Origin of the sequence: Mucilaginibacter sp. KACC 22773 (assembly GCF_028736215.1) — a bacterium.
In the GTDB taxonomy this organism is placed as follows: domain Bacteria; phylum Bacteroidota; class Bacteroidia; order Sphingobacteriales; family Sphingobacteriaceae; genus Mucilaginibacter.
The window spans coordinates 1,614,804-1,672,474 of record NZ_CP117883.1 but is presented as its reverse complement, the minus strand read 5'-3'; the positions used below and the strand labels follow the sequence as shown (position 1 = coordinate 1,672,474).

51 protein-coding genes, 1 tRNA gene and 1 pseudogene (2 of these 53 cut by a window edge) are annotated in these 57,671 nt (G+C 42.6%); 21 read left to right on the top strand and 32 right to left on the bottom strand.

Features of this window, described 5'->3' with window-relative positions; all coding sequences use genetic code 11:
• A protein-coding gene (locus tag PQ469_RS07315; protein WP_274212354.1) for a LuxE/PaaK family acyltransferase crosses the window boundary here: on the bottom strand, positions 1–113 show its 5' portion. It extends 874 nt beyond the left edge of the window; 113 of the gene's 987 nt are visible here — the first part of the coding sequence; it begins with the start codon at positions 111–113; its stop codon lies beyond the left edge, outside the window.
• Positions 114–323: 210 nt separating this feature from the next.
• On the opposite strand from PQ469_RS07315, the gene PQ469_RS07310 reads away from it, so the two are divergent.
• The 3 genes from PQ469_RS07310 (at position 324) to PQ469_RS07300 (ending at position 2,482) form a co-directional block, all read left to right on the top strand.
• On the top strand, positions 324–803 hold the full coding sequence (locus PQ469_RS07310; protein WP_274212353.1) for a DUF1203 domain-containing protein: 480 nt from the start codon (positions 324–326) through the stop codon (positions 801–803).
• 88 nt (positions 804–891) lie between these two features.
• On the top strand, positions 892–1,563 hold the full coding sequence (locus PQ469_RS07305) for a lipid-binding SYLF domain-containing protein (RefSeq protein WP_274212352.1): 672 nt from the start codon (positions 892–894) through the stop codon (positions 1,561–1,563).
• A 244-nt stretch (positions 1,564–1,807) separates the two neighbouring features.
• Positions 1,808–2,482, top strand: a complete 675-nt coding sequence (locus tag PQ469_RS07300; protein ID WP_274212351.1) for a lipid-binding SYLF domain-containing protein — start codon at positions 1,808–1,810, stop codon at positions 2,480–2,482.
• 126 nt (positions 2,483–2,608) lie between these two features.
• Here the strand turns inward: PQ469_RS07300 and PQ469_RS07295 are convergent, their stop codons facing one another.
• The 4 genes from PQ469_RS07295 to PQ469_RS07280 form a co-directional block, all read right to left on the bottom strand.
• Complete coding sequence (locus PQ469_RS07295) at positions 2,609–3,607, bottom strand: fumarylacetoacetate hydrolase family protein (protein ID WP_274212350.1); 999 nt, start codon at positions 3,605–3,607, stop codon at positions 2,609–2,611.
• Between the two features lie 3 nt (positions 3,608–3,610).
• Positions 3,611–3,901: a hypothetical protein gene (locus PQ469_RS07290; protein WP_274212349.1), complete on the bottom strand. Its 291-nt coding sequence runs from the start codon at positions 3,899–3,901 to the stop codon at positions 3,611–3,613.
• Between the two features lie 278 nt (positions 3,902–4,179).
• Positions 4,180–4,458, bottom strand: coding sequence for a hypothetical protein (locus PQ469_RS07285; RefSeq protein ID WP_274212348.1), 279 nt, complete (start codon positions 4,456–4,458; stop codon positions 4,180–4,182).
• Positions 4,459–4,590: 132 nt separating this feature from the next.
• Positions 4,591–5,091, bottom strand: a complete 501-nt coding sequence (locus tag PQ469_RS07280) for a hypothetical protein (RefSeq protein WP_274212347.1) — start codon at positions 5,089–5,091, stop codon at positions 4,591–4,593.
• 134 nt (positions 5,092–5,225) lie between these two features.
• Between PQ469_RS07280 and PQ469_RS07275 the strand changes: the two genes are divergently transcribed.
• The 3 genes and pseudogenes from PQ469_RS07275 to PQ469_RS07265 all read left to right on the top strand — a co-directional run bounded on the left by PQ469_RS07275 (position 5,226) and on the right by PQ469_RS07265 (position 8,427).
• The gene (locus PQ469_RS07275) at positions 5,226–6,557 is read left to right on the top strand and encodes a MutS-related protein (protein ID WP_274212346.1); all 1,332 of its coding nucleotides are present in this window, start codon (positions 5,226–5,228) and stop codon (positions 6,555–6,557) included.
• Positions 6,558–6,756: 199 nt separating this feature from the next.
• Positions 6,757–7,431 (top strand): hypothetical protein, encoded by a 675-nt coding sequence (locus tag PQ469_RS07270; protein WP_274212345.1) that lies wholly within the window; start codon positions 6,757–6,759, stop codon positions 7,429–7,431.
• A gap of 122 nt (positions 7,432–7,553) precedes the next feature.
• Positions 7,554–8,427, top strand: a pseudogene (locus PQ469_RS07265) (Rpn family recombination-promoting nuclease/putative transposase).
• A 345-nt stretch (positions 8,428–8,772) separates the two neighbouring features.
• On the opposite strand, the gene PQ469_RS07260 reads toward PQ469_RS07265, so the two are convergent.
• From PQ469_RS07260 to PQ469_RS07240, 5 genes are all read right to left on the bottom strand, one after another.
• Positions 8,773–9,678, bottom strand: coding sequence for a tetratricopeptide repeat protein (locus tag PQ469_RS07260; RefSeq protein ID WP_274212344.1), 906 nt, complete (start codon positions 9,676–9,678; stop codon positions 8,773–8,775).
• A 4-nt stretch (positions 9,679–9,682) separates the two neighbouring features.
• Positions 9,683–10,036, bottom strand: coding sequence for a hypothetical protein (locus PQ469_RS07255; protein ID WP_274212343.1), 354 nt, complete (start codon positions 10,034–10,036; stop codon positions 9,683–9,685).
• A gap of 4 nt (positions 10,037–10,040) precedes the next feature.
• Entirely contained in the window at positions 10,041–12,482 is a 2,442-nt protein-coding gene (locus PQ469_RS07250) for a penicillin acylase family protein (protein ID WP_274212342.1), read from the bottom strand.
• A 39-nt stretch (positions 12,483–12,521) separates the two neighbouring features.
• A complete protein-coding gene (locus tag PQ469_RS07245; protein ID WP_274212341.1) occupies positions 12,522–13,091 on the bottom strand; it encodes a thermonuclease family protein in 570 nt (189 codons plus the stop codon).
• Positions 13,092–13,299: 208 nt separating this feature from the next.
• Entirely contained in the window at positions 13,300–13,656 is a 357-nt protein-coding gene (locus PQ469_RS07240; RefSeq protein WP_090644981.1) for a glyoxalase superfamily protein, read from the bottom strand.
• Positions 13,657–13,867: 211 nt separating this feature from the next.
• Between PQ469_RS07240 and PQ469_RS07235 the strand changes: the two genes are divergently transcribed.
• Both PQ469_RS07235 and PQ469_RS07230 read left to right on the top strand, forming a co-directional pair.
• The gene (locus PQ469_RS07235; RefSeq protein ID WP_274212340.1) at positions 13,868–15,016 is read left to right on the top strand and encodes a DUF3095 family protein; all 1,149 of its coding nucleotides are present in this window, start codon (positions 13,868–13,870) and stop codon (positions 15,014–15,016) included.
• 92 nt (positions 15,017–15,108) lie between these two features.
• Positions 15,109–15,369, top strand: coding sequence for a (2Fe-2S) ferredoxin domain-containing protein (locus tag PQ469_RS07230; RefSeq protein WP_274212339.1), 261 nt, complete (start codon positions 15,109–15,111; stop codon positions 15,367–15,369).
• 209 nt (positions 15,370–15,578) lie between these two features.
• Here PQ469_RS07230 and PQ469_RS07225 read toward each other — a convergent pair whose 3' ends face one another.
• The 5 genes from PQ469_RS07225 to PQ469_RS07205 form a co-directional block, all read right to left on the bottom strand.
• Positions 15,579–18,695, bottom strand: a complete 3,117-nt coding sequence (locus tag PQ469_RS07225) for an AsmA family protein (protein WP_274212338.1) — start codon at positions 18,693–18,695, stop codon at positions 15,579–15,581.
• Between the two features lie 216 nt (positions 18,696–18,911).
• The gene (locus PQ469_RS07220; protein ID WP_274212337.1) at positions 18,912–19,274 is read right to left on the bottom strand and encodes a hypothetical protein; all 363 of its coding nucleotides are present in this window, start codon (positions 19,272–19,274) and stop codon (positions 18,912–18,914) included.
• Between the two features lie 595 nt (positions 19,275–19,869).
• A complete protein-coding gene (locus PQ469_RS07215; RefSeq protein WP_274212336.1) occupies positions 19,870–20,736 on the bottom strand; it encodes an ankyrin repeat domain-containing protein in 867 nt (288 codons plus the stop codon).
• An 80-nt stretch (positions 20,737–20,816) separates the two neighbouring features.
• Positions 20,817–23,282 (bottom strand): TonB-dependent receptor, encoded by a 2,466-nt coding sequence (locus PQ469_RS07210; RefSeq protein ID WP_274212335.1) that lies wholly within the window; start codon positions 23,280–23,282, stop codon positions 20,817–20,819.
• Between the two features lie 216 nt (positions 23,283–23,498).
• Positions 23,499–24,011, bottom strand: coding sequence for a hypothetical protein (locus tag PQ469_RS07205; protein ID WP_274212334.1), 513 nt, complete (start codon positions 24,009–24,011; stop codon positions 23,499–23,501).
• A 308-nt stretch (positions 24,012–24,319) separates the two neighbouring features.
• On the opposite strand from PQ469_RS07205, the gene PQ469_RS07200 reads away from it, so the two are divergent.
• Both PQ469_RS07200 and PQ469_RS07195 read left to right on the top strand, forming a co-directional pair.
• The gene (locus PQ469_RS07200; protein ID WP_274212333.1) at positions 24,320–24,730 is read left to right on the top strand and encodes a response regulator; all 411 of its coding nucleotides are present in this window, start codon (positions 24,320–24,322) and stop codon (positions 24,728–24,730) included.
• A gap of 49 nt (positions 24,731–24,779) precedes the next feature.
• On the top strand, positions 24,780–25,139 hold the full coding sequence (locus tag PQ469_RS07195) for a response regulator (protein ID WP_090644952.1): 360 nt from the start codon (positions 24,780–24,782) through the stop codon (positions 25,137–25,139).
• Between the two features lie 135 nt (positions 25,140–25,274).
• On the opposite strand, the gene PQ469_RS07190 is transcribed toward PQ469_RS07195, so the two are convergent.
• Together PQ469_RS07190 and PQ469_RS07185 are read right to left on the bottom strand one after the other, a co-directional pair.
• Positions 25,275–27,092, bottom strand: a complete 1,818-nt coding sequence (locus tag PQ469_RS07190; protein ID WP_274212332.1) for a PAS domain S-box protein — start codon at positions 27,090–27,092, stop codon at positions 25,275–25,277.
• A gap of 20 nt (positions 27,093–27,112) precedes the next feature.
• Positions 27,113–28,675: a hybrid sensor histidine kinase/response regulator gene (locus PQ469_RS07185; protein ID WP_090644946.1), complete on the bottom strand. Its 1,563-nt coding sequence runs from the start codon at positions 28,673–28,675 to the stop codon at positions 27,113–27,115.
• Between the two features lie 515 nt (positions 28,676–29,190).
• Here PQ469_RS07185 and PQ469_RS07180 point away from each other — a divergent pair.
• Complete coding sequence (locus PQ469_RS07180; protein ID WP_274212331.1) at positions 29,191–31,911, top strand: PAS domain-containing sensor histidine kinase; 2,721 nt, start codon at positions 29,191–29,193, stop codon at positions 31,909–31,911.
• A 70-nt stretch (positions 31,912–31,981) separates the two neighbouring features.
• Here the strand turns inward: PQ469_RS07180 and PQ469_RS07175 are convergent.
• The 4 genes from PQ469_RS07175 to PQ469_RS07160 all read right to left on the bottom strand — a co-directional run bounded on the left by PQ469_RS07175 (position 31,982) and on the right by PQ469_RS07160 (position 33,597).
• Positions 31,982–32,055, bottom strand: a tRNA-Arg gene (locus PQ469_RS07175).
• 106 nt (positions 32,056–32,161) lie between these two features.
• The gene (locus PQ469_RS07170; protein ID WP_090644940.1) at positions 32,162–32,353 is read right to left on the bottom strand and encodes a hypothetical protein; all 192 of its coding nucleotides are present in this window, start codon (positions 32,351–32,353) and stop codon (positions 32,162–32,164) included.
• Positions 32,354–32,659: 306 nt separating this feature from the next.
• Positions 32,660–33,397, bottom strand: a complete 738-nt coding sequence (locus tag PQ469_RS07165; RefSeq protein ID WP_274212330.1) for a DUF4184 family protein — start codon at positions 33,395–33,397, stop codon at positions 32,660–32,662.
• An 8-nt stretch (positions 33,398–33,405) separates the two neighbouring features.
• Positions 33,406–33,597, bottom strand: coding sequence for a hypothetical protein (locus PQ469_RS07160; protein ID WP_274212329.1), 192 nt, complete (start codon positions 33,595–33,597; stop codon positions 33,406–33,408).
• Positions 33,598–33,701: 104 nt separating this feature from the next.
• On the opposite strand from PQ469_RS07160, the gene PQ469_RS07155 reads away from it, so the two are divergent.
• Both PQ469_RS07155 and PQ469_RS07150 read left to right on the top strand, forming a co-directional pair.
• Positions 33,702–34,637, top strand: coding sequence for a Nif3-like dinuclear metal center hexameric protein (locus PQ469_RS07155; protein ID WP_274212328.1), 936 nt, complete (start codon positions 33,702–33,704; stop codon positions 34,635–34,637).
• 322 nt (positions 34,638–34,959) lie between these two features.
• The gene (locus PQ469_RS07150; protein ID WP_090644932.1) at positions 34,960–35,820 is read left to right on the top strand and encodes an N-acetylglucosamine kinase; all 861 of its coding nucleotides are present in this window, start codon (positions 34,960–34,962) and stop codon (positions 35,818–35,820) included.
• Positions 35,821–36,004: 184 nt separating this feature from the next.
• Here the strand turns inward: PQ469_RS07150 and PQ469_RS07145 are convergent, their stop codons facing one another.
• Complete coding sequence (locus tag PQ469_RS07145) at positions 36,005–36,697, bottom strand: NUDIX hydrolase (RefSeq protein WP_369829634.1); 693 nt, start codon at positions 36,695–36,697, stop codon at positions 36,005–36,007.
• A gap of 128 nt (positions 36,698–36,825) precedes the next feature.
• On the opposite strand from PQ469_RS07145, the gene pfkA reads away from it, so the two are divergent.
• The 3 genes from pfkA to gap are packed head-to-tail and all read left to right on the top strand — an operon-like array spanning position 36,826 to position 39,669.
• Positions 36,826–37,812, top strand: a complete 987-nt coding sequence (gene pfkA / locus PQ469_RS07140) for a 6-phosphofructokinase (RefSeq protein ID WP_090644927.1) — start codon at positions 36,826–36,828, stop codon at positions 37,810–37,812.
• 6 nt (positions 37,813–37,818) lie between these two features.
• Positions 37,819–38,667, top strand: coding sequence for a hypothetical protein (locus tag PQ469_RS07135; RefSeq protein ID WP_274212327.1), 849 nt, complete (start codon positions 37,819–37,821; stop codon positions 38,665–38,667).
• A gap of 6 nt (positions 38,668–38,673) precedes the next feature.
• Positions 38,674–39,669 (top strand): type I glyceraldehyde-3-phosphate dehydrogenase, encoded by a 996-nt coding sequence (gene gap, locus PQ469_RS07130; protein ID WP_274212326.1) that lies wholly within the window; start codon positions 38,674–38,676, stop codon positions 39,667–39,669.
• Between the two features lie 429 nt (positions 39,670–40,098).
• On the opposite strand, the gene PQ469_RS07125 is transcribed toward gap, so the two are convergent.
• From PQ469_RS07125 to ccsA, 4 genes are all read right to left on the bottom strand, one after another.
• Positions 40,099–42,504, bottom strand: coding sequence for an ABC transporter permease (locus PQ469_RS07125; RefSeq protein ID WP_274212325.1), 2,406 nt, complete (start codon positions 42,502–42,504; stop codon positions 40,099–40,101).
• A gap of 372 nt (positions 42,505–42,876) precedes the next feature.
• Positions 42,877–44,313 (bottom strand): Glu/Leu/Phe/Val family dehydrogenase, encoded by a 1,437-nt coding sequence (locus tag PQ469_RS07120; protein WP_090644913.1) that lies wholly within the window; start codon positions 44,311–44,313, stop codon positions 42,877–42,879.
• Between the two features lie 152 nt (positions 44,314–44,465).
• Complete coding sequence (locus PQ469_RS07115; RefSeq protein WP_090644910.1) at positions 44,466–44,675, bottom strand: CcmD family protein; 210 nt, start codon at positions 44,673–44,675, stop codon at positions 44,466–44,468.
• Complete coding sequence (gene ccsA, locus PQ469_RS07110) at positions 44,675–45,349, bottom strand: cytochrome c biogenesis protein CcsA (protein WP_090644907.1); 675 nt, start codon at positions 45,347–45,349, stop codon at positions 44,675–44,677. The genes PQ469_RS07115 and ccsA overlap by 1 nt, the downstream gene beginning before the upstream one ends.
• 283 nt (positions 45,350–45,632) lie before the next feature.
• On the opposite strand from ccsA, the gene PQ469_RS07105 reads away from it, so the two are divergent.
• Complete coding sequence (locus tag PQ469_RS07105; RefSeq protein ID WP_274212324.1) at positions 45,633–46,397, top strand: SDR family NAD(P)-dependent oxidoreductase; 765 nt, start codon at positions 45,633–45,635, stop codon at positions 46,395–46,397.
• Between the two features lie 207 nt (positions 46,398–46,604).
• Here the strand turns inward: PQ469_RS07105 and PQ469_RS07100 are convergent, their stop codons facing one another.
• The 4 genes from PQ469_RS07100 to PQ469_RS07085 form a co-directional block, all read right to left on the bottom strand.
• Entirely contained in the window at positions 46,605–47,411 is an 807-nt protein-coding gene (locus tag PQ469_RS07100) for a helix-turn-helix domain-containing protein (protein ID WP_274212323.1), read from the bottom strand.
• Between the two features lie 66 nt (positions 47,412–47,477).
• On the bottom strand, positions 47,478–48,362 hold the full coding sequence (locus PQ469_RS07095) for an oxidoreductase (RefSeq protein ID WP_274212322.1): 885 nt from the start codon (positions 48,360–48,362) through the stop codon (positions 47,478–47,480).
• 164 nt (positions 48,363–48,526) lie between these two features.
• Positions 48,527–49,276, bottom strand: coding sequence for an HAD-IIB family hydrolase (locus PQ469_RS07090; RefSeq protein ID WP_274212321.1), 750 nt, complete (start codon positions 49,274–49,276; stop codon positions 48,527–48,529).
• A 117-nt stretch (positions 49,277–49,393) separates the two neighbouring features.
• A complete protein-coding gene (locus tag PQ469_RS07085; RefSeq protein WP_274212320.1) occupies positions 49,394–50,074 on the bottom strand; it encodes a phosphonatase-like hydrolase in 681 nt (226 codons plus the stop codon).
• Positions 50,075–50,702: 628 nt separating this feature from the next.
• Here PQ469_RS07085 and PQ469_RS07080 point away from each other — a divergent pair.
• From PQ469_RS07080 to PQ469_RS07070, 3 genes are all read left to right on the top strand, one after another.
• Positions 50,703–52,247, top strand: coding sequence for a sensor histidine kinase (locus tag PQ469_RS07080; RefSeq protein WP_274212319.1), 1,545 nt, complete (start codon positions 50,703–50,705; stop codon positions 52,245–52,247).
• Positions 52,248–52,317: 70 nt separating this feature from the next.
• Positions 52,318–53,409 (top strand): PAS domain-containing sensor histidine kinase, encoded by a 1,092-nt coding sequence (locus tag PQ469_RS07075; RefSeq protein WP_274212318.1) that lies wholly within the window; start codon positions 52,318–52,320, stop codon positions 53,407–53,409.
• A 132-nt stretch (positions 53,410–53,541) separates the two neighbouring features.
• Positions 53,542–54,666 carry a C1 family peptidase gene (locus tag PQ469_RS07070; protein WP_274212317.1) on the top strand — a complete coding sequence of 375 codons (1,125 nt, stop codon included), beginning with the start codon at positions 53,542–53,544 and terminating at the stop codon, positions 54,664–54,666.
• Positions 54,667–54,700: 34 nt separating this feature from the next.
• On the opposite strand, the gene PQ469_RS07065 is transcribed toward PQ469_RS07070, so the two are convergent.
• Positions 54,701–55,075 carry a DUF779 domain-containing protein gene (locus PQ469_RS07065; RefSeq protein ID WP_274212316.1) on the bottom strand — a complete coding sequence of 125 codons (375 nt, stop codon included), beginning with the start codon at positions 55,073–55,075 and terminating at the stop codon, positions 54,701–54,703.
• Between the two features lie 249 nt (positions 55,076–55,324).
• Positions 55,325–56,827, bottom strand: a complete 1,503-nt coding sequence (locus tag PQ469_RS07060) for an aldehyde dehydrogenase family protein (RefSeq protein ID WP_274212315.1) — start codon at positions 56,825–56,827, stop codon at positions 55,325–55,327.
• Positions 56,828–56,983: 156 nt separating this feature from the next.
• Here PQ469_RS07060 and PQ469_RS07055 point away from each other — a divergent pair, with 156 nt between their 5' ends.
• A protein-coding gene (locus tag PQ469_RS07055; protein ID WP_274212314.1) for an AraC family transcriptional regulator crosses the window boundary here: on the top strand, positions 56,984–57,671 show its 5' portion. Its footprint extends 239 nt past the window's final position; only the first 688 of its 927 coding nucleotides appear in the window; it begins with the start codon at positions 56,984–56,986; the stop codon falls past the right edge of the window.

Here is a 57,671-nt window from a genome sequence, read left to right as displayed (position 1 = left end):
TGCCTGTATATAGCACAATTTTGGGCCTGGTATTTAAAAACCTGCAGAGCTGTTTGCTCAAACTGCTCTTTACTATTTATCGAAAAAACCTGTTGTTTACCGGGCATCGTCATCGGGTGCAAAGATATGGAATCAGATGTGCAGATTTCAAATTCAAGATGTGCAGATGTTTTTATCTATCTATAATCTTTGAACTGCCCAACAAAATGGGAAGAATAATCTGCACATCTGAAATCTGCACACTTGCAAATCGATTTCCGCAAGTTCCGGGTTTGAACTCATTCCCCCTTGCGCCACCTTTGATCTATATAAAAAACAATATCATGAACAATTTTAAAATCGTGCCTCTATCCAAAACGTTCGTCCAAAAAATAAAAACAACCATGACCGACGACTTTGGCAACCCCGTAGTTGAACAACTGGCAACCGGCCTGGGCCCCTGCCGCATCTCGTTAAAACCATTTAACAAAGGTGTTGACAAGCGATTGTTATTTAAACACTCGCCCTTTGAACTTGAGAATGCCTACAACCAGCCTGGGCCAGTGTTTGTGAATGCCGAAGACGTTGAAGAATACACTGATGTATTCCGTTTCCCGCCGGAAATTAAGGCGAATAAACAAAGTTTCCCGCTGTCGCTTATTGGATACAATAAAGATCAGATGATGGCGGTGACCCGTTTGGTTGGCGATGCTGACGTAGATGACTTGATAAACGATTTATTTGACCAGCATCCCGATATCGAATACCTGCATGCGCGCAACGCCCAGGCCTGTTGTTTTATCTGCAAAATTGAACGGAGATAACAATACAGTTAAATAATTTAATTTAAAAACAACCGATGGGATTTATGGGTTAATTCTATATCAACTATTACATTAAATATCATACCCCATGAAAACGTTAAAATTTTTGGCTATCCCATTGATGCTTAGCCTGTTCTTTGTATTGGTATCGGCCAAAGCCGGCGACAAGGAAAACGAACGTGTGCATAGCGCCACAAATGTATTGAAGGATTTTAGCAAGATGAAAGAAAGCATCCCGCGCCAATTACTTCAACAATACGAGGGCATTGTAATTATACCCAAACTAATCAATGCCGGTTTAGGCATTGGTGGTAAACGCGGCAAAGGCGTGGCTATGGTTAAGCTGCCAGACGGCAAGTGGAGCAACCCCGTTTTTGTTACATTAACCGGTGGCAGCTTTGGCTTGCAGGTTGGCGTACAATCAGTCGACCTGGTTTTGGTGTTCCGTCATAAGGGCGTGTTAACCAAAGTTAAAAACGGAGATTTTACCATTGGCGGCGATATCTCGGCAGCAGCCGGCCCGGTTGGCCGCAGCTCGACAGCCAGTACCGATCACAAACTGGAGGCCGAGATATACTCGTACTCGCGCAGCCGTGGCTTATTTGCAGGTATCACCATCAATGGCTCGAACCTTGGTATCGACAAAAAGGCTAACGCCAGTTTTTACGGAAATAACGATTCGTCAAAGGATATTTTCGCCATGTCTACCAGTAAAAAAGAGTCGGTTGTTGGGTTAAAGGAAACGTTGAATGCGTTCTAAGCATTGCAATTCCGGCAAATACCCACTTGTTTTTCCGCTTAAAAAAAGCAACCGGGTTAGGCTTTAGCCTAAACAAATCAATGGCGATGAGTTATTTAACTTCATCGCCATTGATTTAAGCTACAATTTTATTTACCGGGATTTCCCCGTAAGTCATACAAAGGTTAATAAATAACACAAACAACTGCACGTTTTATGAGTTGCTTACGTTAATTGCTAACATTGCATTTAATTTATACACCCCATGAAAACGTTAAAACTGTTAAAATTCCCGTTAATATTAAGCCTGTTTTTTGTGCTGATATCGGCCAAAGCCGACGATAAGGAAACGGAGCGGATCCAAAATTCGGCCAATGTGCTGAAAAACTTTGCCGAGATGAAAGAAAGCATCCCGGCCGAACTAATGAAAAAATATGAAGGCATCGTAATTATCCCAAAATTGATTAATGCCGGCCTGGGTATTGGCGGTAAGCGCGGTAAAGGCGTTGCGATGGTAAAGCTGGCCGACGGTAAATGGAGCGACCCGGTTTTTGTTACCCTTACAGGCGGCAGCGTTGGTTTCCAGATAGGTGTACAATCTGTCGACCTGATCCTGGTGTTCCGTCACAAAAACGTGTTAACTGATATCAAAAAAGGCAATTTCACCATTGGCGGCGACATATCGGCCGCGGCCGGCCCGGTTAACCGCAATAAATCGGCAACTACCGATTATAAACTGGAGGCCGAAATTTATTCTTATTCGCGCAGCCGTGGTCTTTTTGCAGGCATCAGCCTAAATGGCTCGGGCCTGAATATCGATAACAACGCCGACGAAAATTATTATGGCAATACCGATTCTTCGCAGGATATTTTTGCAAGCGCCAAAAACGACTCGGAAGAGGTTAAGGACTTGAAAGATGCTTTAAAAGCTTTTAAATAGTCCGAAAGTCGGAAAGTCCGGAAGTCCGAAAGTTGGATGTCAGAAGCTCGTTTTGATTGCCAACCTAAGACTTTCGGACTTCATAACTTCCCCACTTCCGGACTTCCCGACTTTCGGACTTCCCGACTACACCTTCTTCAGGCTTAATATCGAAAAATCGTCCTTTGCCTTTGTAATTATATTACCAAGCATACCCAGGCCGGTAACTTCCATTTCTACCAGGTCGCCATCTTTTAGCCACTGGGGCCGATAAGTTGCGTCGTTTGATAATCCTGTTCCGTTAAGTTCCAGGAAACAGCCGGTGCCTACCGTTCCGGATCCTATTACATCGCCGGGCAATACATCGCATCCATAGGCGCAGCGTTCGATAATCTCGGCAAAGGTCCATTCCATATCAGCCATATTGCCGGCAGATACCTGTTTACCGTTTACCACGCATTTCATTTCAAGGCTATAAGCGTTGCCTGTATGGCCGGGCTTTGCCGGTACCTTGTATTTCTCCAGTTCATCAGGCGTCACCAGCCAGGGGCCAATTACGGTCGAAAAATCTTTTCCTTTTGCAGGCCCAAGGTTTAGCAGCATCTCTTCCATTTGCAGTGTGCGGGCGCTCATATCGTTCATGATCATAAACCCGGCAATAAAATTATCCGCATCAACCGCCCTGATGTTGCGGCCTTTTTTATTAAGCACAACAGCTACTTCCAGTTCAAAATCAAGCTTATCAAAATGATCGGGCATGCATTCAATTTCGCCGGCGCCTTGTATGGCGTTATGGTTGGTAAAATAAAATATAGGGTATTGGTCAAATTCGGGGATCATGGCAACCCCACGGTTACGCCGGGCGGTTTCTACATGCTGTCTGAAGGCGTAGGCATCGCGACATGATGATGGGTGAGGCACGGGGGCCATCAACTCAAAAAACAATTCTTCTTTTGCTTCCATGCTACCGCTGCTGATTGCGGCGTGTACCCTGCGTGCGTGATCCATCAGCTCATCGCCACCCCACAAAAACTCGTTCATATTATCGGGGATCAGCTTATCGCAGGAGTTGAGGTTATAAATATGGCCGTTTACAAAAACGCCCAAATGCTCCCGGTCTTCGGTTTTGTAGGATACTAATTTCATGGCTTAGCTGGTTTTATAAGTGGTTAGATAGTTCTTTCGGAGGTATAGTAAATGAAACATCACGTTACAAGTTACTATGCTGAGTGAGGCAATGCCTAAATTCAATAAGCAAAGAGAAGAAAAATATTCATGGCGCTGATGGCCGGCTGTTTTTCCACCAAGCTTCCAATAAGCAAGCCAGGGGAAGCCCATTGATGTTACACCATCAACCGGCTCGTCATTTTTGGTGTAAAATACGGTCAAAAAAACAAAAACTAAGATGGCAAGTAACGTGGGTATTACTTTTATCCGCATGTTTAGCTGATTTTATAAACGGTTATATCAAAGCTAATGAATTTTAATGAAGGATATTGCTTTGATAAATTTTAGATAGGTATACTAGTTGGGACAAAATGAAAATATTTGTAACAAGGTCATTTCTTTAATTTGGGCATTGACTCCCAAATCCAGTAAATGCCATGGTGGTGAAAAAAAAGATGAAAAGATTTGTAAATCTCAATTAGGTAATATAGTGACGCCGCAAGAGTTCCAGCAGCAATTAGCAATGTTAAATAAAGAGTATTATTCCTATTCTACCTTTGCTCGAGTTCTATATTATCCAGCCGATTACTTTTCTCAAGACTTAACGCCTGCTGTCTTACGTACCCCCCAACAGAAATAAAGAAACGGCCATTAAATGTAATTAAAATACTGTCTCCATCACTTATGGCATATCCATCAATCACAAGTTTTTCACAAATTTCAGTATATGTCGTATAGTCAATATTTAGCTTCTTTCTTATGTTTTTACGAGGCATTTCAATTAATGATTCTAAAAAATCATCAAGTAACTTCAAGGGATCATCTGACATAGTGAATTTTGTATTTTTCCTTTAAAGACTTAAATATTAGCGATATAATGGAACAAATAAAATAATTTATCCAAAAGCAGTAAGAAATTTAAGATCATTCAAACGCCCTCTAAGGCTAATTGAAGTAGCGCATTATGTCAATTCAGAGAGGGCGTTGTTGTTTTCTACTAAGTCTTTAACCCACTCAGCAACCACGTTTACTTTGTACATAATATCGTCAACATGAGATTTACTATATTCTATTCCTTTGGTTTTTTCTCCAAATTTGATTAGATATATTGATCCTTTATGTACAAAATCATCAATTGATTGTTCATCTATTAAAACGGTAAGATGTGCCAGCTTGTTTCGCTCATTTTGTATGGTAGTTAAAAAAGACCGATATTCTTTATTTGAATTATATACTTCTTTAAAGTGATGTTCTAAAACAAGCTCGAAAACATTGCGCTTTGATTCAAAAGATACAAAACGATCTCCAGTTAAAAAATCAACCATTTCCATTGCTCTTTCTCTATCCCGGCAAAAATGAAACGCCGTAAAGTACTCCATCATTTTTTCAATGAACGCTACTTGATTAATGAAGTGGCCTCTTATAAATGCAGCCCTTTGATATATATCACTGTTTATCATCATGGTTTAGTTTGATGCAAAATAGAAATATATTTTCAATAAATTGATTGGCGAAAGGCTTCCACCCCCAATAAATAATACAAGCACGGAAAACTACAATCTTATTTTGGGCGTTGATGTTTCTTACCGGCACCCTTATGAATTTCGATATAGATAGACAAACACTCCATGATTTGGCAATATTTCAAAATAACAATTCCCGCCAATCTATATATAACCTTTTCAGCCACACCAATACAATTGGTGGCAGCGAAGCGCTGCATGAAATGTTCAACAAGCCGCTTACCGATCCTGTTCAGATAAAGGAAAGAATAGAAGTGTTTTTATATATCGAAGAACACAATATTACCATTGACCTGGATAGAAACGATTACGATTTTGTAGAATTTTATCTCAAAAAGCATTACCATGCTAAACCATTTTCAGTTATAACCGGACTCTTAGAAAAAATCATACATACATTCAATAACAACAATGATTACTATATCATTCAAACCGGGATAGAAAGTACGCTATCGATACTTGAGAGCTTAATAAATTACGCTGACGCGCTACAGGGCTATCTGCCTAAAAAAATACAGGAATTCCGCTCCATTATTTTAGATACTTTCCGGCCCGAAGAACTTGTATGGCTCAAACAATTGATAAAGAAACCTAATCGCAGCGCTGCGGATATGGCAAAAGCCGATCAGCTTTTCAGGCAACTTGCCTATGAAAAAATGAAGGTTTTGTTGAATGTTGCCTATCAGTTAGATGTTTATCAATCCGTTAGCTTAATCAGTAAAAGACTTGGTTTCACGTTACCGGTAATTAATGAAAATAATGCAAGGGAGTTAACCATCCAAGGATTATTCCACCCGTTTATTGGCAATCCTAAAAGTAACGACATAACATTCAGCGCCGACAGGAACGTTTGCTTTATTACCGGAACCAATATGGCGGGCAAATCATCGCTGCTTAAAGCAATTGGAATTGCTATCTATTTATCCCAAATAGGTTTTCCAGTGCCAGCGAAAAGCATGGTGACCTCCGGATTTAAAGGTCTGATTACAACCATAAACTTAGCAGACGATGTGGAACAGGGACATAGCCACTTTTATAAAGAGGTTTTGCGGGTAAAGCAAGTAGCCGAAAAATTAAATCAGTCAGAAGGTATTTTTGTGATTTTTGACGAATTGTTCAGGGGGACAAATGTTAAAGATGCCTACGATGCCTCCCTGGCTATAATAGCTGCCTTTGCAGAGGTAAAAACCTGTTTCTTTTTAGTTTCTACACATATTGTTGAGGTTGCCCATGAATTATCGTCCATCGAGAATATTAACTTCAGGTATATGGAAACTATTTTTGAAGATACCGACCCGGTAAATACTTATAAACTAAAAGAGGGCATTACCGAAGAGCGATTAGGTATGTGGATTGTAAAAAATGAACGGATTCTGGAAATAATAAAAAACTCTTTAAAAATGTAGTATTCCTTGAAAAAAACGGCCACTTACTATTAAATGTGCCGAACCTACCTTTGCGAAAAAGAAAGAGGCCAATAAAAAACGTACGCAACTATCCGTCTATATGCTTTACAGGTTCCGCCCAAAATAAAAACGTTGTGGAGAGAGAAGGTGAATATCAAAGCTTTTATCATTTGTAAGTTCATTTAGATACATTAGATACATGAAAAATCGCTTTGTTGTCTTGCTTGGATTAGCGCTACTCATTGCCTGTAAAAGGCGCGGGGAGCAAAAGTTTGTGATCTCACAAAAAGATTCAATACATATACTAAATAAAGCTATAATTGATTCGGGCTTTACAACAAAGGTTATAAATAAAAAGCAAGAGGAAGATGTTGACAAATTAGACGACAAGCTAAAAACAATCTCGGCCGCCGAGTATAAAAACCTTGACGGTTTAAACAAGCCCCGGTGTGACTTAGACTCAAGTGGCTTTATTAAAAACTTAGGGGTTACCTTAAAAAGCAGATGTGATGAAGTTTGCGAAACAGATCTATTTGAAATTAAAAGCGGCAAGACAATGCCTTTGCCAACTGATTTTGATGCCGGTCTTCTTGGGATTCAGGTATCACCTCAATGCGACCGATTTTTAACATACTCTTCCTATGATATGCCTGATTATGATAAATACTACGCGCATCAGGCATTAATTGTCTTGTACGATATAAATAAGGGTGTAGGGTTAAAAGCAATCAAGCAAAAAAAGACGTTCGGCTTTAACACATGGTCTATCAAGGAAGTGAAATGGCTTGATGAAAGGTCAATTGCTTTAAAATTATATAAGGAAGCGTATTCGGATGAAGTCAAGTTCGCATATTTTAAGGTGAAAATAGAATAGAAGCATGATGACAACTGGTTTTATAAATTGATGAGATCCAAACGAGGTGGGTACAACACCTAACCTGGCGTGGGCTATCGTCGTCGGGGCAGTGAATAACGAATAAACTTTTATATTTGGCTATGCCTAACAATTACCCACCTGTTACCGGGAAATACATCGACCCTTTAGTTGATTTCGCCTTTAAAAAAATATTTGGCAGCGAACCTAATAAGGATTTATTGATCGCTTTTTAAAACGAAGTATTCAGGGGTCGCAAGCACATTGCAGATTTGGTTTACAATAAAAATGAACATCCCGGCGATATTAAAGACGAAGGCGCTGCTATATTTGATTTGCTATGTACTGGCGATAATGGTGAACGTTTTTTAATTGAGGTACAACGGGCAAAGCAAGGATATTTTAAAGAAAGGGCTTTATTTTACACTTCCCGCCTCATAAGCGACCAGGCGCCAAAAGGCAAACGGAGTGCCTGGGGCTACAACATTGCCGAAGTATATTTAATTGCCCTGCTGGAAGATTTTACTTTAGATGACAGCCCCGCAAATACATACCTGCATGATATTTGCCTCTGCAATAGGGATACAGGTGAAATATTTTACGATAAACTGGGGTATACTTATATTGAATTAAGTAAATTTGTAAAAACGGAAACCGAACTGGAAACCGATTTGGACAGGTGGCTTCATGTATTAAAAAACATGAGCCGGTTTGAGAAAATCCCGGTTTATCTTCGGAAGCCTATATTTGAAAAACTATTCAGTATTGCTGAGTATACTAATTTGACAAGGGAGGAAAAAGCCATGTATGATAGCAGTTTAAAATACAAATGGGATAATAAGAATGTACTTGATTATGCTGTATCTACTGCTGAGGCTAAAGCGAGGCACGAAGAAGCTCTCTCCATTGCCTCTGAAATGAAACAAGGATGGTCTGCCACTGGCCCAAATTGTAAAATTCACTAAGCTCCCTATTGAAGAAATAGAGAAACTATAGTATTTTATTGGGTGTTATATTTCGAAATCCCAAATCCCATTCGATAATTTTCAGATTTGATACAGACCCGACTTACATCAAATCCAAAAACGCCTTTTAATCAGTTGGTCGGTTTCCTAATCGTGATGATGCGGGGCGATTAAAATGAACCGTGCAGATGGCACTCAATTGCTATTGTTTATATATTCAACGGGTTGAAACCCGTTGCTACAAAATGTGTCAGGGCTACGCCCTTTGGGGGATCGCGTAGTGTAAACATGGCAAATTAAAGTAAACCAGATTTTGTAGAGATAAAATGCAAAGTCGATCAGCCAATTAAGAATTTAAAATACTTAAAGCCATCACTTACTCCAACTCTAAAACGAGAGCCGAATGTTCACACAAAGTAACAGCCCGCCAGCCGGCCAGCGCTTGTTGTACAGCCTCGTGGTTTGTTGCAGCAAGGCCAATGTATCGTTCGTTATCTTCATTAACATGTAATTCATGATCATGATCGGTGTGCACAGTGCCTTCGCTGCATTGTTTACAAAGCATCCTCACGGTCGACCAATCTTCCATCTCAACACCGGAATTGCGACACAACTCTTCCAGCTTATTGAGGTCGTCCATGGTGTTGATATAAGCCTTAACCGAAAAGGTTTTGTATGCGGATTTAGTTAACAGCTGAAGTTCATTAAATACCGGCACGTCGGTTCCATCTTCCAGCTTTCGATAACCTACGGCAGCGCCATCGTTAAGTAGCATATCGCCAAACCTGTGGGCCGATTTGGCTAAAGGAATATTTTCAATGACTGTTCTTGCAGGGTCTATTCGCTTGCACCAAACAACCTCGCCATCGGTATCGGGGTTTAATCTTATAGGTACCGCGCCTAATACAAGATCAGGTTCCTGGTCGTTGATTTCTACTTTGATGCCAAATTTACTCCAGGATTTTCTTGCGGTCTTCCAATCCTGCAATGCGGTTGCAGCAATACCCAGGTTCCAAATGGCGGCTTGGTTATTGGTATCTAACTTAACGGCCGTTTTGTTGTGTTCATACGATAATTGCCAATTGCATTGGTATTTGTATAACAGGCCGAGATTATAATGAGGAACCGCCCAACTTGCGTCTGCTTTAATGACCCGATGATAACAAGCTATCGCATCGGCCGTTTCGCCACGTTCTTCATGGGCAATAGCAGTTTTCAATAGTTGTTGTGCCGAATTTTTAGATATACTAATATTACGCTTCAGATAATTTATTAATCTCATAGGCTTACGCGTGTATATCGGCCTCCTTCTCAAAAGCCTTCTTAACCAACACCCCTGATAAGGCCGCAAAACCTGCCACCAAACCACCAACTACACCGGTAATAACCAGTATTAGCCACCATGACGGCAAATGAAACAGTACGGCTATGCGTTTGGCCAAAATGTGATCGTTAGGGATACTTTTAAACAGGGCCAGCACCACCCATACAATAAACACGGCGCCAAAACCCGAGACAAAAGCCTGCCTGGCTGTTTTGCCGGTAAAAAGCGCGGCCAAAAACGCGGCTATGGCCACAACCCACCAGGGTAAAAAGAAACCGCTTGCAAAGGATAATATGAGGATAATGAGGAATAACATAAGCTTATTTTTGATTGCTGATGGTTAAGGTTGTTTTAATACGGTTTGATTTTTCGGTAGGCGATTGCATGAACAGCAACTCTTTCAACTCACCGTTTTGCCAGGTTTTAAACATATCGTCGTAATAAAAACTGCCGGGATTGCCGCTTTCGCCACCGGGGAAAATGCCGTAACCCTTTACTGTTGGGCCCATTTGTACCACCATGCGCCATGATGGACCATGCCCGTTATTTAAAGCGTTGATGGTTGATCCGGTTCCGCCCGATTCAAAATTGCCCGAACTTAGCGCTTCCTGGTTAGTAAGGTGGGCTATCTCCATTTTTTTAACCATCCCCCACTGCCAGGCTTTGCCGGGTTGGCCGTATTTGTGCACCAAATCATCAACCACGTTGGTAAATGCCGCATTTATAATCTCGGTACAGGTTTCTTTAACCGGGGTGCGGGTATCATCAAACCATTTGGAGTTGGGCTCTTTGGCTATCAGTTTTTCGGTACGATCCATTGATGGGTAATTATCCCGCAGGTTTTTGGCGGCAAAATCATCACTCCATATCATATTATATATTTTAAGCCACCATGCATTAAAAATGGTTGCACCAACTGAACTTATTGCGAAGTTTTTATCCCAGTTTTTCAACGTGTTATAAGCTACGGTTTGGGTTTTATCCAGCTTGCTGGCATCCAGATATTTTAGCAGCACAGGCATCACATCCTGGGCACGGATGCTATATACATCGGTTTGTAATACCCTCATACTATCTACGGTAGCGTTATGCATTACGCTAAGCCTGTCGTTAATGCGCTTGCCGCGCTGGTAGGGCGCAAACTGCCAGTTGATATAGTACGGGTAGGTTTGATCTGTTGATGATTGGTTGGCCGAACTTACAAACCCACGCGGGGGATTTTTAACCGTTGGGTTTTGATCGAAAGGAATCCAGCCGTGCCAGTCGTCGGCCGGGTCGGTGCCATCCAGTATAAACTTGCCCTGGTCTTTATATTTCAGCGGGAATTTACCGTTGGGGGTTATGGCGATATCTTTATCCTTGCTGGCAAATACAAAGTTTGATGCCGGTGCATTAAAATAAGTTAGCGCCTTGCGGTAATCATCGTAGTTTTTACCGTGGTTCAGGATGTACATGGTCATCAACTCGTTTGATCTGTCGTGCGCTATCCATCGCAGGGCATCGCCAATGGGCACAAAACCGGGGGTATGCTCGGTGGTTTTACTTTTATCTTCATAAACTACCGGCCCGTGATGGGTGTAAATAACGGTATCAATTAAAGGTTTTTGGCCACGGATATTAATCACCTCTATCCTGCGGGTGGTTTTATTCCACCGGTTATTATACCAGTATTCGTTCTTTTTATCATCCTTGAATTTAACCTGGTACCAATCAAGCACATCGGCATCTACGTTGGTAATGCCCCAGCTAATGTTGTTGTTAAAACCCAATATAATGCTGGGCGCTCCCGGCAAACTTACCCCATACACATTAACCCCCGGCGCCGAAAGCTGCAGCTGGAACCAGATGGATGGATAGGTTAAATTCAGGTGCGGGTCATTAGCCAAAATAGGGTAACCATTAGCAGTTTTGCTGCCTGCAACCGCCCAGTTATTACTGCCAATGCCTTCCTCTTTTACTACGCGTTTGGCGCTATCATTCATACCTGCCAAAAACCTGCCAGATGGTTTTGGGATAGACAATGGCTTAAAGTTCCATTTGGTACCTGCGGGAATAATAGGATCTTCGCGCATAGGATAATCCGGGAACAGGTTGTTAGTAGCATTGGCGCCAAACTTTTTCAGCACATTACTCATGGCAAACTCGTTGGAGCCACCCGCCAGCGTTTCGGACATCAGCTTTAATAAAAAGGCGCAATTGATAGGTTTAAAATCTTCGGGGGCATAATCCAGCAATTTAAACTCCAGCGGGTATTCGCGCGGGCCAAGCTGGTGTATGTAGGCGTTGATGCCATCGGTATACGCCAAAATCATTTCGCGGATGGGTTTGGCGGCCATCATTTCTTTCAACGACTTTTCGGCGCCATAAACCATGCCCATCCGGCGGTGGTAGCGGTCAATCTCCAAAGCCTGCGGGCCTGCAATTTCGGCAAGCCTGCCTGCGGCGCTCCGGGTTTGTATGTCCAGTTGCCAAAGGCGCTCCGTTGCGGTTACGTAACCCTGAGCGTAGTACAAATCGTGTTCGTTTTCGGCAAATATATGGGGGATGCGGTTTTCATCATATTTGATAACAACCTTGCCGGTAAGCCCTGGAAGATTTAATGTACGCGAAGCTAAAATATGCTTACTCTCGGCATTTTGCCAAAAACCATCCGCCGGGCTTAAAAACCTGCCAACCGGCGGTACCGGGCCAATTTTGGTTTGCAGCACCCAGATGAGAGCAAGGGTAAAGGTTATGGAAAAAAACGCTTTTATAAATTTCATCAGTCAAATGAGGGGGATATCGACTATAAAGTTAAGGTTTTAATATACTTCTTCAAGCTTTGGTTTACGCTTGTGGTAATGTTTTTTTGGTTTGTGCTGCAGGCTGTCGGTTTGGCCGATGTGGTATGCCGGCTTTTTCTCCCGCCGGTACTCCCATGGCGGTGTCGGGTTGGCATCGGCCCAAAGGCCTAGCCTGCTTTGGCGGGCCTCGTGCTCATACCCTGCCAGCTGGGCATTTTGCGAATATTGCTTGTATTGCCAGGCGTAACCGCTTTTTACCAGCTGGTAATTTACATTGGTGCCGTCCTCCAAAATAACCAATGCAACGGTGCGGCCATAACGGTCATGCACGTTACCTACCAGTTTTACATACTTGCCAAAGCACAAATCCGAAGTAAACTTTTTAGCTGCCTGCCCAAAGGCCTGTGTTTTTTCGGGACAATCCACTTCGGCCAGCCTTACAGTCATTTGCCGGTTATCGCTGCTAAGCAGGCCAATGGTGTCGCCATCTTTTATTTTTACCACTTTATAAAGGTATTCTGGCTTGGGGTTGCAAGCCCAGAGCAGGAGAATGATGATAAGGAGTAGCGAGGAATACTTTTTGAACATTTTTCAAATGTGCAGATTTTAGATTTCAGATGTGCAGATTGAGAGCATAATTTTCATCGGTTTTGAATGTTTTCTATACTCGGATTAAACAGATTAAAGGATTTTTCTGATTTTGCAAATCAAAATCCAAAAATTCTGACAAATCTGCTTAATCCGAGTTCAGACAAAAATCTGCACATCTAAAATTTGAAATCTGCACATCTGAAGCTCATTCCCCATGCAAACTCATCACATTTCCGTCTGGATCTTTGATGTTCAGGAATTTGCCCCATGGGGTTTCGTCAACTTTACCTAATTGGATGCCTTTGGCGGTAAGATCGGCAATGTCGGCATCCAGGTCGTCGGTTTTAATTACAAAGCCGCGCACGCTGCCGGCGGGCATATCGGGAAACCAGTTTACCAGGGTGATAGTAACAGCCGAATCCGGGTATCCCATCTGGATCCATTGCGAACCGTTTGGCCCAAATGGCGCTTCCACAATAACTTCGAAGCCCAGTTTTTGGTAAAATGTCTTGGCGGCCTGCTGGTTGGTTACCGGAATGGAGATAATTTCAATTGCTTTCATACTATATCTTCAGATTAAGTGGCTTTAAGGGTGAATTATGCGTTAATCAAGTTTATGGCTAACCCATGAGTTACGCAAATAATATTTTTATTTTCTTAATCGCTGCCGCACGCTTTTTCGTAATTCGGTTAAACCGGCCAAAAACAATAAAAAAGCATGTTGGCAAAAACCAGTCGGTTTAATTTAATATGGTTGGTATATTTATACATTCATGTCAGCAAATCAACATCAATTTTATAGCAGCCTGCCGGTTAACAACATCCCGCTTGGCAATCTTTTTATTAGAGAAGATTTATTTAGGGATGTCCCTGATGATTGGCATGTCGTCCTAACCGATATTAAGGGCTCAACACAGGCAGTGCTTGCAGGCGGATCGCAAAATGTAAACCTCATTGCTACTTGCAGTATAGTCGCCGTACTTAACATTGCTTTAAAAGCTAATGTTACCGTCCCCTTCTTTTTTGGTGGCGACGGCGCAACGTTTATGGTGCCGCCGGTTATTCTGGGTGAAGCAATGCAGGCGCTTGTGTTGTACAGCGAAAACACCCTAACTAATTTTCAGATTGACCTGCGTACCGGCACCCTGCCGGTAAAACAGGTTTATCACGAGGGATACAAGCTCCGGATAGCCAAACATCGCATTTCCGGAGCGTTTTCAATCCCCGTTGTTTTGGGCAATGGGTTAAGCTATGCCGAAAAGGTTATTAAAGGGCGCCAGGGATTGTTAAATTATGAGGCCCAATTAAACGAACTTGACCTTACCGGGATGCAATGCCGCTGGGATAAAATAGCCCCGCCCGAAAACACCAACGAAGTACTTTCGCTACTGGTTATCGCTTCGGATGAAGACCGGCAACCGGAAGTTTTCAGAAAAGTAATGTGCCATATAGATGAGATTTATGGCGATGAGAAAAAGCGGACTCCTATATCGGTACCCCAACTGAAGCTTAAAACCACCTTTAACCGTATTGGTACCGAGATGCGGATGAGTATAGGAAAGGTGTCGTTTTTTAAGCTGATAATAGCCTGCCTGACCAATTTATATGGCTTTATCTTTTTTACTACCAGGAAAGGTAAGCACTACCTGGAAAAACTTGTAGAAATGTCGGACACGCTGGTAATCGACGGTAAGATAAATACCGTAATAAGTGGTACCTCATCGCAGCGAAGGAATCTACAAAGCAGGCTGGACAAAATGGAAACCGACAGCGAGCTATGCTATGGCCTGCATGTAAGTAGCGAATCTGTAATGTCGTGCTACGTACGTGACCTCGACGATGGCCACATTCATTTTGTCGACGGTGCCGAAGGCGGCTATACGCAGGCTGCCAAAGTAATAAAGGCGAAGTTGAATAAGTAAGATCATCCTGCAACCCTGCCTAATCTTGCAAACCGGGTACAACATAATTGTACTAACTTTGTTAATATCAACATACCTTAATAAAACCCGCTATGAGTAAATTTACCATTCCCGACAAAGTATTGTATGTGTGCACCGGCAGCAAATGCGGCAAAAGGGGTGGAAAAGATATGTACAAGCTGGCCCGATCATACGCCAAACATTACCACGGCGATAGCGAAATTGAAGTAATAGAAACCGAATGTACCGACCGCTGCAAGTTTGCCCCTGTATGCAGCATCCAGCCCGGTAATACCTGGTTAAGCGAGTATAAGGCTAAGGATGTGTTGAAGCTGATGGATTTGATACGGTAGTAAACTGGCATATCAAGGCGGCGAAGACTCACCCGACGAGGCTACGCCCGTTACCCTTTCTTCTGCTGCGCAGGAAAGAGGGGCTTGAAAAGTTTTCCGTTGCTCTTTATTTCAGCGCAGCGTAGCCTGGGCGAGTCGTAGGCACCGTTCAAAGTGGATGATTTAAGCAAAAATCCGAAATCGAAAATCCTTATTCCAAAATCCTCCCCCTACTCCCCTTCCGGCGTCTCCTTTAGCTCGTCTTCTTTTTTGCCTTTGCCTAAATGAACTATCGGTTTTTCCTGGGTACCTGTAATGGTCATCGGGATACCAAAGATACCCAATGGCGGTAGGCCAAGGCGGAATTGCAGGTTTAGCTTGCCATCAAAACTTACCTGCCCTTCAAACCTGGGGCGGAAGCCGGCCATCCTCATTTTGGTACGCTGAATGGTAATGATATTATTGGCTATGGTAGTTTTAATATCAACCTTGCTTACATCATTTTTGCCGCCCAGGCTATCGCGCCCGGTTGTTTTACCTACGGCGCTAAACAATTTAAAACCTTTTACTTTTACCTTTTTAACTGAGAGCACTCCCCCGCCTTTCAGCGATGGATAAATGGGTTTCATATCGCCGTTAAGCTTACCGCTTAATTTATAATCCAACGATACGATACCCTCGGCATTTGCTGCAGATGAGGCCATGTCGTGAAATAATTTCACTTCTTTATAAGCCTTTTTAATGTCAAAATCTTTGGCATCAATATGGTAATCAAAATAAGCTTTTTGCGGGCTGATACTGCCATAGGTAGCATCCATTACTACCGGCGCGCCTATCAGGGTAAAGCCGGTTTGTTTTAAAACTATCTGGCCTTTACTCACGCTCATTTGCCCTTTGGCGTCATTAATATCCAGGCCGTTATATTTTACTTTTTTAACATCGGCAGTAAAATTCAGATCGAGGTTGGCGGGTACCAGGATAACGCCCGATTTGGCCGCTTTTGGGGTAGAGGGGCCGCTGGCAAAAGCTGTAAAATCATCGGCAATAATAAGGCCACTACTTAAATTGAACTCGCCTTTTAATGGTGAATTGGGTTTTACGGCATAATCTATCACATTGGATAACGAGCCGTTAAGCACAATAACCGATTTACCGTAATTGGCGGTAAACTGATCGAACTTCATTTTATCCTGGTTGAAGCTAAACAGGCCCGTTTTAATGAGGAATGGCTTGGGGAACAATTCGGATGTTAAAATTAAATCTTTCACCTTCATGGTACCCGAGTTGGCCAATTGATCATACCGGCCGGCGATGGCATCGCTTTGCTTGCCTTTTAAGGATAGGTTAGTGGTGATAAGCCCTTTTACATTGTAACCTGCCATGGCAAAAACCTTATAAATTTTACCAATATCCAACGATCCGTGCGAATTGATGGCATAATCCAGGTTATCAAAGTTTTTGAGGTTGGCTTTCAGCATAAAGGGCTGCCCTTCGAAGGTGAAGGATACCGGTTTGATATTCACCTTCAGGCCTTTTAATGATCCGGTGCTGTTGCTGATGGCTGTGCTGATCTCCAGGTTTTCAACCGGGTGCGGGTAATATTTGGTTTGGATGTAGCCGCCGTGCAAATCAATCTGCGCGTTCGTAACCGGGAAAATCCTGTTGGCCGGGATATACCTGCCTTTGGTTTGTACATCGGCATCCAGGTTGCCACGCAAACCGATGCTATCAACCGGGTAAAACTTTTTGATATCGGCCAGGTCAAATTTTGCTTTCAGGTTGGCGTCAATCAGGGCACCTGCGGTGTTGCTTAGCTTTAAATAGCCTTTAATATAGTTGTTCAGCGCGTTAATGTTCAGGTTGGTCATGGCCATGGTGGCATGGGCCGGGTTTTGGTCGGGGCAGTTGGCATCAAGGTTAAAGCTTACGTTTTTCATGGCCTCGGGCAGGTTGGCATATTTAAAATATCCGTCCCTGAAAGCAGAATGCAGCGTAAACTTAGGGATACTGGTAATCACGGTATCAATATGATGCCTGATACCTGTTTTCTTTATCCCGGTAGCATATTTACCTTCGGCTACCATGTGCAGCGAGTAGCGTCCCTTTACATCAAATGCCTTTACCCCAAAAGCTTTGTTCCATTTTTCCAGGTCAATCTCGGTATTTATTTTGGCGAAGATTTGCGGCGATTTAACGCCTTTTACTTTAATAACCGACCCAAAGTAGTCCTTCCCGATATTAAAATAAATCGAGTCGATATTCAGGTTCAGGCTATCGGGGTTACAGCCCGGCACTTTGGCCTCCATATTCAGGTACAGGTTTTTTACCGGCTCGGGCGTTTTTTTATTGGCGATGTAGCCATCGCGTACTTTCATACTGAAATCCAAGTCGGGCATTTGTTTGGTAGCGGCAATGTACTTACCAACAAGCGACATCGTGATTTTCCCGTTGCCATTCAGTTCGGTATCATCAGTCCATTTGGCATATTGGGCAGGCAGGGCCGTAAAAATATCGCTCAGGTCCTGCTGATCGGATTTTATCCTGAAATCCATATCGTAACCATCTTTCAAAAACTCAAACTTGCCTTTAAAATCAACCGGCAAAGCATTAATCATCAGGTTGTTTTTTTGAAACACAAAAGCAAGTGATTTGGTATTGATACTGGTAACCAAATCGGCATTTACTTTTTTATGGTAGATGTAGGTTTGGCCGCCGTAGGTAAAATCGACAGAGCCAATTTCGGTATGGGTATACAGGTCAAACACATCTTTGCTCAGGTCGCCCCTGCCCTGGTAGTTAAAATCTCGGGCATCAACCAGCAATGGCATCGATTTATCGTTATAAACCAGGTGGCTTTTCTCAATCAATATCTGCTCAATACCTAATGATGCACTTGCGGTATCCGCTGCCTGTGCCGGTTGGGCGGGCCTGGCTTTGTACACGTTGTAATTGGCATGCCCTGCGCTATCTACCTGGATATTGATGGTGGCTTTGCTCAGGTAAACGCGGTTAATGTTGATTTTGCTTTTAAATACCGAGGAAAGGTCAATTGCCAGCGATACCTCTTTTGCTGCTACCAGCGTATCGTTTTGAAAAGGCGCACTACCGTTGAGCGAAAAATCATTCAAAGTAAGCGTAAGCGCCGGGAATTTTTTGAAGAAGGACAGGCTTGTGCCCGAAAAATTGAGCTTCCCATTAATACTGCTGCCCGCCCATTGTTTTATTTTATTGGTGACAGTTTGCGGAAAGAGGTATGGCAGTAAAAACATTAATGCCAACAGGCTCACCAGGGTAATACCTGTAATTTTAAGCGTTTTAACGAGTATTTTTTTTATTGGGATGGGCATAAAAATAATAGATGATCGGGTGCCATAAAGATAGAGCAAAAAGTTGTGCTGTTGGTAGCGTTTAGCTATAAAAAGAGAACGGCGCCCTCTAAATCTCCAACAAGGGCTACCGCGTGTACACATCTCTATAGCTGGTAGTAATTTTGAAAGCCACTCTGTCAGGAGTGAAATTACGCGCCCAATAAATGATTACTCAGACCTTGTACCAAAAGTCTCTTAACTCTTGATTCTTAATTCTTGCCCCCCTGCTTCTCCCGTTACTTTTTGCAATCCCAGGATAAATTCAATCTGCCGCTCCAGGTGGCCGGTTAATGTTTCCCATTCGCTAAATCGATCCCTTCCTAATAATACCTGGTTGGTATTGGCATTCCAATAGCCGGCGCTTTGCGGCAACCGGGCCGATTCGGCAACCTGGATACTGATTACCTGTTTACTTAGCTTATCGAAAAAGGAGATGGTTTGGCGTGGCGGCATATTTTTCGGGTATGAAGCTAAGATAGCGATATTGCCTGCGGTAAACCAAACAACGGGAAAAACAGGTGACGGCTTTTTAGCATCAAAGTGTACTGTACCGGTCAAGGTGAAACACCCTGACACACCCTGACACGCCCTGGTACGGGGTGGTACGGGGTGGTACACAACTGGTGGTTAATATTTTTAAATAAAACAAATATATAGTATTTAGTCAACAGTACTAAGTCGTAAGTCTAAAGTTGTTTTTCGGGTTTAGAAGCTGTTTAAATTTGGTTTGCCAATGATTTTATGCTTTAACGAATGGACGATGATGCATATCGCGTGGCGGCTAAGACTCACCCGGCGAGGCTGCGCCCGCTACCCTCTCTTCGGCTTCGCCGGAAAGAGGGGCTTGAAAATTTATATTTCCTAATTCACTTATTATCAACAAATAAAACACAACTACCCTCTTTCCAGCGCGGGTAAAGAGCGTCTTGTCGGGCGTAGCCTCGACCGGGTGAATTGTAACCGGCGTTCAAGAGATTGTTTTGTAAATTCCAATACATGAGACCCGGGTGTGAAGCAATAACGATCAGTTTTTTTTAAAGCTTCTTAGAACTTAAGACTTTGGGCTAAAAACTCTCCCTCAATCCGCTCTACTGGTTTCCCTCCCAGGGGACCTTCGTAAAACCTGCTTACACACCATAACTGCCGGGGCGGGTTAGGTGGGGTTATTTCTTAAATATGCAGCTATTTCCGCAAAATTCCTCTTAGCCTCTTCATTCGGGCTTTCATCATTTTCCATGTGCAGGGCCCAACCAAGCGGTGTACCGTGATATACCTTGTCGGGCACATCCAGCTTTGCCCCTGCTTCAACCAATAGCTTTACGCACTCCAATGAGCCGGAATATACGGCCTGGTGCAGTGGTGTGGCATGGCTATGAAAACCGGCACCATTTTCCGGATAGCCATTCGGATCGGCGCCTAAATTTAGCAGGTAGGTTATCATTGGGGGCTTGCCGTAAAAAGCGGCAACGGTTAAGGCCACCAGTAATTCGGCTTTATCGGCCCCTGCTGTAAAACGGATTACATCGTCCATCCTATCCAGCCCGATGGCGGCTGCAAGGGTAAGCTTGCCTCCGCGATTAATGAGATGTGCGGCGGCGTCAAAATTGCCGTGGGCCAATGCACCCAAACCGCCGCCGGGTTTTGCGCCGGCATCAATCAGTGCATCCATCAGGGCTATTTGCACACCGCATTCGCGGGGGATCCTTCCGGTTGCTACCAGGCCAAGGGCATAATCCAGCTGATGTTGCACGGTACCGGCAGCAAATTCTTTTACAAAGCCTATGAGTAGCTGGGTAACAGCCACAATATTTACAGGCAGCTTGCCATTGCGGATAGGGTTATCGGCCACAAACCAAAGCAGGTAGGGGTTTTGGAAATAGCCGGGTTCGGGAAGGTCGAGCTTATCCTGTACCAACCGTTGGTTTTCGGTTACTAAAGTGGTTAATAATTCAATATCACCATTTTCAATAGCTTCTACAGCCTGCCGGAAAAGCGGATCAGTAATGTCAGAATTTTTCATCCCTCCTTAATTGAATGTTAAATAGCTTTTATCAATTAAAGATACAGATGTATTTAAAAGAAATTAAAAATCCCATTCCATCAAAAAGGAAATATCACCTTAAAACTCACATTGCGACCAATGTTATAAATACCCAGGCGACCATTGGGCGAAGCTGTGTAGTATTCAAAATACTTTAGCCTGTTCAGGTTAGATTGATAGGCCGTATCAAACAAATTATCTACCTGTAAAAAAACCTCGCAAAAAGTTTTTTCCGATTTCCGTTTTATGGTTGTACCTGCGCCGATGTTAATAAGTGTATAGCCTGGTGTGGCGGTTTCGGTATTATCCAGGGCATAAAACCGGTTTTGGGCGGCATAAGCATCAGCCTCCGTTTTAAACCAGATTTTTGAAAACACTCCATAAGCCTGCTGCAGGGTAATTTTTATCTCGCTGCGCAAATACAGCGGAGGTATAAAAGGCAGGTACTTTGCCGCCCCGTTTGATTTTTGGATAAGCTGCTGGTTTTGGTTAATACCGGTAACATAAGCTATGCTATTATTAAATGCCAGCCACTTCAATTTTTGCGGATGCAGGTTAACCGTAAACTCCGCACCATAAAGCCGGGCCCTCGACTGCTGGTATTGGTACGTGCTGTTACCCGGAACAATTATTACCGGGTTGCCGGCGGCATCGGTCAGCTTGGCCTGGTAAATGTAATTATCAACCTGGTTATTAAAAAACTCGGCAATAAAGTCTGCATCTTTCAGGTAAGCAATTACACCCAGGTCTTCCTGTAAACTAAATTCGGGATTAAAACTCCTGTCGCCCAGGTAAACAATGTGCGCGCCCGGATCAAGGCCGTTGGAGCCAATCTCGGTGATGTTGGGCGCCCGGTAGCCTCTGCCAATATTGGCTTTAAGCAACAGCCTTTCGTTAACGTTATAAGTAAGCCCTAAACTGCCCGAAATGCCTTTATAAACGTGCTTAAATGCCGGGAACTGCAAATGGGCGCCCGCTGTATCAGGCAGTTTAACCTGCTGCTCAAAGCCGTTGGCCGCATTAGGCCCAACATAAAAATCATTCCAGCTAATGTGGCGGTTATCATACCTTAAGCCTCCGGAAAGATCCAGCTTGCCAAAGCTTTTTTTGGCGAAGATAAAAGCGCCGGCATCAAACAGGTTATAATCGGGTATCGGGAAATCGGTAGCCGCCTTGCTGCGGTTGGCCTGGTACATGCCGTTAATGCCCACGGTACTTTCAATACCGGCAAATGTGGGCAGGTTATATTTCAGGTCGTAATTAAGGGTATTGAGCACTACATATAAACCGGCCTGCTGCGCTAAAGTAGGGTGGTTGTATTCCCTTCGGGTGCTCTGCTGCAGGCCAATGGTGGCATCCAGGCTGCCATTACCCAGCTTTATCTGGTTATGGGTATAAATGCGGTAATGCTGAATGCGCTGGTGAAGTGGTGCTATGACGTATGAGTTTAAATCATCATTACTAACCACGGGCCGGTTTTTAATATTATCTGCTGCAAGCTCATTTACTTGCCTGGTAAACCGCCGGGTGAGCGAATCGCGGCTGCCATCTGGAATTTCCTGCCGGTTATCATATATTGTTGCGGCTATTTGGGAGTACCCCCATTTTTTATCAACCCTGGCCATACCCGATAAATTGTACTCCCTGAAACCCGTATTATAAACCAAACCGTCAATTTTATTCCGGTAATCATGCGCTGCCTTAGCTGTAGCCCTGAAGGTGTATTGCCAGTCTTTATTTTTGTAGGCCAATCCAAGTGATGTGCCAACCATGCCATTGTTGGTATGGTAATCGGCCACATAGTCGCCTTTCAATACGCTATCCGCCCCGTTAGGTACAGCCGGTATCAGGTTAATAACACCGGCAATAGCGTCGGAACCGTAGGTTAAGCTGGCCGGGCCTTTTATCACTTCGGCCCTGCCAATGCCATACTGGTCTATCTCAATGCCGTGTTCATCGCCCCATTGCTGCCCTTCCTGCCTGATGCCATCATACAAGGTTAATACCCGGTTATAACCCAGTCCCCTTATAAAAGGTTTGGAGATATTAGGCCCCGTGGTAACCGCACTTACGCCGGGCACGCCTTTTACTATGGCATCAATAATGTTGTTGTTTACATTCTCGTTCATCTCCTTTTTAGTCATCACGGCAATAGGCACGGGATTGCGCCGCAGTTCGGTAGCCCGTGATACGCCGGTTATAACCACCTCGTTCAGTTTTGAGTAATTCTCTTTCAGGTTGCCGTTTAAAATGGTGGCTTGTTGTTTAACAATAGTTACCCGGGCCTTCTCGGGCAGGTACCCAATTGCCGAAAAAGATACTTCGTAATTTCCCGGGGCAATATTTTGCAGTTGATAATACCCTTTTTCATTGGCCGTGGTACCTATAGTTGTGCCTGTTATGGTAACGGAGCCATAAGCCAACGGTTCGCTACCGGCCGTGAGGCGGCCTTTTAAAAGCCCAGCCTGGGCCAAAGCGCTTACTGATGGCATTAAGAGTATTAAAAACAGGTATAATATTTTCATTTGTATGCAGATCGATTTTAATTTCAAATGCAAAACAAATAAAAATAATTAGTCTAACCTAATTTTATTGTATAAATAAATCTAATTACTAATTTTAAACGACTTAACAATATGGCATGGCTAACCATACCTGCTCTTGCCCAACAGGTAATAAATCAAAAAAAAGAATGTTTTTAGATATAAACGAGCAGCCGGGTTGGCCGCAAGGCCCTTTTATTACTTTAATATCCCGAAGGACCCAAAAAAAACCTCGTTATTTTTGGTGGCCATATTAGCGGGTATCCTGCATGCCAGTGAGTACATTTTGCTGCCAATCAATATCATTTGAATCAATAAAGTATCTTTATTGATATTTTCGGATGCAGACATACTATAAGTAGCATAGGTGTTCCATTTGCCAATTGTAATATCCCCAAAGGTATAGTTTGTTTTTTTAGACGCTATACCAGCCCTCAATTGATTGGCGAATTGCTGGTTACCCTTCATTGGCGCTAAGGCGGCCGAGTCTAAATGAAGAACAACTTTATAATCTATAATTGTAGCGCTGTATGCCATACTGTCCGGTTCCCTTACAGTATAAATATCAACACCATTCTTAGTCGTTTTTTGGGGTTGGGCCGGAAATTTTATCGACAATTTTTCATCAAGGTTTTGTGTTATCCAACCGGTTTGGGCTTTAGCTGATGCAGACATCAGCACAAATAGCAATAGGTAATAGGTTTTTTTCATTTTGTTTTAATAACAATAAATGTACATCATTATTTTGACAAAGCCGATAAGGGGGCGTGATAAAAAACTGACATCGTAAGGAGCCTTTTAGCGCCTAAACAGCTTTGGCGCACCCCGTTAAAACACCTACCCGGCACCCCGTTAAAATACGGGGTATTTTGCCGGCTGCCGACTTTTTTTATTAATATTAAATAATTAAATTAGCTTTCGCACAACTCTGTATTTATCATTATAGTTAAAAGCGACAAAAACCTAAAGGAAAACATTTTCCCGAAAAAACATTTTAACAAAATATTAGTTTAATTTCGATGGATCAAAAAAACACAACTTCCAATATATTGGTAATAGATGATGGCGAGATTGATAATATTATTTTTGAAAAAGTAGTAAAAAGGGTGATGTCAAATTCAAATATTGATGCCTGTTATGATGCCAAAAGCGCTATTGATAAACTAATGCATATCAGCAATACCGCCCCCCATCTTTTTCCTGATTACATATTTTTAGACTTGACCATGCCGGTTATGGATGGATGGGATTTTTTGGATGAGTATAGGAGATTAAATATCGATCCGCTTAAGCAAAGTAAAATATATCTTTTATCTTCGTCGATATCAATTAAAGATATCAACCGGTCGCGCATGAACCCCTTGGTGTTCGATTTTATTTCAAAACCAATGAACAGGCAAAAGGCCGAGGCCATTTTTGAAGTTTCCTAAGCTTCAGAACTATACATATAAATATGAACGAAACTAAACTTCTTTATCCATGTTGAAAAGCATTTTGGTAATTGAGGACGATACCGACATTTTAAGTACAATTGAAAATGTTTTGGTTTACAACAATTTTGCGGTCACGGGTTTAACCCATACAGAGGACATTATTGAATCTATAAAAACCTATAAACCCGACCTTGTATTAACCGATTATATGTTACCTGGTATGAATGGCGGTAAAATATGCCAAACCATTAAAAGCACCAGGGAAACCAACCATATCCCCGTTATCCTGATATCTGCCTATCACCGGCAGGCTATATCATTAGCCAATTTCAACTACGATGTTTATATCCCCAAGCCATTTGACATTGATAAACTGGTACAGGCTATTAATAAGCTTTTAAATTAGGGGTAAGTTAGTAATACTAAGTCTTGAGTAAAAAGTTAGTTTTATTTTTTTGACTCAGAACTTAAGACTTTCGGCTAAAGACAGTCTGTCGTTACACCATCAACATAATATGAGTTCATGGTTTTGTTATCAGCACTATGAAGCTGCCTGTATAGCCACACTATTGCAAGGCAATTTTATTGTTGTAACAGCACCAAGGCCGGGGCCATCGCTTTGTATTTGAAATGAACCATCATGACTGTCGATAATTGATTTGCAATTATATAAACCCAGGCCGGTGCCGCTTTCTTTGGTTGTAAACCCTCTTTTAAAGAATTTATTTCCCGTTTCGGCATCAAAGCCTTTACCATTGTCGGCCATCCTGAGCTCAAAAAAGCCGTTGGCGTTACTTAAATTAATCTCGATTGTTTTTTCGTCTTTTTCAAGATCAATTGCCTCAATGCTGTTTTTAAGTACATTTAAAATAACCTGCATTAATTTAGTATGATCGCCTTTTAAAACATATTCGCCGGGTGCAATAGCTATTTTTAACTGGATGCCCTTCTTATCTGCAGATGCCAAAAGCATAGCTTTACAATCATCAATAATATTTACCAGGTTTACCATTTTGCGATCATGCGAACCTCCGTGCCCTTTAACAAACTGGCGCTGGATACTTAAAATATCCTGTATGTGCGAAAGAATGTTCAATAATTCGGTAACCGCGGTTGAAATTTCGCCTTTGTTTTCGGCCTGCGATTTGTAAATACTATCGGTAAGCGATACCAGGGCATTTGCCTTATCGGCGCCAATTGCGCGTTCAAGTGCGCTTTGCTGGCTTTTTATAAACAACGCCAGGCTTTTAATGGTATCAACGTTATACCTGTCCATAACCCGGTTAATGCGGTTAAGGTATGAGCCAAAGCCTACCAGTGCGTTGCCTATGTCATGTAATACTTCTGATGCTATTTCAAATTTGCCCTGGGCTATCGCTTTTTCCAGCTCCTGCTCTTTTTGTGATATCAGCTGCGCATTTGCAAGCTTTAAATCTTCTGCCTGGCTGCGCAGTTCTTCTGATTGAAGGTTTAGTTCCGCGTTAAGCTTATTTAAAGCCTCTTCGCTCTTCTTGCGTTCGGTAATGTTGTGGCCAATGCCCAATATACGTTCAACCTGCCCCATTTCATTACGCACAGGTACTTTTGAAGTTAGCAACCAGTGCTTATTACCTGCTTTGTCAAAAAACAACTCTTCTTTATTTACTATCGCTTTGCCCGCCTCAATTACATTTAAATCATCTTGATATCCGCGCAGCCCAATTTCATTGTTAAATAACTCCAGGTCGGTTTTGCCAATCACATCAGCTTCTGATTGCGCACCAATGTTGGCTACATCGGCAATATTGGCTACTATCTTTCGGCCGGCGGCATCTTTTATATAAATGGCATCGGGTAAATTATCTATAAGTGTGCGCAACAGTATTTTTTCAAGCTGCAGTTGTTCTTCTACTTTTTTTGATGCCGTTACATCGGTATGGGTACCTATTATCCGTTTTGAATTGTTTCCCTGCCTGCTGTTTACATAACGCCCTCGCGACCAGATCCACACCCAGCTGCCATTGGCATGGGCCATCCTGAAAAAGCTTTCATATATCTTATCTGTAGGGTTGTTTACATACTCTTCAAAACGGGCAGCGGCCATTTCCCGGTCTTCGGGATGTAACAAATTGGTCCACGTTTCATTTAAATTTCCTTTGCCCGAATCGTCAAACTCGTTAATTGACCTGCCCAATAATAAAAAGTATTCTTCATTGCAGTTTAAAAAACCTGTTTCGGTAAAATATTCCCAGGCGCCTATATCAGATGCCACCATAAGTTCCCGGTAAGTTTCAATTGTTTTTGTGAGCTCTTCAATAACTTCCGGCGAATTGGAAGCATTAACAACCGGCTGGCTATCGTTCAATGCAATGTCAATCATCTTAGTATATCGTTATAGTGTTATAATGGCAAGCTTATCGAAAACACAGCGCCCTGATCGTTTTTTACGGTAATATCACCGCCATGCGCGGTCATGAATTGTTTTACAATGGCAAGCCCCAAACCGGTACCGTTTTTCTTTTGCCGGGTAACAAAGGGTTCAAATAGGGTACTCATTATTTCATCGGGGATACCCGGGCCATTATCGGCTACGCGTATAATAACATAATCGTCCTGTATTTCGGCACTGATGTTGAGCGTGGCGTTGGGGGTTTTATGATCGTGAAGCGCATCAACCGCGTTGTTTACCAGGTTGCTTAACGTTCTGCGTAATTTACTCTCATCGCCATTTACAAATAAAGGGTCGGGTACGTTAACATTTATAATAATATCAGCCGCCCCGTCCCTTATCTCTACCTGTTTCACCGCATCCCATGCAACTTTGTTGATGTTAACAGGTATCTTTTTAACAGGGGTGTTTTTTATAAAATCTAAAAAGTCATCAAAAATTAACGACGCCTGCTCGGCCGATTTATCAATCAGGTCGATCAAATCGCTTTCAAGGCCATCCTCGCGCATCATTTCTGTCATCAATTTTATATTTTTAACAGGCGTGCGCAGGTCATGCATTACCATACCAATTACCTGCCCAACGGCGGATAATTTTTCTTTTTGTATCAGCTTCTCATTTAATTCGGCATTCCTGATAGCCTGGGCGGCGTTTTGCACAAAAAGCTTTAACATATACATTTTTTCGGTTTTAAGCCTTTCCTGTTTTTTAAGCACCGCGAATACCGAATAAGTATCAAGGCGGGCAAGCACAAGCTCATCTACCTGTATTACTTCATCCTTTTCTATCTGTATACTTTTAACACGTGCAATCAGCTCCTGAAGATTTATTCTTTCCTCTATCGCGCCTATAGAAATTATTTTTTCGTAAGCAAAATCGTCATCCAGTTTACCTATCAAAGCCAGGTCGGTATCTAACGAGCCTGCCAGCTGGTCAAGAATATTTTTCAGCAACGATGTCAGCTGCATTTTATTTAAGCCGATAGAAGAAATAGATTCTATCAGTTTTTCAAGGTTCCTTAATTTATTATAATCGGTTACCGCTTTTGTAGCCAGCTGAATAATCTCTTCGGGGGCGTAAGGTTTACAATGGTAGCCAACGTTTTGCCCGGCCTGTTCAACAATTTCATCAATAGACCGGTCGCTGAAAGCAGTAATAAAAATAATTTCGGCTTTCACATCATATTTCCGGATTTCCATGGCAGTTTCCAGGCCACTCCACCCCGGCATCCGCATATCCAAAAATATAACGGCGTATGGTGTGCCGTTTTCAACAGCTTTTTTTACCATCCTGGCCCCTTCCATACCATTGGAAGCTTTTGCAACGGTAAACTCCGGAATGCCCCGGGCGCGCGTTCCTAATAACGGCTTTGGAACATCAAAAAGAATATTAAATGCCTGATCGATATTTTCCTGTTCCTCATCATTATAATTCGGCATCAATATATCCTCGATATTATCGCGGACTAATTCTTCATCGTCAATGACCAATACAGCGGTATTAGGCTTGTTCATAATTCTTTAAAATTAATTTAACTTAGGTGGTTTCAATTATAGGCTTTTACGGTAGAATTTGGATTAGGTTGTTGAATTATGAAAACTGCCGGAATATATATTAAAAGGGGCTTTATTGCATAAAAAACGTGTTATAATACCTGCAATATCTTTAAATCAGGGATAATATTAAAATCCTGATTTCGTGCAAAAACGCCAGGGGATTAGAAAAAAGAGCAAATCACCTGGCGTCTCGCGAAAAAACCTTGTTGACATCGATACTTAATTTATAATATAAGGCTACCCCAAACAGGTAAGGTTAAATAAACTATTTTTTGAGTACGGTAATAATTAAATGTATTTTCAAAAAATGAAACTCACATAATGTATTCGCCGTATAGCAAATTGATTTCTTGTACGTTTCAATTTTGTATCTTTCTATATTTAAGTCGATTGTAACCCGCTGTAACAATTTATCATATACTTGTCCCGGATCAACAGATCATAACGCAGGTTATGATTAATTAATAAATAAAATGCCCGGTAAAGACACAACCAATTTAAAATTGACGAATCAAATCGGCAATACGCTTTTCGATCTGTTTGTATCAAATGTAGATGAATGCGCCATATTCATGACGGATCCTGATGGCTATATCCTCACCTGGAATGAAGGAGCAAAACGTCTTAAAGGTTATACCCAAAAAGAAATATTGGAAAAAAATATTTCCATATTCTACCCCTCCGAAGATGTACTGAAAAACAAACCGCAAAACCACCTGAAAAAGGCGCTGATGAACGGAAAGCATGAAAGCGAAGGCTGGCAGATAAAAAAGAATGGGGTGCGGTTTTGGGCCAATGTTATTTTCACCCCGATATATGATGACGATAAAAAGCTTTTGGGGTTTGCTAAGTTCACGAGGGCTATAAACCAGAAGGATAAAAGCGACCAGTTAAGTATAGCCAACGTAAATACAGCAAAAAGTAAGCACGAAAAAAAAGCAATACCTCAACTAAATTTCCAGAAACTTATTGAGAATAGTCATGATGGCATTGCCCTAATGGATAGCAAGTTTAAAGTATTTTACAGAAGCCATTCAACCGAACGCATAAGTGGCTGGAGTGAAGAAGAAAGGCGCGAACGTGATTTCATCGCCTTGATTCATCCGGACGACATACCTGTTATTGAAAAAACACTGCAGGAAATATTGTTAAAACCCGGCTCGTCTGTGCTTGCAACCATACGTGCCATGCATAAACAAGGACATTATATTTGGGCAGAAACCATTTATACCAACATGCTTTATGATGCCGACGTTAATGCCATTGTTTGCAATTACAGGGATGTTAGCGAAAGAAAGAATGCAGAAAATTTATTAAGAAAAAGAACCGAACAGATTGACCTTTTTTTGGACCGCATTACAGACGGGTTTATTTCACTGGATAGTAACTTCTGCTACATTTATGTAAATAAAAAATTCTGCGAGTCAGTTGGCCTCCCGGCCGAATTGCTCATTGGCAAATGTGTGTGGGATGTGTTTCCCCAATCGGTGGGTTCCGAAACGTATAAAGCTTTTCACAAAGCTTTTAATGAACAAAAATTTGTACGAAGCGAAGATTATTACGCACCGTTAAGCCTTTGGTATGAAGATACTATTTATCCGTCGGAAGCAGGCCTGTCTGTTTTTATTAAAGATATAAGCGAACAGAAAAAGGCCGAACAGCAGGTATTGGAAAAGCAGGAAGAGCTAAAGAAAGCCCAGCAAATGCAGTCGGCAATATTGAATGCGTTGCCACCTTTAATTGCTTTGCTTAATGAAGAAGGTAAAATCATTGCAGTAAATGATTCATGGAAAAAATTCATACTTGAAAATAAGCTCGATATTACCGACGATGGTGTAGGATATAGCTATTTGGCTATTTGTGAAAAAGCGATAGGTTTTGATAGTGTTTATATAGATAAAGCAGCCCGGGGCATAAAAAACGTTTTATTGGGTGAGGCAAAAGAGTTTGGACTGGAACACTACGAAGATTTGACAGGCAAAAGGCATTGGTTTAAGCTCCTGGTAGCGCCGTTACAAGACAAAAGCAGTAAAAATGCAATTGTAATGCATATTGATATCACTGATCAAAAAACTGCCGAACAATCATTGATAAAGTCAGAAGCTAACCTTCGGTCGATATTTGAAAACACCGATCTTTCGATTGTGTTACTGGATACTAAGCTTAAAATAGCATCGTTCAACACCAACGCACAAAACCTTGCCATAAAACATTTTGGTAAAAAGTTAAAGGTTGGGAGCGAAGGCCCGGCCTTTTTACCTGAAGAGCGCAGGGCTCTTATTGAGGAGAGCATAGGGCGTGTTATTAAAAACAACGAAATAGTTACCTACGAGGCATTTTATAGTATGAAAGATGGCTCGATGGAATGGTTTGATGTAAAATGGATAGGCGTTGTAGGCGAAAAAGGCGACAACGTGGGCGTGGTGCTTACTTTTAAAAACATTACCGCTAAGAAGCAGTATGAGAAAGAGCGCAGCAAGATAACAGCAGACCTTGTACAGCGCAATAAAGACCTGGAAGAATATGCTTATATTGTTTCACATAATTTAAGGGCGCCGGTGGCAAACATCATGGGGCTGTCAAATATATTAAGCGCCGCCGAGCCCGACATCGACGATATAAAAGGCCCGCTACATGCCCTCTCGGTCTCGGCAAATAACCTGGATAAGGTTGTTATTGATTTGAATCAGATACTGCAGGTTACCAGGCGGGCTAACGACAAATTTGAATGGGTATCATTTGCTTCGGTTATCGAAGACATCCGGGAAGATATCTGCGGTATAATAGCCCCAAATAGGGTTACCATAAAAAACAATTTTAGCGGAATTGATAAATTATGGAGCCAAAAAAGTTTTTTACACAACATATTTTTGAATTTAATAACCAATGGCATTAAATACAGGCGGGAAGGTCATGACCCTGTTATTACCATACGAAGTGTGCGTACAAAAAATATAGTAACGCTAACTTTTGAAGACAATGGCAAGGGGATTGATCTTGAAAAACACGGCCATCAAATATTTGGCCTGTACAAAAGATTTGACAGGCATACCGAGGGCAAGGGAATGGGGCTTTTTATGGTAAAAACACAGGTTGAAAGCCTCGGTGGGCGCATTAGTGTGCAAAGCACCCCGGGCAAAGGCACAAAATTTACAATAGAAATGCCCGTATTGGATACTGATTTAATTTCGTGATAGCGAATTGATCAGATTGACTGCTTTAAAATAGAAAAAGCCTCTCCGTTTGTTTAGAGAGGCTTATCTGTGATCCCATTTGGATTCGAACCAAAGACCTACAGATTAGAAATCTGTTGCTCTATCCAGCTGAGCTATAGGACCATCTGTAAAATCAACGACTTTATGGCAATGTATCATGCCATCGTGTTTTTCGCGGTGCAAATATGCAAAATTATGCTGAATTATCAATCACAAATTTGTGATTTGATTAACGAACTGTCCTTTTTTCGATTCTTTTATAAGCGTATTCGGCGGAATCCACGTTTACATAATCAGAGAATTTCGGGTTGGGATGATATTGTTTTTTAATGTATTTTAAAACTCCGGCAAATAGCACACCTATCATCAGCAACAAACAAAGCGAGAGCAATATTGCTCCAAAGGTAATTACAAAGTCCATCTTAATTAGTATTTTATAATTATTACGCAAACGAATTGTAAAGGTTATACTTTTTTTAAAATCGAAGTTGAAATGAAATTATTGCGGATTAGTCCGAAAAATTAAAGGGGGAATAATTACCGGCAGAAAAAACAAGGCAAAATAAAAGCCCCTTGCACTCGCTGCTTGGGGCTTTAAACCTAAACCTTATCACAATTAATAAGTGTGAAACACTTACCTTATGAGGTAGCAAATATAGAATTCTTAAGTATATGTTGCAAATCCGGAGGCTTAAATTTGGGCACAATGCTAAAATTAACAGAAATATTACAGTTTTTTTTGTAGGCCCGAATCAAAAGCCGACGCTATAACTAATCCAATTAGGCCTCCTGCGATAGCTGTTACCAATAAATTACCAAACAAATACGAATCGTGGCTTTTAAATGATAGCCTTACAATTACTGTAAATACCGATGTTAAAAATACGATGAGCCAGTATTTAAACACATTGCCCGCACTGGTAACAGCACTTTTTGGCAACCCCCATATTGTGTACCCAATGAACGCGAGCCCTGCAAGTGTACTGCCATGTTGTAGTAATGAATAACAGTAAATAGGTTGTCGGCCCAATTGAACAACCACTGCGGAAAGGAATGGAAAAAGCCTTACAAAATAGCCGGAAGAATGGGTAAAACTATCCCATAAAATATGGGAAGCAGCGCCGGCTATAACCGATAACCCTATTATAAACACGGTAGCAAAGGATATTTTTAACAGCTTCTTTTTATATGCCAAAAACCGGCTATTCAGTTGAATAGGCAGATGATCAATCAATTTATCTTTTACCACAAACAAGTAAATGAATGTTAGCAATAAGCCGAGGGGCAAATCAAAATAAAATAACCCGACCACCGAATGTCCGTAAATAGCCTTTACCCGCATCCTGATAAAATATTCAAAATCGGGTGTCATGCTGCCAATTATTAAACCGGTTATTGAGTACCATCGTTTAGGCAGATGTTTTAGAGGTAAAATGATGGCGGGGTGGGCGAAGGTGAAGGGCATATGTTTAGCTATGCCTTAAGTTGTTTTTCAATATCAAGCGCGTATTCCTTGCAGGTATTAAGCCCGCGTTCAAACTCAGTATCTGTCGTTCCAACCTGTCTTCCAGATCTATCTGAAGCCAAAAATCTAAAAACGCCATTAGATACTTCTTCATAAGTTAGCAACCAGCCAGGCAGTATTTCGATTGTATTTCTGTTCATAGATGTTCTTTCACGAAGATAACATGAATCTTGGAATGTAAACCAGGCACCTTACTTATTTGCGCGCCTATTCTATATATTTGATCAATCACCATTCAACTATCATGAATACAACAAAAAAACTTTTTTCCTTAAATAAGGATTATACCCGCCGTAAATTTATTTTTAATGTTGGCAAAGTGGCCGCCGCCTCGGCATTGCTGAGCGCTCCATTTGTGGGCCGGGCTGCCAATTTTTTTGAGGTTAAAGAGGATGTAACAGTCGGGCAGATTATCGATAAATTCATCAGCCAGATAGCCGGGGCACCTTTTCCTAAAACGGTAGATACGCTTAAATCGGGCAATCTGGATATTAAAGTTACGGGCATTGTTACTACCATGTTTGCCACTATTGATGTGATAAAACGGGCTATAGCCTTAAATGCCAACTTTATTATAGCCCATGAGCCCACTTTTTATAACCATGCCGACGAAACCGACTGGCTGGCCAATGATGATGTATACCAATATAAAGCCAAACTACTTAAAGATAACAACATTGCCGTATGGCGTAACCACGACTATATTCATAGCCTTAAGCCCGACGGCGTAGGCATGGGCGTACTAACCCAATTAAGCTGGGCGGCCTATTACCGGCCCGACCTGGGCAATGTGCTGGTGCTTCCGCCTACCAACTTAGCTGCTTTAATTGAATACCTGAAAAACAAACTATCCATTAATAAAGTGCGCTACATTGGCAACCCGGCGCAAAACTGCCAAAAGGTATTGTTTTTACCCGGCGCCGCGGGCGGTAAAAGGCACATAACCGAAGCCGGCAAAGTAAAACCCGATGTGTTAATTGTTGGCGAAATACAGGAATGGGAAACTGCCGAATACGTGCGCGACGCGCAGGCAAAGGGGGATAACTTATCGCTGATTGTATTAGGCCATATCGCCAGTGAAGAACCCGGATCGGAGTTTATGGCGGGTTGGTTAAAACAGCATTTTGCGGCAATTAAATCGGTACATATTCCGGCAAATAATTCATTGTCGTTCATGTAAACGTTACCGGCTTAGTGTAATTATATACAAGTATTATTGATAGATGTTGCTAAATAATTTAACATTACGTACAATTGCAAAAAAAATGACCGCAATGGCCTAATCCTCAATTACATGTTGATTTTACATTTATTATAATACCCTGATGTAATGAAAATGTGTTGTTGATAATGATACTTTAAGCCAGTAACGTTAGATTTTGTGTAAAAAGAAAGTGTAATTAGCATAAAAATGGCAATTTTTATGATTTAGGTTACAAAGTGTTTTTTTTACAATAAGTTAATCATACTTTTAACCCAATTTTTCTAATAAAACTTTATTTATGATCATAATTGCTGACGGTGGCTCAACTAAAACAAACTGGTGTCTGGTTACCGAAGAAGGTAAAAAAGTGTATTTCAACACTGAGGGATATAACCCCTATTTTTCAAGTACAGAGTACATCATCCAATCGTTAAACGAAAGCTTGCCTACCGACCTTGATAAAAACGAAATAACCGAGGTTAATTATTACGGGGCCGGCTGCTCAACAGATGATATGCGCAACCTTGTAAAAGTTGCGATGGAAGCTGTTTTTACTAAAGCTAAGGTATACATAGGCCATGATTTGCTTGCTGCGGCACGCGCCCTGTTAGGCAATACCGAAGGTTTTGCGGCTATTTTAGGTACAGGTACCAATTCTTGTATTTACGATGGTAAAAATGTTGTACATAATATCGATTCGGGCGCTTATATCCTGGGCGATGAAGGCAGCGGCTGCTATATCGGCAAAAAATTATTAGTTGATTATTTGCGCGGTTACATGCCCGAGCCTGTGCGCAACCTGTTTTGGGAAACCTTTAAACTTACGCCCGATGATATTAACGAGCAGGTTTATACCCAGCCACGCGCCAACCGCTTTTGCGCAAGCTTCAGCAAGTTTGTTTATGATAACAATGTGCACATTGAATACTCACGTAATTTAGTACGTACCTCGTTCGAAGATTTTTTCCGTAACCTGGTTACCCACTACCCCGACTATCAAAAATATACCTTTAACTGCATAGGCTCGGTAGGGTACAACTTCCGTAACGTACTGGAAGAAGTAGTTACCGAAAACGGAATGGTTGTTGGTAACATCATCCGCTCGCCTATAGATAACCTGGTTAAATACCATTTGGAGTTATCGCCGAGCAGCTTGTAGTTGGCAATCCTCAGTTTGCAGTAAGCAGCTATTTGCAGTTTGCAATAATTAGTTAGCAGTTTGCACAAAAAAAGCTTCAGTGACTACCACTGAAGCTTTTTCATTTAGGATTATACACCTGGCATGCCTTTGCGTATTACAGCCAACCAAGAACTGCAAACTGCCAACTAAAGACTGCAAACTGCTACCCGAGGCTCATTTCACCCTGAAATATCTTCCCGTACTTGCGTTTATCAAACTTGTACAGTTTGGCTGCACGGTAGCTTACCCCTTTTTGCTTCTCGTCCAGCTCTTTTAAAAAGCCGTAGCTGAGCATTTTTTTGCGGAAGTTACGTTTATCCAGCTTTTTGTTAAGTACAGCCTCGTATAATGATTGTAACTGGGTAAGCGTAAATTTTTCAGGTAACAACTCAAACGCTATAGGCTGGTAATGCAGCCTGCGGCGGATTTTATTGAAGCCGGTATTAAAAATTTCGCTGTGGTCAAATGCCAGCTTAGGTAAATCGTTTACCGGGTGCCAGATGGCTTTTTTGGCAAACTGGGTTACCGGGCGCAGCTCCTTTTGCCCGTTGATACGAATAAGCGCGTAATAGGCAACCGTAATTACACGGCCTTGCGGGTGTCTGTTAACCTCGCCAAAGGTGTGGAATTGTTGCATATGCAAATCGCGCAGCCCCGTAAGCTCATACAGGATCCGCTCGGCGGCATCGTCTATGCTTTCGTCCTGCTCAACAATGTAGCCGGGCAATGCAAACCAATCTTTATATGGTTCTTCGTTACGCTCAATTAATAAAATCTTAAGTTCGCCGGCTTCAAAACCAAAAATTACGCAGTCTATCGAGAATACGGAATCAAACTTAGGCAGCATTAGTTCCAAAATACTTATCGGGATTTAATTTACAGTTTAAATATATGACCTTAATTCCTAATCTAAAAAAAAACAAATAAATTTAATGGTGTAATTTACACACTGTATCTTCGTAGCACAAATTTAGTAGTGTAAAGATGCAGAAAATTTCAAAAATTGCTGTTTTAACCTCAGGCGGCGACGCACCGGGCATGAACCCATGTATCCGCGCCGTTGTTCGCACAGCATTATATAATGGCCTCGAGGTTGTAGGCATACGCCAGGGCTATAAAGGGCTTATCGAAAACGACATGTACGATATGAACAAGCGTTCGGTAAGTAATATATTGAATTTAGGAGGCACCATTTTAAAAACTGCCCGCTGCCTGCCTTTTAAAGAAGAGGAAGGCATGGCCACCGCCTACAAGCATCTAAAAGAGCATGGCATTGATGCCCTGGTAGTAATTGGTGGCGATGGTACATTTACCGGCGCCCTGCGTTTTTCAAAAAAATACCCGGATATTGCTGTAATGGGCGTTCCGGGCACCATTGATAACGACCTTTGCGGTTCAACGTATACCCTGGGGTTTGATACAGCTACTAATACAGTTATTGAAGCTATCGACAAAATTCGTGATACAGCCGATGCGCATGACCGCCTTTTCTTCATCGAAGTAATGGGTCGCGACTCGGGCGCTATTGCCCTGCGGGCGGGCATTTCATGTGGTGCAGAGGCCATCTTACTGCCCGAAAAACAAACCGCTATTGAGGATTTGATCCAAAACCTTAAAACGGGCCACATGAACAAAAAATCGTCAAGCATCGTAATTGTGGCCGAAGGCGACAAGAATGGCGGCGTGTATGACGTGGCAAAAGCCGTACAAAAAGAAGTTAAAAACTACGACATTAAAGTAACTATATTAGGCCACTTGCAAAGAGGGGGCAGCCCATCCAGTTTCGACAGAATTTTGGGCAGTCGTTTGGGCTTTGCAGCAGTTAACGCTTTGATAGCAGGAGAATCACAAAAAATGGTAGGTTTGCAGGCCAATAACATTGTGCTAACCAGTTTGGAGGAAGCGCTTAACCACCATGAGTTTAAGCTGGAAGCAGACCTTTTACAAATGGTTGATATATTATCGATATAATAATTAATGATTGCAGTAGTTTATAGCGGTTCGTATTTTGCACATTGGCGCCTGGCCGATAAAGGAAGAACTATTGCTTCCTTTAAAACCAACGGCATCAATCCCTACTTTAACGACGAAAAGCACATTCTGCAACTTCTCAATAAAAATATCAACCTCATTCACCACGCCGAAGAGATAAAACGTATTTACTTTTTTGGTGCCGGGGCATCGTCAGTTGAACGTAAGGCGGTGGTATATAACGCGCTCTCGGCATTTTTTAAATTTGGCAAGGTAACTGTTGAGCACGACATTACCGCGGCAGCTATTGCCTGCTGTAAAAACTCGCCCGGTATTGTAAGCATTTGCGGCAGCGGCTCAAACGCCGCTTATTACGATGGTAAAAAAGTGGCCCCCAACAACTACGGCCTGGGTTATATACTGGCCGACGAAGGCAGCAGCAACTGGTTGGGCAGGCAGCTTATTAAAGGGTTTATGAACCAAACCCTGCCACCAAACATCCGCAAAAAGTTTATCCATAAATACGATGCCGACCGCAAAACACTTTTAGAGAAGGTTTACCGCCAAAAACAACCAGCCTTATTCCTGAGTTCGTTTGCCGATTTTTACCTGGAAAACCGCACCGACTATCATCTCCAAAACGTCATAAAAAAAGGATTTAGCAGCCTAATTTCCACATATTTAGTACCTTTACATAAGCAACATCCCGATGCCCCTATCTATTTTGTGGGCACGGTTGCTGCCAATTTTCAGGAACTTTTGTATGAAAGCGCTGCCGAAGCCAATTTGCAGATAACCAACATTATAAAAGAACCCATAAATAATTTATTAACCTACTATTCAAATAAAAATTAAAAAATCATGAAAATAGGAATTAACGGTTTCGGCCGTATTGGCCGCCTGGCATTCAGGGCCGCAATTGAAAGATCCGACATTGAAGTTGTTGGTATTAATGACCTGGTTGAGCCAGATTACATGGCTTACATGTTAAAATACGATTCAACTCACGGACCATTCAAAGGCACTATTGCTGTTGAAGGCGGTCATTTGGTTGTAAACGGTAAAACCATCCGTGTTACTGCCGAAAAAGACCCTGCTAACCTTAAATGGGGCGAAATAGGCGCTGAAGTTGTTATCGAATCAACAGGCTTGTTCTTAACACAGGAAACGGCTCAAAAACATATTGATGCAGGTGCTAAAAAAGTTGTAATGAGCGCACCGGCAAAAGATGATACCCCTACATTTGTAATGGGTGTTAACCATAAAGAATTGAAAGCCGATCAAAACATTGTATCAAACGCTTCATGTACTACCAACTGTTTAGCACCTATTGCTAAAGTATTGGATGATAACTTTGGTATCGAAGAAGGCTTAATGACCACCGTACACGCTGTTACAGCTACTCAAAAAACTGTTGATGGCCCAAGTGCTAAAGACTGGAGAGGTGGCCGTGGTGCTTACCAAAACATCATCCCTTCATCAACCGGTGCTGCTAAAGCAGTTGGTTTGGTGTTACCTCAGTTAAAAGGTAAATTAACAGGTATGTCGTTACGTGTACCAGTTGCCGACGTATCTGTTGTTGACTTAACCGTACGTTTGAAAAAAGGTGCTTCATACGAAGCCATCAAAGCAGCTATGAAAGCAGCATCTGAAGGCGAATTAAAAGGAATTTTAGGTTACACTGAAGATGAAGTGGTATCTGAAGATTTCAAAGGCGATGCACGTACATCAATTTTTGATGCAAAAGCAGGTATCGGCCTTAATGATAACTTTGTTAAAGTTGTATCATGGTACGATAATGAGTGGGGTTACTCAAACAAACTGATCGACCTTGTTCAGGAATTAGGTAAATTCTAATTTCCCTTTCCCAACATTAATTTATACTAACAACAGCCCTGGCAATAGCCGGGGCTTTGTGGTTTAAAAATAGTATCAAGTAGTAAGAATCAAGTAGCAAGATTTCTTTATTCCCCTCTCGAGAGGGGGCGCGATAGATTGAGCAGTGGCAGGGGTGTGTTTGTCGGCGTTCTCTCTGCATGTTCAAACACATCTTGCTACTTGATTCTTACTACTTGATACTAAAAATGGCAATGCCTGCGGCCCGGGCTGTATATTCATACTGCACAGGCCTTAGCCACATAGGCCGGTATCCATTTCCATCCCTATTGCTACGCTGCAAAGTGTCCGCCCGGCATCCATCCCGCCATGTTCGGACAAGCGGACTCTGTAATATAGCCACCGCAAACCATCCATAGCCGCCTTGCTTAATTCGCAACCTTACAGAAACTACTCCGTTTTCAAACTCTTAACCGGGTTCATCAATGCGGCTTTTACCGTTAATAATGATACTGTAACAAAAGCAATGATAAACACCACTATAAACGGTATAACAAACAACAGCCAACTGATACTGAGCCGGAACGAGTAGGTTTGCAGCCATTTGTTAATGGCATACCAGGCCAGCGGTGCCGATACAACAAAAGCAACAACTACCAACACGGCAAAATCTTTATAAAGCAACTGTAAAATATTACTAACGGTGGCACCAAGTACCTTCCTGATGCCTATCTCTTTGGTACGCTGTACAATGGTGTATGATACCAGGCCAAATAACCCAAGGCAGGCAACAAAAATGGCTATGAATGTAAATATGCCAAACACCTGGCCAAAACGCTTATCGGCCTGGTATTGCTTGTTAAAATGCTCGTCCAGGAAAAAATAATCAAACTGATCATTGGGGAAATATGTTTTCCAGTCTGCTTTCAACCCAGCTAATGTTTGCTGTATGTTGGCTGTACTTATTTTAATTGATACCTGGTTGCGCAAATCCGGTATACACCTAAAAATCAAAGCGTCGTAATCATCCCGTAGTGATTGCTGATGAAAATTTTCAACAACACCAACAATAGTATAGGTTTTGCCCCAAAAATCAATTTGCTTACCTATGGCCTGTTCGGGCTTATCAAAACCCATTTGGTGAATGGCCTTTTCGTTAAACACTACCGAAGCCGTATCGGTAGTAAACTCAGGCGAAAACCTGCGGCCCGCAAGAAGCTTCATATCGTAAAAAGTGAGGTATTCCTGGTCGCCCCCAATAACACGGTATTGCTTGCCTTGCGACTGGTCGGCGCCGTGGGGCTTAATGCCGCCCGCGTTCCATGACACCGGCTCGCCCGGTACCGTGGTCGATACTGTCATCCCTTTAATAGCCGGGTTAGTAAGGATATTGTTTTTAAACGCCTTCATATTGCGGTAAAACGAATCTATTTTGGCTATTGGCGGCTTAACCACAATGGTTTGATCAATATTGATACCCAGGCTTTGGTTTTGCATATATTGAATTTGCCTGAATACCGTTAGCGAACCAATCAGCAGGAAAATTGATGCTGCAAACTGAAAAACCACCATCCCCTTGCGCAAAATTATACCCCGCGGCGATGCCGACAATTTACCTTTCATCACCTCAACAGGCTTAAAAGATGACAGCACCATCGCCGGGTAAAAGCCCGAAAAAAACGAACCTGCCAGCAATATGCCCGCCGTTGTTATCCAGAATACCGGATTTAAAAACAAGCTAAAGCTGATATGCAGGCCCGATATATTGGCAAAAACTGGAAGGAAAACAATAATCAATATAACGGCAAGCAGCAGCGCCAGCAAGTTAAGCAGCCCGGCCTCCAGCATAAACTGTACAATAAGCTGTTGCTTTGCCGATCCTAACGTTTTACGCACCCCAACCTCTTTGGCCCGCCCTATCCCCTTGCCGGTGGCCAGGTTAATATAGTTTATCCAGGCTATAATAATTACAAATATGGCTATACCCAACAGCAGGTAAACAGAATTACCATCGCCATTGGGTTGCAGCTCAAACATCAGGTTGGAGTACAGGTGAATGCTGCCTACCGGCTGCAGGGTATAAATACCGCTTTCGCCCGAGCCTTTATATTTATCATACGCCTTTTTTACAATGGGAATAAATTTAGCCTCTAAGACCTTAGGGTTAACACCCGGCCTAAGCAGCAAATAGGTAGTACAGCCATCATTCATCCACTGGTTATCAATACCCGGCGCGTAAATTTTTGACAGCGTAGCCCATGACTGTAAAAAATCGAGCCTCATGTGTGTATTTTCGGGCATATCCTCCATTACCCCTGTAACCTTCATGCCCTTATCGTTATAAATGATAATATTCTGGCCAACAGGATCCTGGTTGTGAAACAGCTTTTTGGCCACGCTGCTTGATATAACTACCGTATTAGGCTCGGCCAGGGCGGTTTTAGGATCGCCCCGTAGTAATTTATACGAGAATATGTTGAAAAACGAATTGCCAACAAAGTAGTTATTGGCAACCGTCATTTTCTGATCCTTATAACTGAGCAGGATATCGCCGGCCGGCGATAATTTTACCATATCTTCAATCTCGGGCAAATCGTTTTTAAACTCAGTTCCCGGTGCAAAAGCTCCGCCGGCCCAGCGGGTACTTAATTTGCCATTATTGAAGCGGTCCTGGTTAATGCGGTAAATACGGTCTTTCTTCGCCTGAAAATTATCAAAACTCAGTTCAAACGTAACATACTGCAAAATTAAAAGGCAGGCAGCCATCCCAATGGCCAGCCCCACAATATTGATAAACGAAAAAGCTTTGTTTTTAGTGAGGTTACGAAAAGCAACCAGCAAGTAATTTTTAAGCATATCGATGGTTTTTACCTATTGATTTCACCATCATTGTGCCATCATTTCAAACACCTAAAAATCAATCACTTATTAAAAAGTAACGCCATAAAAACGTACGAATATGATACAGCATAGTACGTGTGCGAACGGCAATACCTGTTGTGACTGGGCAATACATTCATACTGTACAGGGCATTAGCACAGTGTCATTAAGTTTAAGTTAAGAAAAACAGGTAATGACGTGTTTTTAAGCACAATGATTACCAATATCGAACATCCGTCATTGAGGTACGAAGCAATCCTCTACATGCTAAGTCCCACGTAGTTTGGGATTGCTTCGTTCCTCGCAATGACGGTAGTTTAGAACATTGATTACCAACGACCAAATATTTACGGCCAGATACCTAAGTTTTGGTAACTCACCGCTATTTTATTAATTGCACCTACCATAGCAGCGCTGCGCAAGGTATCAATTGCCGGGTTGTTTTTGTAAATCTCCCTGATCTCGTAGTATGAACGGATCATGGTATCTTCTAAACCGGAGTTTACCAATTCTAATTCGGATGCGCCTTTAATAATGGTCGACCTTTGCATCGGGGTTAATGATGTACCGGTAATACCCTCTACCATATTTACCAGGTTAAGGTTTGAGTTTTCTTCGAACCTGCGGTTCATGCGGCCAAAGGCTACGTGGCTCAGGTTTTTTAACCACTCAAAGTACGATACCGTTACACCGCCCGCATTGGCATACATATCCGGGATAATGATACCGCCATTGGCGTAAAATATAGCTTCGGCTTCGGGCGATGTTGGGCCGTTTGCGCCTTCGGCAATAATTTTTGCCTGTATGTTGCGGATGTTGCTTTCGGTTATCTGGTTTTCTAAAGCCGCCGGTACCAGGATATCGCATGGCTGCTCCAGGCCCTCCATGGTATTTTTAAATTCCTGTGCCGCGCCTGCGTAACCTAAAATAGATCCGCTTGCTTTACGGTGTTGGAAAACGGCTTCAACGTCGAGACCGTTTTCGTTATAGATGGCGCCTTCAAATTCGCAAAGGCCAACTATGATGGCACCAAACTCGGCCAGGAATTTTGCAGAGTAGTAACCTACGTTACCTAAACCCTGCACAATTATCCTTTTGCCCGATAAGCCGGGCAACAGACCAATTTTTTGCATATCATCGCCAAAGCTAACACACTCACGAACAGCGATAGCCACACCGCGACCTGTTGCTTCCCTCCTGCCTGCAATACCATGCAAAGCAATGGGTTTGCCGGTAACAGCGCCCATAGCATCCAGTTGACCGGGGTTCATGGTGGCATAGGTATCGGCTATCCAGCTCATTTCGCGTTCGCCGCTGCCGTAATCCGGTGCGGGTACGTCAATGCTGGGGCCTATAAAGTTCTTCTTGATGAGTTCTACAGTATAGCGGCGGGTAATGTTTTCCAGTTCGCTTACAGTGTAGTTTTTAGGATTTATTTTGATACCGCCTTTGGCACCACCAAAGGGTACGTTTACGATAGCGCACTTATAGGTCATGAGGGCAGCAAGGGCCATTACCTCATCCTCGTTCACCATTTCGCTGTAGCGGATACCGCCTTTGGTTGGCGATTGGTGGTGCGAGTGCTCAACGCGCCAGGCGTCAATTACCTCGAAACCATTGCCCCTGCGGATGGGGAAACGGAAACGGTAAACGCTGTTACACGACTTAATCTGATCGAGCAAACCAGCGTCGTGTTTAGTAAACTGTGCTGCGTAATCAAAGTTTTTACATACGTCGCCAAAAAAGTGGGTCTCCTGGTCGGCAACTAAAATATTGGTATCCATAATTATTGTATAAATATTAAACTCTTAAAAAAGTGTGCAAATTTGGTACAATTTTTATCAATATTGCAAATATATTATAGTTAGTGTTTCAGGTACACACTATGCATGCATAGCAAAATCAGTGTTTAAACGGAATAGGGCTATCTTTTTTATTATTGATTTTTTTCTATTTTTCTAAGCCTGCGGTCGATAGAAAACAGATAAATGGCCAGGCCTAAAAAAACGATCACGATAGTACACACTACGACGTATATTTTCCCCGAACTGCGCAACACATCGGCCATTTCAACCGGACCATTTTGTTGTGCAAAAGCTGTAGCAAAGCTCAGCAACAACATTAACATTAATGTTAACTTTTTCATTAATTTATTTGGTTCTTTTTATATTCAATTAAACGGATGCGGTAACGTACCGATGCTATCCACACACCCATAGCGCTCCAGGCTATAAAAGCCGGGTACAGCACCATACGCATGCGGTTATCCATATCCAGCTTGCCAAAAGCTGGGTTACCACCGTTGCCGGGGTGCAATGAATCGGTCATGCGGGGCAGTACCATAATGAGTACGATCATGATAGGGAACGCGAAGATGTTATAAATGGCCGAAATTTTGGCCCGCTTTTGTTCCTCATCAATAGAGTTACGCAATACCGAATAGGCACAGTACAACAGGAACGCAATGGCCGCGCTGTTTTGCTTAGGATCGTTACTCCAGAAAGCGCCCCAGGTGTACCTGGCCCATAGCATGCCGGTTATAAGCCCTATAACAAAAAAGAAAAGGCCCGTGTTAGCGCTTTCTACGGCTATCAGGTCGTACTCCTCTTTACCTGTTTGCAGGTACTTGATACTGTAGTAAACCGATATGGTAAACACGGTAAACATGGCCATCCACATAGGTACGTGGAAATAAGTATTACGGATAGTTTCGTGCAGGATGGGCATGGTTGGCACGCCAAGTAATAAGCCCGCAATAAGTGTGTAAACTATCACAATTACGGTTACTACCTTCCACCAGGTTTGATAAATAAACTTCATATTATTCGGATGGGCAAAGGTAATTAATTAGTTTATTAGTTCATTAGTTCATTTGTTGATTGGTGGCATAGTTGGTTACGGGAATAGCTGGAGATAAATAGCCCAAATAAAACACATTACCACTCTTATCAAACAAGCTAACTAGCCGCCAACCACCAATGAACTAATGAACCAGTGAACCAATAAACTAATAAAATTTGATATTGGTAAACTTCGGATTGAATTGCGCAAACCGGGCGTAACTTGGCGCGTTACCTTTGTACTGTTAAATTAAAACACACAAATGGAACCAACAAATAAAATAGCCCTTGTTACCGGCGGCAGCCGTGGTTTGGGTAAAAACATGGCTTTTGCCCTGGCCAAAAAAGGCATCAACGTAATACTTACGTATCACAGCAAACAAGATGAAGCACAGGCCGTAGTAGCCGAGGTCGAAAACCTGGGCGTTAAAGCCGCTGCCCTGCAATTAGATGCCGGGAATGTTAAAAGCTTCGATAGCTTTTTCAATCAATTAAAAACGGTTTTAACGGATAAGTTTAACACAGCCAATTTTGATTTTTTGATTAACAATGCCGGAATTGGTATACATGCCCCCTTTGCCGATACCAATGAAGAAGACTTTGATTTGCTGGTTAACGTACACTTAAAAGGGGTTTTCTTTTTAACCCAAAAAGCGCTGCCCCTGATTAATGATGGCGGCCGTATTATCAACCTATCAAGCGGGCTGGCCCGCTTCAGTAACCCGGGATATGCTGCTTACGCAGCGATGAAGGGAGCTATTGAAGTATTAACCCGTTACCAGGCCAAAGAATTGGGTGCCCGCGGCATAGCGGTAAATACCGTGGCCCCTGGCGCCATTGAAACTGATTTTGGCGGCGGCGTGGTGCGCGATAATGAGCAGGTAAACAAAATGATTGCCGGTGTAACCGCCCTTGGCCGTGTTGGCGTGCCCGATGATATTGGCGGCGTAGTAGCGTTTTTGTGCACAGAGGATGCGCGTTGGATAAATGCACAACGCATCGAGATATCAGGCGGTATGAACGTTTAATGTGATTTACTATCACAAAAAAAACTCCCGGTTGGCAGCCGGGAGTTTTCAAACAAAAATTCAAACCAATAAATAACTAACCTTTTACATCTTTTTGTACGTGAACCTAAACGTAATGGTTACGTTAAAAATTAGTTTTTTTATTTATTTAAACAACTCAATACAAATTGATTACCCACCGGTTACTTTGGCTGCCGAACGCTTATTTTAAACCTTAGAAGGCGCTACTCCAAATGCTTTTTTAAACGCGAACGAGAAGTGCGAAAGGTCTTCAAAACCCAGTTCGAGGTAAACCTCAGATGGGGCTTGCCTTTTCTGCTTAATCAGGTAGTGGGCTTGTTGCAGCCTGCGCTGCTGTAACCATTTGCCGGGGGTAGTATGAAACGTTTTTTCAAAATCGCGTTTAAACGTAGCCAAACTACGCCCTGTTAAGTAGGCAAAGCGTTTTAGCTCTACATTAAACTGGTAATTTTTGTTCATAAAGCCTTCCAGGTCTATTTTACCAGGCTCGCTGAAATCAAACAGCACATCTTTAAGTTCGGGATTGCCTTGCAATAATATCAATATAGCTTCGCGCAGTTTTAACCGTTGTAACTCGTTACTAATGGTATGCCCGCTTTGCTGGTAAGGCAGCAGTGATTCCATAAAGCTTTTATACAAAGCGTTGGGCTTTAAAGCAATAAAAGGGCCGTCGGTATCATGCTTTTCTGATTTCAGGCCGTATTCCATACTAAAATTACGCAAGGTTTGCTGGTCGAGATAGATGGATAAAGCCCTGTACTCGCCATTGGGTGGCGGCGACTTTATAAATTTGATAAGATGATTGCGCTTGCTTAACCTAAAATCCCCCTCTTTAACATGATAAGTATGCTCTCCGTCGGTTATCTGGATAGAGCCGGCTATCTGGTAACTAAAAACATGCTCGGGCACAAACTGCTCGCCCTCCCTGCTCCTGGTAATGTAGCAGGAGTGCTTTATTTGCTGTAAAATGGGTTCCTTATCCTGTTTAAGCATATCATTCAAATTTACAATAATAGCCGCGCATGTAAAATAAACCAGCGCGGCTATTATTCCTGGTGATTATTTTTTGAGCGTGAGGTATGCCTTTCCCTGCGCTGATTCAAAGAAGTTCTCCGATTCATCATGATCGGTTGAAATACTTAATGGGGCCCATTTTTCAAGCTCGGCCATTTTTGCGGTGTCGGATGCTTTTACAATAGCCAGGCCTTCGCTGCCCAATATTAAATGCAATGGCGGCTGCGGATGATCAACAATTTCAAGCATTACTTTTGCTGCCTTATCAGGGTCGCCAACCGGTTTAAAATTGCCACTCTTGAAAAAGGCAGCCCTTTTTTCAACTGTAGCCTCATACCCTTCAATTGATTTTGCGTAGGTCATCGAGTCGCCGGCCCAATCTGTGCGGAAACCACCCGGTTCAATCACAATTACTTTGATACCCAATGGGGCCACTTCCTGTGCAAGGCCTTCGCTAAAGCCGCTCAAGCCAAACTTTGCTGCCTGGTAAATGCTTACACCACCGCTGCCTACCCTGCCGCCAATGGAGCTTATTTGCAAAATATGCCCCGACCGTTGTTTACGCATATAAGGCAACGCCGCGCGGGTAATTGCTATGGGTGCCCACAGGTTGGTATCCAGCTGGCTTTGTACCTGCTCATCCGTATAAGCTTCGGCAGCACCGGTAATACCAAAGCCTGCATTGTTTACCAATACATCTATGCGGCCAAAATGCTGTATAGTACTTTCAATAGCGGCATTTATTTGTTGCTGGCTTGTTACATCCAATTGAATAGGAAGCACCTGGTCTGGGTATTTATCTATAAAATCCTGTAACTGTTCGGGGTTGCGTGCTGTGGCGGCTACTTTATCGCCTTTGGCTAATACTGCTGCTGTAAGGCTGCGCCCCAATCCGCGGGAGCTGCCTGTTATAAACCATATTTTTTCCATGTCTCTTTTTATTTGTTTGTTAATACAAATATCGGGAGAACACCGGGGCTACATTTTGTTGTAAAGCTCAAATTACTTTGTTGAAAAGTGCAGAATGTCCGGGCATATCAAATCTGCAAAAATTGCCAGTTGATCAAAATAGCTGTTGAATTAAACTTGTGATCCTATTTTTTCAAACAGGCCACCACACCCTCAATCACCCTTTTTGTTTCCTCCGGATCGCGCACCTGTATGCAATCGGCGCCGGTAGTGCGGGCCGGATAATCGTTACCGCCATCAAACAAGGCATCGCCCATAAACAGCATTTGGCTAATAGGTATCTTGAGTATATTGTGCAGCTTGTGCATTCCGTAGGCTTTATCTATTCCGGGTTTGGTAATATCAATAGAGGTAGCGCCACCCAGGTTCACGGCAAAATCCGGGATCAGCTTATCCAGTATAGTCTTAATTTTTTTGCGCTTTTTAAAATCGGGGTCCCAGGCTTTTTTAGGTTCGAGCGGAGCTTTTTGGCCCAGGGCCGAAAAAGTGATCTGGCTGTCGCGGTCCTCTACCTGGTCGCCCCAAATTTTCTCGGCCTTAAAACCCGATTTTTCAACGGCCTCATTCAGCGAACTGATGATCTTTTTCTTTTCATCGGCAGTAAAATCCTCCGAATATATCTTTTTCCAGCCAGCGGGCTTGTATTGATAAAACTTGGTACCACAGGTAGGCAGAATTGAAAGTTTTGCCAGCTTTGTACCTTTAGGCAGGTGGGCAATTACCTGCTTTTCAAACTGGGGCCAGTCGCCGCCAGATATAATGGCAACTTTGGCCACATCCAGGAGTGCCGAAAACAATTTGGCCATTTCGGCATCTATCGCTGCCTTACTTTCGGCAAGGGTACCATCCAGGTCAAAAACAATTAGTTTTTTCATGTTGATAAAGCAACAGCCAGGATGGTTATTTAGTTTGGTTTAAATGGATTTAGTGGCAAAACGTGAACGCAGATTGCTTCGCCACTATGCTATATATGCATTATTCGTTTTCACCGTTTACTTAACTGCATCAACCAGGGGCAGTAACTCCAGCAAATTATCAATGATGCCTTCCGGATTGGCCGATTGCAATTGTTGTAAGGTATGCGCACCCGTAGTAATACCAACATTTAGTAAGCAGCCTGCGTTGCGGCCTTCTTCGATATCGATGATCGAATCGCCAACTTTTGCTACTTCCCGGCCATCAGTTATTCCGAAATGTTTCATAGCAAACCAAATCATGTCCGGATCAGGACGGTTTTTGTCAACATCGTCGGCGGTAACCAGCAAGTCAAATTCCACACCTTCTTCCCATCCTAATTTGGCAACCAATGATTGAGCGGTTTCGCGGTTGTAACCTGTGTTTAAAACTACCAGGATATTTTTTTCGCTTAAAGCGCCAAATAAATCTGTGGCGTTGGGCTGCGGCAGTACATTTAAAGCAGCATAAGCATCAGCCAGTTGAGCTATAAAATTCGCATAAATGCTATCGGTAAGGCTATCGTCTTCTGTGCCTGTATAAACCTGCAAAATACTTTTTATGGCCTGCCGTTTTTCTTTACCTGCGCCCTGCGCTAATACCTCATCAAGGCTAAAGTTATAACCGGCCTGGTTTATCGCTGTCCGAAGCGTTTTATATACCACGTTATCCTCGTCAACAGTAGTGCCAGCCATATCAAAAACAACCATTCTTATCATGTTATTCTATTTTATCTTTTAACAATCCTTACGCTCTTTTTAACTCCGCTTCATCATAAAATCACTGTTATGGCTCGTGACCATTACACCTAACAGCCGGTAACACTTACACTTGCTTTGTTATAGTTGACAAAGGTAAAAGCTTCCTGCACCCGGGCAAATTCTGCAAAAGCTTATAATTGCCTTGATATGGCTATCAGGATTTACATTGATGTATTACCGGTGCCGTATTCATCTTCTCATCTGTTCTCCGCAGAAAACGATACAAACCAGTCGGCCGTCAAATCTTTAATAAACAATACAGCGATTAAATTTAGCCGCAAATATAGCGCAGCTAAGTAGGTAGTCGGCATGCGCTGTTTTATCAAATTGTTATGTTATTATTAGCGAACGATATTTAAATAATGTGTAAACCCGGGGCGGGCACCAGACAGTACGTCTTAGCTAAGTATTTTATAATGGCGGTTTCTGTTTTAAGTTAATTTCTTAGTGTTATCCTCAAACAATTAGGGCTTTTATCCGTACTATTGTATTCATCCGGTTTTTTTAAGCTTAGCAACTCAAAATCAGCTTACTGCATTTTACAAACATCTACCTGTCCGGACGGCGATGGTATCTCATTAAAACAATGGCACTGTCGGCCCGTGATATGGAAATAAAGAAGCTATCGGAACAATTAATTGTTGCCAACAAGGAATTGTTAATACAGCACCAGGAAAACGAAAAACTCGCCGCCGATTTAAACCTGGCCTTAATTGAACTTGAGCGACAAAACACCGCAAAAGGAAAAGTTGTAGCCGAACTAACTATTGCCAACATCGAGCTTGATTTTCAAAACGAAGAAAAAAGGAAACGGGCCGCCGAACTGATTATAGCCAACATTGAACTTGATTTTCAGAACGTTGAAAAAAGGAAGCGCGCTGAAGAATTGCTAATTGCCAACAAGGAGCTTGATTTTCAGAACGAAGAAAAAGAAAAACGGGCTGCCGAACTGGTGATTGCTTATGCCCAACTCAGTTTTCAGAACAAGGAAAAAGAAAAACGGGCCGCCGAACTGATATTGGCCAATACCGAACTGATTTTCCAAAATCAGGAGAAAGAAAAACGGGCGGCCGAATTAATTATAGCCAATACCGAACTCATTTATCAAAACCTGGAGAAAGAAAAACGGGCCAACGAATTAATTATAGCCAACGAAGAGCTTATTTATCAGAACCTGGAAAAAGAAAAACGGGCAAATGAACTAATTATAGCCAACAAAGAACTTGTTTATCAAAATAAAGAAAAAGGCAAGCGTGCAGCCGAATTGATTATTGCCAATATTGAACTTGATTTACAGGATGAAGAAAAGGAAAAACGCGCTGCAGAATTACTGGCCGCACTTAAAGAACTCGACTTTCAGGACGAAGAAAAAGGCAAGCGCGCCGCCGAGTTGATTATTGCCAACAGGGAAATACAGGTACAAAAGCAGGAGAAAGAACGACGCGCCGCCGCCGAGGCCAAAAAAGATGAGTTTTTTAACATGGTAAGCCATGAGTTTAAAACCCCGCTAACCAATATCAAAGCCATTAACCAGTTACTGGAAAAAACAGCCGATAAGGCCGGCAAAACCTATTCTTTCATTTTAAATGCCAACCACAGCATTAAACGCCTGGAGCGGTTAATTGAAGATTTGCTTGACGTTACCCGGATAAATGCCGGATTGATAGATTTAAACATCGCCGAATTTAATTTTACCGATGCCCTTACCCACAGCATTGCTAATGTTCAGCTAACATCAGACAGGCACCGGATTGTGCTGGAAAACTCAGTCAGCATAAAATACCTTGGCGACCAGTTCAGGATAGAACAGGTAATGGTGAACCTATTAAATAATGCCATCAAATACTCACCTGAAGCCGATAAAATACTGGTTAAAGCCGAAATATCAGGAGACAGAGTTATGATAATTGTGGAAGATTTTGGGATTGGAATAGCCAAAGAAGATATAGATCAGCTGTTTCAGCGATTTTACCGGGTAAGCAAAACGGCAATGCTTTACCAGGGTATAGGTTTGGGGCTTTATATTGCTGCCGAGATCATTAAAAAACATAACGGTACTTTCAATATCGAAAGCGAACCGGATAAAGGCAGTCGCTTTTGCTTTAGCCTGCCCTTAAATGCTGGTGCTTAAATAAAATTACATTAAATACAAAAGTCATTGCTTAACTTGTCAGCCTTATCCAATTATCAAAGCAACCATTATGTCGTCAATGTTAGCCTATAAAGAGCCGTCTATCAAGGTAACCCAGGAGCATCTGAAAATAGCGCTCGACCAGGTTCAATTAGGTTTTTGGGAACTTGACCTGGCCAGTTACACCCTTAACTGCACCTCTAAATGTAAAACCAACATCGGCATCGGCGAAAACGAAACATTGGATTATGATAAGTTATTAAACTGTATCCTGCCGGATGACAGGCCGCTAATGCCCGAAGCAATTATTGAGGCTATTCAATCTGCCGCGGGGGTTTATAGCCTGCAATACCGGGTAAGGCATACTGATAATACCATTCATTGGATTGATGCAAAGGGCACGGTACTATTTCATGCGGCAGCCCCCACCCACATCATAGGCACCATGGTTGATATCACGGAGAAGAAAGACCTGGAACTTTTAAGAGATGAGCTTTTTAATGTAACCACGCACGAACTTAAAACACCGTTATCGGCAGTTAAAGGCTATTTGCAATTATTAGATAGGTTTATTGCCGGCATTGGCGATGAAAAAATTACCCAGGTTGCCAAACGGGCCCTTGGCTCGGTAGAAAGGATTACCAGGTTGCTCAATGAAATGGCCGATCCGGCCAACCTATCCAACCAGATCAGGTTAGCTAAAGATTCATTTGATTTAAACGCCCTTGGCGAAGAAATTGCGGCCAACGCTATGCTGATAAATCCCGAATACAATATTCGGGTAGCTGCCACAAATAATAAAAACCTGGTATTTGCCGATAGGTACCGTATTGGCCAGGTTTTAACAAATTTGGTAAATAACGCTGTTAAATACTCGCCCGATTGTACCAATATCGTGGTATATATAGGGGCAAACGAGACCGAAGCCAAAGTACAGGTTAAAGATTTTGGCATAGGCTTGCCCAAAAGCGAGCACCACAAGGTGTTTCAAAAATTTTACCGGGCAACATCAACGCCACAAAACATACCCGGGTTTGGCATCGGCTTATTTTTAAGCGCCGAAATCATCCTCAGGCATGGTGGCTTTATTGGTGTAGATGATGACGAATCGGCAAACGGCACCTGTTTTTATTTTACCCTGCCGGCACCCGCTGTTAGTTAAAATAAATTTCCCCTATCGCAAGCCGATCAAACAGGTATTTAAAAATGATGCCAGGGGATCGTTATTATCGGCCGGTGCCATTCGTCCAATCAAAATTTATTCCTATTTTAGTAGTTTACCCCATTATTTAAGATGAGAAAACATTTCCTGTCCCTGCTATTTGCCGCTGCTTTTGGTTGTGCTTATGCGCAGCAGCCGGTAACCATTAAAAAAATTGCCGCAGGTTCTGTAAAATACCAGGGCGGCACCAATACCTGCTGGTCGTTTTCAACAACGTCGCTGGTTGAATCGGCAGAGATAGCGAACGATAAAAAAGATATCGATATTTCGGAGTTATATACATCGCGTAACCTGTTCATTGAAAAGGCGAAGCGGTATATCCTGTCAAATGGCACAAGCTTGTTCGAGGCTGGCGGGCTGGCCCATGATGCCATGTACGGGATTGAAAAATACGGCGCTATCCCCAACGAGTTTTACGCACGTAAAAAAGGTGTCGAATTTTCAGACAAAAGCAACAAACAAACCGACGAGATCCTGAAAGGTTACCTGGATTCGGTACTCAAAACAAAGCCCATCGATGCCAACTGGCTGGCAGGTTTTATTAAAAAACATGATGATATTGTGGGTACACCGCCGGCTAAATTTACCTGGGAGGGCAAAGAATACACCCCGCTTAGTTTTGCAAAAGAGGTTTTAAAGTTCAACAGGCAGCAATATGCTACAATTACGTCGTTTACGCACCACCCTTTTTACGAGAACTTTCCGCTGGAAATTCCCGACAACTTTTTGCTGCGCGAAAATTACCTGAATGTGCCGTTGGATGAGTTGATAGCCATTGCCAAAACCACCATTGAAAAAGGGCAGTCGCTGGTAGTTGATATGGATGTAAGTAACAACGGCTGGAACTGCGGCAAAGCAGGCTACGCCCTATTTGAAGATAAACGTTTTTACCGGGTGGGTAATGCCGATACAGCAGAGATGACGTATAGCGCGCCTTTACGGCAGCAATTATTTGAAACCCTAATTACGCAGGACGATCACCTCATTCACATTGTAGGTATCGCCAAAAGTAAAGGCGGCAAACTGTTTTTTATCCTGAAAGATTCTGGAGGCGATCATTACGGACCGTTTAAGGGATATGATTATGTATCGGTAAATTATTTCGCCATTAATGCGCTAAGTATCACCGTGCCGGTTACCGCGCTGGATGAAAAATATGCTAAAATAGTAAAGGCACCGGTGCCGCTTATCAATTAAACACAGAAAACAAGGCAATCGACAAAAAGCCGGATCAGGATTCAAAATATTCCACCGGCTCCAAATCGCCCAGTTCTTCATCGGTAAATAACCTGGAGCGGATAATGAACCTGATGCCCATAGGAATTTCGATAGAAAAGCTGCTGCCGCGGCCAGGGGTAACATCCAGTGTAAGATGCGTATGCTTCCAGTATTCAAACTGATCAATACTCATGAAAAACTCGCAGCCTGCAACCTCTCCTATTTTCACATCACTGCTTCCAATTTTAAAGTCGCCCTTTTCAAAACACATGGGCGATGAGCCATCGCAGCAGCCGCCGCTTTGGTGAAACATCAGCTCGCCAAACCGGGCTTTTAACTCGGCTATTATTTTTTCGGCTTCGGGGGTAATGGATACTCTTTTGGTCATGGTGGGATTATTCTAAAAAGTTTCCTCCAAGGGGAGCGGTGCGATTAGACACGAGCGCAAAGGCAGGGAAAGGTTTCTACGAGCGATAAGCTATCGAGTTAACCGCCTGATCTAACCCCTACCTCCCCTTCCCCAGGGAAGGAATCACACACACCCTCTGCTCTTACTAATGTGTAAATCAATGTATTTACAAAATAAAAGGCGCCGCAAAATCCCAAACATTTTGCGGTCGCCTTTAACATTACGGGGCTAAAAGAAACCCAGTTTGTTCTTATTATAAGAGATCAGCATATTTTTGGTTTGCCTGTAGTAGTTCAGCATCATTTTATGATTTTCGCGGCCAAAGCCCGATTTTTTGTAACCGCCAAAAGGCGCATGTGCAGGGTAAGCGTGATAATTGTTAACCCAAACCCGGCCGGCCTGTATAGCACGGGGCACCTGGTAAATTTCATGGGCATCGCGTGTCCACACGCCCGCGCCAAGGCCGTAAAGGGTATCATTGGCAATTTCAATAGCCTCTTCGGTAGTTTTAAATGTTGTAACCGATACCACCGGGCCGAAGATCTCTTCCTGGAAAATCCGCATCTTATTATGCCCTTTAAAAATAGTCGGCTGAATATAATAGCCCCCGCCCAACTCCTCAGGAAGCTTTTGGGCATTACCGCCGGCCAATACTTCGGCCCCTTCTTTTTTGCCAATATCCAGGTAGCTCAGTATTTTCTCGTATTGATCATTAGAGGCCTGCGCGCCCATCATCGTTTCAGAATCAAGCGGGTTTCCCATTTTTATAGCTTTTGTACGTTCAATAACGCGCTCTATAAATTTATCGTAAATATTCTCGTGCACCAGCATACGCGACGGGCATGTGCAAACTTCGCCCTGGTTTAAGGCAAATAATACGGCGCCTTCTACTGCTTTGTCAAAAAATTCGTCGTCGGCATCGCCAACAGACTCAAAGAAGATATTTGGCGATTTACCGCCCAACTCCATGGTGACGGGAATTAAATTTTCTGAGGCGTATTGCATAATCAACCTGCCGGTTGTGGTTTCGCCGGTAAAGGCAACCTTACTAATGCGCGGGTTGGTAGCCAGTGGTTTGCCGGCTTCGGGGCCAAAACCTGTAACAATGTTTAAAACACCCGGAGGCAAAACATCGCCAATGAGTTCCATTAGCACCATAATACTGGTTGGGGTTTGCTCGGCGGGCTTTACAACCACACAACAGCCGGCGGCTAAAGCAGGTGCTATTTTCCATGTGGCCATTAGTAATGGAAAATTCCAGGGAATAATCTGGCCCACTACGCCAAGGGGCTCCTGCAGGTTAATACTTACAGTAAACTCATCATGCTCAGATATGCTGCTTTCCTCGGCGCGGATGGCACCTGCAAAATAGCGGAAGTGATCAACACATAGCGGCAAATCGGCAGCCATTGTTTCACGGATGGCTTTACCGTTATCGATGGTTTCTACCGTAGCCAGGTAGCTTAGGTTATCTTCAATTATTTGCGCAATTTTAAGTAATAAGTTGCTGCGGGTAGTTGCCGCGGTTTTACTCCAGGTTTTAAATGCCTCTGTAGCGGCATCAACAGCTGCCTCGATATCTTCTTTGGTTGATCGGGCGGCTTTGGTAAAAACCTTGCCATCAATGGGCGAAATATTATCAAAATACTCGCCTTTAACGGGCGGAACAAATTTACCGCCAATAAAATTGTCGTACTTATCCTTAAAGGATGGTCTTTGGGCTAAACTCATGATGGTTTTATTTTTTAATTGGTTAAGCTAAGTTAGCGGTGGCCTGCATCGGGCATTTGCACTATACTCTCAATTGGGTGCATTATAATTTCAATTTTAAAATGAATTATAAACTACGGATTAGTATGTCTAATTTTATTTAATAATAAACCAATTATGAACGAGAGAAACCTGGTATCTCCGTTTGCCCTCAGTGGTAAACGTGAGTTGCACACGCTGGTAGAAAATCGCCGTGCATATACATTAAACCACTGCGAACTAAATATTTACGAAACTTATCAGCGCAGTGAACTGGTTCCGCTTACTTTTGATGACCTGGTAATTACCAGCATGCTGCGTGGTAAAAAAGTGATGCACCTTTTTGATAAGCCAGGTTTTGATTACCTGCCTGGCGAAACGGTGATAGTTCCGCCAAATGTTACCATGACTATTGATTTTCCCGAGGCATCCGAACTTAACCCTTCGCAATGCACAGCCCTGGCCATTAATCACCACGAAATAAAAAGCACGCTTGATTTTTTGAACGAGAATTATCCCCGTGCCGATGACGTTTGGAAGCTTAACTACCAGCAATTTCACTTTTTTAACAATCATGAACTGGCCCAGCTAATTAATAAGCTCATCAGCATAAGTACAGGCGATGTGTTAACCAAAGACGTACTGGCCAATTTAACGCTAAAGGAGTTGTTAATTAGAATTATGCAAATGCAAAATCTGCATGTTGTACAAGATAATATGCAGCAATTATCAACAGGAAACCGTTTTGCTTATATTTTACAATACATTAAAAACCACCTTACCGAAAAGTTGAACATTGATGCCCTGAGCCAGATGGCCTACATGA

What these genes read in the sequence shown, in the direction of transcription:
- PQ469_RS07310 (WP_274212353.1), top strand. Translation starts at nt 324, where the DNA reads ATGAACAATTTTAAAATCGTGCCTCTATCCAAAACGTTCGTCCAAAAA.
- PQ469_RS07305 (WP_274212352.1), top strand. Translation starts at nt 892, where the DNA reads ATGAAAACGTTAAAATTTTTGGCTATCCCATTGATGCTTAGCCTGTTC.
- PQ469_RS07300 (WP_274212351.1), top strand. Translation starts at nt 1,808, where the DNA reads ATGAAAACGTTAAAACTGTTAAAATTCCCGTTAATATTAAGCCTGTTT.
- PQ469_RS07295 (WP_274212350.1), bottom strand. Translation starts at nt 3,607, where the DNA reads ATGAAATTAGTATCCTACAAAACCGAAGACCGGGAGCATTTGGGCGTT.
- PQ469_RS07290 (WP_274212349.1), bottom strand. Translation starts at nt 3,901, where the DNA reads ATGCGGATAAAAGTAATACCCACGTTACTTGCCATCTTAGTTTTTGTT.
- PQ469_RS07285 (WP_274212348.1), bottom strand. Translation starts at nt 4,458, where the DNA reads ATGTCAGATGATCCCTTGAAGTTACTTGATGATTTTTTAGAATCATTA.
- PQ469_RS07280 (WP_274212347.1), bottom strand. Translation starts at nt 5,091, where the DNA reads ATGATGATAAACAGTGATATATATCAAAGGGCTGCATTTATAAGAGGC.
- PQ469_RS07275 (WP_274212346.1), top strand. Translation starts at nt 5,226, where the DNA reads ATGAATTTCGATATAGATAGACAAACACTCCATGATTTGGCAATATTT.
- PQ469_RS07270 (WP_274212345.1), top strand. Translation starts at nt 6,757, where the DNA reads ATGAAAAATCGCTTTGTTGTCTTGCTTGGATTAGCGCTACTCATTGCC.
- PQ469_RS07260 (WP_274212344.1), bottom strand. Translation starts at nt 9,678, where the DNA reads ATGAGATTAATAAATTATCTGAAGCGTAATATTAGTATATCTAAAAAT.
- PQ469_RS07255 (WP_274212343.1), bottom strand. Translation starts at nt 10,036, where the DNA reads ATGTTATTCCTCATTATCCTCATATTATCCTTTGCAAGCGGTTTCTTT.
- PQ469_RS07250 (WP_274212342.1), bottom strand. Translation starts at nt 12,482, where the DNA reads ATGAAATTTATAAAAGCGTTTTTTTCCATAACCTTTACCCTTGCTCTC.
- PQ469_RS07245 (WP_274212341.1), bottom strand. Translation starts at nt 13,091, where the DNA reads ATGTTCAAAAAGTATTCCTCGCTACTCCTTATCATCATTCTCCTGCTC.
- PQ469_RS07240 (WP_090644981.1), bottom strand. Translation starts at nt 13,656, where the DNA reads ATGAAAGCAATTGAAATTATCTCCATTCCGGTAACCAACCAGCAGGCC.
- PQ469_RS07235 (WP_274212340.1), top strand. Translation starts at nt 13,868, where the DNA reads ATGTCAGCAAATCAACATCAATTTTATAGCAGCCTGCCGGTTAACAAC.
- PQ469_RS07230 (WP_274212339.1), top strand. Translation starts at nt 15,109, where the DNA reads ATGAGTAAATTTACCATTCCCGACAAAGTATTGTATGTGTGCACCGGC.
- PQ469_RS07225 (WP_274212338.1), bottom strand. Translation starts at nt 18,695, where the DNA reads ATGCCCATCCCAATAAAAAAAATACTCGTTAAAACGCTTAAAATTACA.
- PQ469_RS07215 (WP_274212336.1), bottom strand. Translation starts at nt 20,736, where the DNA reads ATGAAAAATTCTGACATTACTGATCCGCTTTTCCGGCAGGCTGTAGAA.
- PQ469_RS07210 (WP_274212335.1), bottom strand. Translation starts at nt 23,282, where the DNA reads ATGAAAATATTATACCTGTTTTTAATACTCTTAATGCCATCAGTAAGC.
- PQ469_RS07205 (WP_274212334.1), bottom strand. Translation starts at nt 24,011, where the DNA reads ATGAAAAAAACCTATTACCTATTGCTATTTGTGCTGATGTCTGCATCA.
- PQ469_RS07200 (WP_274212333.1), top strand. Translation starts at nt 24,320, where the DNA reads ATGGATCAAAAAAACACAACTTCCAATATATTGGTAATAGATGATGGC.
- PQ469_RS07195 (WP_090644952.1), top strand. Translation starts at nt 24,780, where the DNA reads ATGTTGAAAAGCATTTTGGTAATTGAGGACGATACCGACATTTTAAGT.
- PQ469_RS07190 (WP_274212332.1), bottom strand. Translation starts at nt 27,092, where the DNA reads ATGATTGACATTGCATTGAACGATAGCCAGCCGGTTGTTAATGCTTCC.
- PQ469_RS07185 (WP_090644946.1), bottom strand. Translation starts at nt 28,675, where the DNA reads ATGAACAAGCCTAATACCGCTGTATTGGTCATTGACGATGAAGAATTA.
- PQ469_RS07180 (WP_274212331.1), top strand. Translation starts at nt 29,191, where the DNA reads ATGCCCGGTAAAGACACAACCAATTTAAAATTGACGAATCAAATCGGC.
- PQ469_RS07170 (WP_090644940.1), bottom strand. Translation starts at nt 32,353, where the DNA reads ATGGACTTTGTAATTACCTTTGGAGCAATATTGCTCTCGCTTTGTTTG.
- PQ469_RS07165 (WP_274212330.1), bottom strand. Translation starts at nt 33,397, where the DNA reads ATGCCCTTCACCTTCGCCCACCCCGCCATCATTTTACCTCTAAAACAT.
- PQ469_RS07160 (WP_274212329.1), bottom strand. Translation starts at nt 33,597, where the DNA reads ATGAACAGAAATACAATCGAAATACTGCCTGGCTGGTTGCTAACTTAT.
- PQ469_RS07155 (WP_274212328.1), top strand. Translation starts at nt 33,702, where the DNA reads ATGAATACAACAAAAAAACTTTTTTCCTTAAATAAGGATTATACCCGC.
- PQ469_RS07150 (WP_090644932.1), top strand. Translation starts at nt 34,960, where the DNA reads ATGATCATAATTGCTGACGGTGGCTCAACTAAAACAAACTGGTGTCTG.
- pfkA (WP_090644927.1), top strand. Translation starts at nt 36,826, where the DNA reads ATGCAGAAAATTTCAAAAATTGCTGTTTTAACCTCAGGCGGCGACGCA.
- PQ469_RS07135 (WP_274212327.1), top strand. Translation starts at nt 37,819, where the DNA reads ATGATTGCAGTAGTTTATAGCGGTTCGTATTTTGCACATTGGCGCCTG.
- gap (WP_274212326.1), top strand. Translation starts at nt 38,674, where the DNA reads ATGAAAATAGGAATTAACGGTTTCGGCCGTATTGGCCGCCTGGCATTC.
- PQ469_RS07125 (WP_274212325.1), bottom strand. Translation starts at nt 42,504, where the DNA reads ATGCTTAAAAATTACTTGCTGGTTGCTTTTCGTAACCTCACTAAAAAC.
- PQ469_RS07120 (WP_090644913.1), bottom strand. Translation starts at nt 44,313, where the DNA reads ATGGATACCAATATTTTAGTTGCCGACCAGGAGACCCACTTTTTTGGC.
- PQ469_RS07115 (WP_090644910.1), bottom strand. Translation starts at nt 44,675, where the DNA reads ATGAAAAAGTTAACATTAATGTTAATGTTGTTGCTGAGCTTTGCTACA.
- ccsA (WP_090644907.1), bottom strand. Translation starts at nt 45,349, where the DNA reads ATGAAGTTTATTTATCAAACCTGGTGGAAGGTAGTAACCGTAATTGTG.
- PQ469_RS07105 (WP_274212324.1), top strand. Translation starts at nt 45,633, where the DNA reads ATGGAACCAACAAATAAAATAGCCCTTGTTACCGGCGGCAGCCGTGGT.
- PQ469_RS07100 (WP_274212323.1), bottom strand. Translation starts at nt 47,411, where the DNA reads ATGCTTAAACAGGATAAGGAACCCATTTTACAGCAAATAAAGCACTCC.
- PQ469_RS07095 (WP_274212322.1), bottom strand. Translation starts at nt 48,362, where the DNA reads ATGGAAAAAATATGGTTTATAACAGGCAGCTCCCGCGGATTGGGGCGC.
- PQ469_RS07090 (WP_274212321.1), bottom strand. Translation starts at nt 49,276, where the DNA reads ATGAAAAAACTAATTGTTTTTGACCTGGATGGTACCCTTGCCGAAAGT.
- PQ469_RS07085 (WP_274212320.1), bottom strand. Translation starts at nt 50,074, where the DNA reads ATGATAAGAATGGTTGTTTTTGATATGGCTGGCACTACTGTTGACGAG.
- PQ469_RS07080 (WP_274212319.1), top strand. Translation starts at nt 50,703, where the DNA reads ATGGCACTGTCGGCCCGTGATATGGAAATAAAGAAGCTATCGGAACAA.
- PQ469_RS07075 (WP_274212318.1), top strand. Translation starts at nt 52,318, where the DNA reads ATGTCGTCAATGTTAGCCTATAAAGAGCCGTCTATCAAGGTAACCCAG.
- PQ469_RS07070 (WP_274212317.1), top strand. Translation starts at nt 53,542, where the DNA reads ATGAGAAAACATTTCCTGTCCCTGCTATTTGCCGCTGCTTTTGGTTGT.
- PQ469_RS07065 (WP_274212316.1), bottom strand. Translation starts at nt 55,075, where the DNA reads ATGACCAAAAGAGTATCCATTACCCCCGAAGCCGAAAAAATAATAGCC.
- PQ469_RS07060 (WP_274212315.1), bottom strand. Translation starts at nt 56,827, where the DNA reads ATGAGTTTAGCCCAAAGACCATCCTTTAAGGATAAGTACGACAATTTT.